Source organism: Rhizobium leguminosarum, from assembly GCF_010668065.1.
In the GTDB taxonomy this organism is placed as follows: Bacteria; Pseudomonadota; Alphaproteobacteria; order Rhizobiales; family Rhizobiaceae; genus Rhizobium; species Rhizobium leguminosarum_S.
The window spans coordinates 55932-113100 of the sequence record NZ_WUEN01000015.1 but is presented as its reverse complement, the minus strand read 5'-3'; the positions used below and the strand labels follow the sequence as shown (position 1 = coordinate 113100).

The 57169-nt window shown below is 61.6% G+C and carries 52 protein-coding genes and 1 other RNA gene (2 of these 53 only partly in view); 19 read left to right on the top strand and 34 right to left on the bottom strand.

All coding sequences use genetic code 11. The annotated features are described in order from the left end of the window. The 16 genes from murG to GR198_RS29975 form a co-directional block, all read right to left on the bottom strand. Window positions 1–518, bottom strand: the 5' portion of a protein-coding gene (murG, locus tag GR198_RS30050) for an undecaprenyldiphospho-muramoylpentapeptide beta-N-acetylglucosaminyltransferase (RefSeq protein ID WP_029873418.1). 607 nt of this gene lie to the left of the window's left edge; the window shows 518 of its 1125 coding nt (coding positions 1–518); the start codon lies at window positions 516–518; the stop codon falls past the left edge of the window. Between the two features lie 6 nt (window positions 519–524). After that, window positions 525–1679 (bottom strand): putative lipid II flippase FtsW, encoded by a 1155-nt coding sequence (ftsW, locus tag GR198_RS30045; RefSeq protein ID WP_017988955.1) that lies wholly within the window; start codon window positions 1677–1679, stop codon window positions 525–527. A gap of 1 nt (window position 1680) precedes the next feature. Further along, on the bottom strand, window positions 1681–3093 hold the full coding sequence (gene murD, locus GR198_RS30040) for a UDP-N-acetylmuramoyl-L-alanine--D-glutamate ligase (RefSeq protein ID WP_029873417.1): 1413 nt from the start codon (window positions 3091–3093) through the stop codon (window positions 1681–1683). 7 nt (window positions 3094–3100) lie between these two features. Continuing rightward, complete coding sequence (gene mraY / locus GR198_RS30035) at window positions 3101–4201, bottom strand: phospho-N-acetylmuramoyl-pentapeptide-transferase (RefSeq protein ID WP_003541415.1); 1101 nt, start codon at window positions 4199–4201, stop codon at window positions 3101–3103. 22 nt (window positions 4202–4223) lie between these two features. Further along, on the bottom strand, window positions 4224–5657 hold the full coding sequence (locus tag GR198_RS30030) for a UDP-N-acetylmuramoylalanyl-D-glutamyl-2,6-diaminopimelate--D-alanyl-D-alanine ligase (RefSeq protein ID WP_029873416.1): 1434 nt from the start codon (window positions 5655–5657) through the stop codon (window positions 4224–4226). Further along, window positions 5654–7174, bottom strand: coding sequence for a UDP-N-acetylmuramoyl-L-alanyl-D-glutamate--2,6-diaminopimelate ligase (locus tag GR198_RS30025; RefSeq protein ID WP_029873415.1), 1521 nt, complete (start codon window positions 7172–7174; stop codon window positions 5654–5656). The genes GR198_RS30030 and GR198_RS30025 overlap by 4 nt, the downstream gene beginning before the upstream one ends. A gap of 6 nt (window positions 7175–7180) precedes the next feature. Beyond that, window positions 7181–8941 (bottom strand): peptidoglycan D,D-transpeptidase FtsI family protein, encoded by a 1761-nt coding sequence (locus GR198_RS30020; RefSeq protein ID WP_029873414.1) that lies wholly within the window; start codon window positions 8939–8941, stop codon window positions 7181–7183. Continuing rightward, window positions 8941–9441, bottom strand: a complete 501-nt coding sequence (gene ftsL, locus GR198_RS30015) for a cell division protein FtsL (protein WP_029873413.1) — start codon at window positions 9439–9441, stop codon at window positions 8941–8943. Before ftsL ends, GR198_RS30020 begins: the two co-directional genes overlap by 1 nt. A gap of 1 nt (window position 9442) precedes the next feature. Further along, a complete protein-coding gene (gene rsmH, locus GR198_RS30010) occupies window positions 9443–10468 on the bottom strand; it encodes a 16S rRNA (cytosine(1402)-N(4))-methyltransferase RsmH (protein ID WP_164070113.1) in 1026 nt (341 codons plus the stop codon). A gap of 17 nt (window positions 10469–10485) precedes the next feature. Next, the gene (mraZ, locus tag GR198_RS30005) at window positions 10486–10923 is read right to left on the bottom strand and encodes a division/cell wall cluster transcriptional repressor MraZ (RefSeq protein ID WP_025395324.1); all 438 of its coding nucleotides are present in this window, start codon (window positions 10921–10923) and stop codon (window positions 10486–10488) included. Between the two features lie 415 nt (window positions 10924–11338). Further along, window positions 11339–11736: RNase P RNA component class A (gene rnpB, locus GR198_RS30000), an RNA gene on the bottom strand. Window positions 11737–11892: 156 nt separating this feature from the next. Further along, on the bottom strand, window positions 11893–13068 hold the full coding sequence (locus GR198_RS29995) for an NAD(P)/FAD-dependent oxidoreductase (RefSeq protein WP_029873411.1): 1176 nt from the start codon (window positions 13066–13068) through the stop codon (window positions 11893–11895). An 87-nt stretch (window positions 13069–13155) separates the two neighbouring features. After that, window positions 13156–14349: an NAD(P)/FAD-dependent oxidoreductase gene (locus GR198_RS29990; RefSeq protein ID WP_029873410.1), complete on the bottom strand. Its 1194-nt coding sequence runs from the start codon at window positions 14347–14349 to the stop codon at window positions 13156–13158. Between the two features lie 82 nt (window positions 14350–14431). Next, window positions 14432–15052, bottom strand: a complete 621-nt coding sequence (locus GR198_RS29985; RefSeq protein WP_029873409.1) for a lytic transglycosylase domain-containing protein — start codon at window positions 15050–15052, stop codon at window positions 14432–14434. A 262-nt stretch (window positions 15053–15314) separates the two neighbouring features. After that, window positions 15315–16076 (bottom strand): N-acetylmuramoyl-L-alanine amidase, encoded by a 762-nt coding sequence (locus GR198_RS29980; protein ID WP_029873408.1) that lies wholly within the window; start codon window positions 16074–16076, stop codon window positions 15315–15317. After that, window positions 16073–16780, bottom strand: coding sequence for a J domain-containing protein (locus GR198_RS29975; protein WP_003541438.1), 708 nt, complete (start codon window positions 16778–16780; stop codon window positions 16073–16075). The genes GR198_RS29980 and GR198_RS29975 overlap by 4 nt, the downstream gene beginning before the upstream one ends. Window positions 16781–17191: 411 nt before the next feature. Between GR198_RS29975 and GR198_RS29970 the strand changes: the two genes are divergently transcribed. The 3 genes from GR198_RS29970 (at window position 17192) to GR198_RS29960 (ending at window position 20151) form a co-directional block, all read left to right on the top strand. Next, on the top strand, window positions 17192–18403 hold the full coding sequence (locus GR198_RS29970; protein ID WP_029873407.1) for a pyrophosphate--fructose-6-phosphate 1-phosphotransferase: 1212 nt from the start codon (window positions 17192–17194) through the stop codon (window positions 18401–18403). 57 nt (window positions 18404–18460) lie between these two features. After that, window positions 18461–19096, top strand: coding sequence for a LysE family translocator (locus tag GR198_RS29965; RefSeq protein WP_029873406.1), 636 nt, complete (start codon window positions 18461–18463; stop codon window positions 19094–19096). Window positions 19097–19221: 125 nt separating this feature from the next. Next, the gene (locus tag GR198_RS29960) at window positions 19222–20151 is read left to right on the top strand and encodes a lytic transglycosylase domain-containing protein (protein WP_029873405.1); all 930 of its coding nucleotides are present in this window, start codon (window positions 19222–19224) and stop codon (window positions 20149–20151) included. 44 nt (window positions 20152–20195) lie between these two features. On the opposite strand, the gene GR198_RS29955 is transcribed toward GR198_RS29960, so the two are convergent. Further along, a complete protein-coding gene (locus GR198_RS29955) occupies window positions 20196–21620 on the bottom strand; it encodes a serine hydrolase domain-containing protein (RefSeq protein ID WP_029873404.1) in 1425 nt (474 codons plus the stop codon). Between the two features lie 217 nt (window positions 21621–21837). Between GR198_RS29955 and GR198_RS29950 the strand changes: the two genes are divergently transcribed. From GR198_RS29950 to GR198_RS29930, 5 genes are all read left to right on the top strand, one after another. Then, entirely contained in the window at window positions 21838–23082 is a 1245-nt protein-coding gene (locus tag GR198_RS29950) for a DUF3419 family protein (RefSeq protein WP_020050852.1), read from the top strand. Next, a complete protein-coding gene (locus GR198_RS29945; RefSeq protein ID WP_029873403.1) occupies window positions 23079–23753 on the top strand; it encodes a class I SAM-dependent methyltransferase in 675 nt (224 codons plus the stop codon). The genes GR198_RS29950 and GR198_RS29945 overlap by 4 nt, the downstream gene beginning before the upstream one ends. A gap of 125 nt (window positions 23754–23878) precedes the next feature. Further along, entirely contained in the window at window positions 23879–24676 is a 798-nt protein-coding gene (locus GR198_RS29940; RefSeq protein ID WP_029873402.1) for a glycoside hydrolase family 25 protein, read from the top strand. An 81-nt stretch (window positions 24677–24757) separates the two neighbouring features. Continuing rightward, complete coding sequence (locus GR198_RS29935) at window positions 24758–25978, top strand: lytic murein transglycosylase (RefSeq protein ID WP_029873401.1); 1221 nt, start codon at window positions 24758–24760, stop codon at window positions 25976–25978. A 208-nt stretch (window positions 25979–26186) separates the two neighbouring features. Then, window positions 26187–27092 carry a DMT family transporter gene (locus GR198_RS29930; protein ID WP_029873400.1) on the top strand — a complete coding sequence of 302 codons (906 nt, stop codon included), beginning with the start codon at window positions 26187–26189 and terminating at the stop codon, window positions 27090–27092. Window positions 27093–27564: 472 nt separating this feature from the next. On the opposite strand, the gene metF is transcribed toward GR198_RS29930, so the two are convergent. The 4 genes from metF to GR198_RS29910 all read right to left on the bottom strand — a co-directional run bounded on the left by metF (window position 27565) and on the right by GR198_RS29910 (window position 32144). Continuing rightward, on the bottom strand, window positions 27565–28467 hold the full coding sequence (gene metF / locus GR198_RS29925) for a methylenetetrahydrofolate reductase [NAD(P)H] (protein WP_029873399.1): 903 nt from the start codon (window positions 28465–28467) through the stop codon (window positions 27565–27567). A gap of 1 nt (window position 28468) precedes the next feature. Continuing rightward, window positions 28469–29494, bottom strand: coding sequence for an ArsR/SmtB family transcription factor (locus GR198_RS29920; RefSeq protein WP_029873398.1), 1026 nt, complete (start codon window positions 29492–29494; stop codon window positions 28469–28471). A 162-nt stretch (window positions 29495–29656) separates the two neighbouring features. Then, window positions 29657–31306: an energy-dependent translational throttle protein EttA gene (gene ettA, locus GR198_RS29915; protein ID WP_029873397.1), complete on the bottom strand. Its 1650-nt coding sequence runs from the start codon at window positions 31304–31306 to the stop codon at window positions 29657–29659. Window positions 31307–31403: 97 nt separating this feature from the next. Next, a complete protein-coding gene (locus GR198_RS29910) occupies window positions 31404–32144 on the bottom strand; it encodes a ribonuclease T2 family protein (RefSeq protein WP_029873396.1) in 741 nt (246 codons plus the stop codon). Between the two features lie 158 nt (window positions 32145–32302). On the opposite strand from GR198_RS29910, the gene GR198_RS29905 reads away from it, so the two are divergent. Genes GR198_RS29905 through GR198_RS29890 form a run of 4 tightly spaced genes read left to right on the top strand, consistent with a single transcriptional unit; the run spans window position 32303 to window position 37131 of the window. Next, complete coding sequence (locus tag GR198_RS29905; RefSeq protein ID WP_029873395.1) at window positions 32303–33247, top strand: alpha/beta fold hydrolase; 945 nt, start codon at window positions 32303–32305, stop codon at window positions 33245–33247. A 32-nt stretch (window positions 33248–33279) separates the two neighbouring features. Next, window positions 33280–34236, top strand: coding sequence for a DMT family transporter (locus GR198_RS29900; protein WP_029873394.1), 957 nt, complete (start codon window positions 33280–33282; stop codon window positions 34234–34236). A 26-nt stretch (window positions 34237–34262) separates the two neighbouring features. Then, window positions 34263–35465 (top strand): CaiB/BaiF CoA transferase family protein, encoded by a 1203-nt coding sequence (locus GR198_RS29895; protein WP_029873393.1) that lies wholly within the window; start codon window positions 34263–34265, stop codon window positions 35463–35465. Between the two features lie 13 nt (window positions 35466–35478). Beyond that, the gene (locus GR198_RS29890) at window positions 35479–37131 is read left to right on the top strand and encodes a thiamine pyrophosphate-binding protein (RefSeq protein ID WP_029873392.1); all 1653 of its coding nucleotides are present in this window, start codon (window positions 35479–35481) and stop codon (window positions 37129–37131) included. Between the two features lie 31 nt (window positions 37132–37162). Here GR198_RS29890 and GR198_RS29885 read toward each other — a convergent pair whose 3' ends face one another. The 4 genes from GR198_RS29885 to GR198_RS29870 form a co-directional block, all read right to left on the bottom strand. Continuing rightward, complete coding sequence (locus GR198_RS29885) at window positions 37163–37513, bottom strand: hypothetical protein (RefSeq protein WP_029873391.1); 351 nt, start codon at window positions 37511–37513, stop codon at window positions 37163–37165. A gap of 13 nt (window positions 37514–37526) precedes the next feature. Continuing rightward, a complete protein-coding gene (locus tag GR198_RS29880; protein WP_017994739.1) occupies window positions 37527–37868 on the bottom strand; it encodes a RidA family protein in 342 nt (113 codons plus the stop codon). Window positions 37869–37940: 72 nt separating this feature from the next. Continuing rightward, a complete protein-coding gene (locus GR198_RS29875) occupies window positions 37941–38279 on the bottom strand; it encodes a TIGR01244 family sulfur transferase (protein WP_003541467.1) in 339 nt (112 codons plus the stop codon). 71 nt (window positions 38280–38350) lie between these two features. Continuing rightward, a complete protein-coding gene (locus tag GR198_RS29870; protein ID WP_164070111.1) occupies window positions 38351–39190 on the bottom strand; it encodes an aldose 1-epimerase family protein in 840 nt (279 codons plus the stop codon). A gap of 472 nt (window positions 39191–39662) precedes the next feature. On the opposite strand from GR198_RS29870, the gene GR198_RS29865 reads away from it, so the two are divergent. After that, a complete protein-coding gene (locus GR198_RS29865) occupies window positions 39663–41063 on the top strand; it encodes a L,D-transpeptidase (protein ID WP_029873389.1) in 1401 nt (466 codons plus the stop codon). A gap of 74 nt (window positions 41064–41137) precedes the next feature. On the opposite strand, the gene GR198_RS29860 is transcribed toward GR198_RS29865, so the two are convergent. From GR198_RS29860 to GR198_RS29835, 6 genes are all read right to left on the bottom strand, one after another. Next, a complete protein-coding gene (locus GR198_RS29860) occupies window positions 41138–41851 on the bottom strand; it encodes a ParA family protein (protein ID WP_062945287.1) in 714 nt (237 codons plus the stop codon). 229 nt (window positions 41852–42080) lie between these two features. After that, window positions 42081–43232, bottom strand: a complete 1152-nt coding sequence (locus GR198_RS29855; RefSeq protein ID WP_017961338.1) for an iron-containing alcohol dehydrogenase — start codon at window positions 43230–43232, stop codon at window positions 42081–42083. Continuing rightward, window positions 43229–44614 carry an aldehyde dehydrogenase family protein gene (locus GR198_RS29850; RefSeq protein ID WP_012758321.1) on the bottom strand — a complete coding sequence of 462 codons (1386 nt, stop codon included), beginning with the start codon at window positions 44612–44614 and terminating at the stop codon, window positions 43229–43231. Before GR198_RS29850 ends, GR198_RS29855 begins: the two co-directional genes overlap by 4 nt. A gap of 243 nt (window positions 44615–44857) precedes the next feature. Beyond that, window positions 44858–46222 carry a glutamine synthetase family protein gene (locus GR198_RS29845; protein WP_029873388.1) on the bottom strand — a complete coding sequence of 455 codons (1365 nt, stop codon included), beginning with the start codon at window positions 46220–46222 and terminating at the stop codon, window positions 44858–44860. A gap of 145 nt (window positions 46223–46367) precedes the next feature. After that, window positions 46368–47924, bottom strand: coding sequence for an amino acid permease (locus tag GR198_RS29840; protein WP_029873387.1), 1557 nt, complete (start codon window positions 47922–47924; stop codon window positions 46368–46370). 119 nt (window positions 47925–48043) lie between these two features. Further along, a complete protein-coding gene (locus tag GR198_RS29835) occupies window positions 48044–48814 on the bottom strand; it encodes an N-formylglutamate amidohydrolase (protein ID WP_029873386.1) in 771 nt (256 codons plus the stop codon). 178 nt (window positions 48815–48992) lie between these two features. Here GR198_RS29835 and GR198_RS29830 point away from each other — a divergent pair, with 178 nt between their 5' ends. The 6 genes from GR198_RS29830 to GR198_RS29805 all read left to right on the top strand — a co-directional run bounded on the left by GR198_RS29830 (window position 48993) and on the right by GR198_RS29805 (window position 54508). Further along, window positions 48993–49865, top strand: coding sequence for a MurR/RpiR family transcriptional regulator (locus GR198_RS29830; RefSeq protein ID WP_017961343.1), 873 nt, complete (start codon window positions 48993–48995; stop codon window positions 49863–49865). 191 nt (window positions 49866–50056) lie between these two features. Continuing rightward, a complete protein-coding gene (locus GR198_RS29825) occupies window positions 50057–51160 on the top strand; it encodes an ABC transporter substrate-binding protein (RefSeq protein WP_011652839.1) in 1104 nt (367 codons plus the stop codon). Between the two features lie 70 nt (window positions 51161–51230). After that, the gene (locus GR198_RS29820) at window positions 51231–52124 is read left to right on the top strand and encodes an ABC transporter permease (protein WP_017961344.1); all 894 of its coding nucleotides are present in this window, start codon (window positions 51231–51233) and stop codon (window positions 52122–52124) included. Then, on the top strand, window positions 52121–52909 hold the full coding sequence (locus GR198_RS29815; protein ID WP_026158775.1) for an ABC transporter permease: 789 nt from the start codon (window positions 52121–52123) through the stop codon (window positions 52907–52909). Before GR198_RS29820 ends, GR198_RS29815 begins: the two co-directional genes overlap by 4 nt. Window positions 52910–52921: 12 nt before the next feature. Next, complete coding sequence (locus tag GR198_RS29810) at window positions 52922–53983, top strand: ABC transporter ATP-binding protein (RefSeq protein ID WP_164026608.1); 1062 nt, start codon at window positions 52922–52924, stop codon at window positions 53981–53983. 195 nt (window positions 53984–54178) lie between these two features. After that, the gene (locus GR198_RS29805; RefSeq protein WP_029873384.1) at window positions 54179–54508 is read left to right on the top strand and encodes an NIPSNAP family protein; all 330 of its coding nucleotides are present in this window, start codon (window positions 54179–54181) and stop codon (window positions 54506–54508) included. A 48-nt stretch (window positions 54509–54556) separates the two neighbouring features. Here GR198_RS29805 and GR198_RS29800 read toward each other — a convergent pair whose 3' ends face one another. The 3 genes in view from GR198_RS29800 to GR198_RS29790 are tightly spaced (at most 10 nt apart) and all read right to left on the bottom strand, a layout consistent with a single transcriptional unit that may run on beyond the window. Beyond that, window positions 54557–55558 (bottom strand): ABC transporter ATP-binding protein, encoded by a 1002-nt coding sequence (locus GR198_RS29800; protein ID WP_017988986.1) that lies wholly within the window; start codon window positions 55556–55558, stop codon window positions 54557–54559. 10 nt (window positions 55559–55568) lie between these two features. Then, window positions 55569–56627 carry a Gfo/Idh/MocA family protein gene (locus GR198_RS29795; protein WP_164070110.1) on the bottom strand — a complete coding sequence of 353 codons (1059 nt, stop codon included), beginning with the start codon at window positions 56625–56627 and terminating at the stop codon, window positions 55569–55571. Continuing rightward, a protein-coding gene (locus tag GR198_RS29790) for a carbohydrate ABC transporter permease (protein ID WP_029873382.1) crosses the window boundary here: on the bottom strand, window positions 56624–57169 show its 3' portion. Its footprint extends 294 nt past the window's final position; the window shows 546 of its 840 coding nt (coding positions 295–840); its start codon lies beyond the right edge, outside the window; its stop codon occupies window positions 56624–56626. Before GR198_RS29790 ends, GR198_RS29795 begins: the two co-directional genes overlap by 4 nt.

Sequence of the window (57169 nt, the reverse complement as noted above, 5' to 3'; positions counted from 1 at the left end):
TCGGCTGCGGCGATGATTGCCGGACGGACGGGATTTCCCGTCGTCACCGTCTTGTCCGGAAAGGCAGCGCCTCCCTCCGGCAGGAAACCGCCGGCGATGGCCTGCACGCGAGTCGCCAAGGCCTTGTTGGCGCGCCCCATCACCGCATTCTGCTCGTGGATCATCGCGGGCACGCCGAGCCGGGTGGCGGCAAGCAGCGGCGGCACGGTGGGATAACCGCCGAAACCGACGACGACGACCGGCTGCAGCCGCTGGATCAGCTTCTTCGCCGCCCGCATCCCGCTCCAGAGCGTCCATAGCGAGCGGGCGACGGCAACCGGGTTCTTCGAACCGATCGTCGCCGACGGCACGACATGGATTTCCTCGGCCGGAAACTTGCCGGCATAGCGCTCGGCCCGGCTGTCCGTGACGAGATGCACCGAATAGCCGCGCTCCTTCAGCTTGAAGGCCAGTGCCTCCGCCGGGAACACATGGCCGCCGGTTCCCCCGGCGGCAAGCAGCACGATGCCTTTGCTCATGGTCTTCTACTCCGCCGGCATGCCGTGCGGGACGCGGAAGAGGCTCCGGTCCTGCGCGCGTTTTTCCGGTCGATGGCGCGTCAGCGCCAGAATGAAGCCGGCGGTGACGCAGATCGCCACCATAGACGAGCCGCCATAAGAAATCAGCGGCAGCGTCATGCCCTTTGCCGGCAGCAGTTCGAGATTGACGCCGATATTGATGATCGACTGGATGCCCATCTGCAGCACAAGGCCGGCGACGGCGAAGCGGTTGAAATCGTTTCGCTCGCGATAGGCATGCGAGAGGCCGCGCAGCACCAGCACGGTAAACAGCGCGACGAGCGCCATGCAGAAGACGATGCCGAACTCCTCGGCCGCGACCGAGAAGATGAAGTCGGTATGCGCATCCGGGATGATGCGCTTGACGATGCCTTCGCCCGGTCCCTGGCCGAACCAACTGCCGCGGATGATCGCCTCGCGCGCGGTATCGATCTGGAACGTATCACCCTCGCCGGTCATGAACTTGTCTATTCGGCCGGCGACGTGCGGGAAGACGTAGTAGGCGCTGAGCAGGCCGCCGGCGCCGCCGATGCCGAGCAGCATGATCCAGATCCATGGCATGCCGGCCATGAAGAACATCCCGCCCCAGACGGCCGTGGTCAGGATGGTCTGGCCGAGGTCCGGCTGCGCGACGAGAAGGGCCGCGACGATGCCGAACAGGATGATGGCAAAGAGATTGCCGGGGATCTCCGGCTGGCGCGCATGTTCGGCAAACAGCCAGGCACAGACCACCACGAAGGCAGGCTTCATGAATTCCGACGGCTGGATGGAAAGGCCGGCGATCCAGATCCAGCGCCGGCCACCCTTGACCTCCTGCCCGACGAACAACACCAGCACCATCATGGCGACCGAGATGATCAGGATCAGGATCGCGGTTCGCCGCACCTGGCGTGGCGTCAGGAACGACAGCCCGAGCATGACGCCGATCGAAGGAATCATGAAGGCCGCATGGCGTTTGACGAAGTGGAAGGGCTCGAGCCCAATGCGCTCGGCGACCGCAGGAGATGCCGCAAACGACAGCATGAAGCCGATGCCCATCAGGAAGATGAACATTGCCAGGAAGAAGCGGTCGATGGTCCAGAACCAATCGGCCAGAGGCCCACGTTCCGCGCGGCTTACCATGTCATTTCTCTCCTGTTGCCGGACCGATCAGCATTGCAATCCCGTCAAGCGCCGCCACGTGGCCGACGAAGGCTTCGCCCCTGACTTCGAAATTCTTATACTGGTCGAAGCTTGCGCAAGCCGGGGATAACATCACGGCCGAAGCAGCGCTCTCGTCGCGTTCGGCATCGGCGGCCGCATGCGCGACGGCGCGCTCCAGCGTGCCCGAGATCTCGTAAGGCACGGCCTCGCCGAGCGTCGCGGCGAATTCCGCCGCCGCCTCGCCGATCAGATAGGCCTTGGCGATGCGCGGAAAATAGAGAGCAAGCGTCGTGATCCCGCCAGCCTTCGGCAAGCCTCCGGCGATCCAATAGATGCGATCATAGCTCGAAAGAGCCGGCGCTGCGGCGTCGGCATTGGTCGCCTTGGAATCGTTGACGAAAACGACGCGGCCACGCTGCCCGACCGGCTGCATGCGGTGCTTGAGGCCGGGGAACGATGCAAGGCCGGCGCGGATGGCGTCGGCGGAAACCCCGACCGCGAGGCAGGCGGCGACGGCTGCGGCGGCATTCTGCGCATTATGACTGCCGCGCAGCGTCTGGATGCCGTCGAGATCGGCGAAGGGCAGCATGGCGCCGCCGGCAGCCTGGATGAGTTTGGTGCCCTCGGCATAGATGCCGTCGGCCAGCACGTTGCGGCGCGAAATACGGACCACCTTGACGCCTGCCCGCTCGACACGGTCGGCAATCAGCGCCGAATGGCTGTCGTCGACGCCGACGATCGCGACATCGCTACCTGCGACCAGCCTTTCCTTGATATCGGCATAATGCTGCATGGTGCCGTGACGGTCGAGATGATCGGGCGTCAGGTTGAGCAGGATGCCGGCCGAAGGGTTCAGTGTCGGCGCCAGATCGATCTGGTAGGAGGAGCATTCGACGACGTAATAACGCTCGGCCTTCGGCGGATCGAGCGTCAGCACCGCCGTGCCGATATTGCCGCCGAGCTGCGTGTCGTAGCCGGCCGATTTCAGGATATGGGCGATCAGCGCCGTCGTGGTCGACTTGCCGTTGGTGCCGGTTATGGCGATGAAAGGGCAATCCGGCGCATGGGCGCGGCGCTCGCGCACGAAGAGTTCGACGTCACCGACGATATCGACGCCGGCCGCCCGCGCAAGATCGACGGTCCAATGCGGCTTCGGATGGGTGAGCGGCACGCCGGGCGACAGCACGAACAGCGCCTGCTGGCTCCAGTCGATGTTGTGCAGGTCTTCCGTCCTGATGCCTTCGGCAGCGGCCTTGGCGACACTGTCGGGATTGTCGTCCCAGGCGGTCACATCGGCACCGCCTGATACCAGCGCCCGGGCGGTGGCAAAGCCGGAGCCGCCAAGCCCGAAGAGCGCGACCTTCCTGTCCTTGAGCGTCGTGACCGGGATCATCGCTGCTTCACCGGAGCTTCAGTGTCGAAAGGCCGAGCATCGCAAGGCCGACGGCGACGATCCAGAAGCGGATCACCACCTGGCTCTCGGTCCAGCCCTTCTTCTCGAAGTGATGATGGATCGGCGCCATCAGGAAGACGCGCCGGCCGGTCATCTTGAAGAAACCGACCTGGATGATGACCGACAGCGTCTCGATGACGAAGAGGCCGCCGATGATTGCCATGACGATCTCGTGCTTGGTGGCGACGGCGACGGTGCCGATCGTGCCGCCAAGTGCCAGCGACCCCGTGTCGCCCATGAAGATGGCGGCCGGCGGCGCGTTGAACCAGAGAAAGCCGAGGCCGGCGCCAATGACGGCGCCAAGCACGACGGCAAGTTCGCCGGTGCCGGGCACGAAATTGATCTGCAGGTAATTCGCAAACACCACATTGCCGGCGAGATAGGCGATGACGCCGAAGGAGGCGGCGGCGATCATCACAGGCACGATGGCAAGCCCATCGAGACCGTCAGTCAGGTTGACGGCATTGCCGGCGCCGACGATGACGAAGCCGCCGAAGACGACGAACATGATGCCGATATTGATCATGAAGTCCTTGAAGAAGGGAAAGGCGATCGAGGAGCCGAAGGTCGAGCCGGCAATCCCCGAGGCAAGGGCGGTGCGCATCATGAAATAGACGGCGATGCCGGCGATGACGAATTCGATGCCGAGACGCGCCTTGCCGGAAAAGCCCATGTGGCTCTGCTTCGTTACCTTGAGATAATCGTCGTAGAAGCCGATCGCACCGAAGCCCAGCGTCACCAGCAGCGTGGCGACCACATAGACGTTGGAAAGATCGGCCCAGAGCAGCGACGCGCCGACGATGCCGGCGAGGATCATCAGCCCGCCCATGGTCGGCGTGCCGGCCTTCTTGAAATGCGTCTGCGGCCCGTCGGCGCGGATCGGCTGGCCCTTGCCCTGCCGGATGCGCAGCGAATTGATGATCGTCGGCCCGAACAGGAAGACGATCAGTGCTGAGGTGAAGAGAGCAGCCCCCGTGCGGAAGGTAATATATCTGAACAGGTTCAGAAATTTGAAATATTCCGACAGTTCGACAAGCCAGATCAGCATTCAGGGCCCCTTGTTTACCCGATCAAAATTCGCGTTGCGTGTCGGCAAATGGCGGGAACTTGTCAAGGAGCGCGGCGACGATCTTGCCGAAACCGATGCCCAGAGACGATTTCACCATCAACACGTCGCCTGGCGCGACCGAGTTCAATACATAATCCGTCAATTCGTCCGTGTTCTCGCGATATTCGACATGGACGCTTTCCGGCAACGATTCCTTGAGCACAGCCATCTCCGCTCCTGCGAGCCAGACATGCTCGATGCCGGCAGCAAGCAACGGCACGGTAAGGTCGGTATGGACCTTTTGCGCATACTCGCCCATCTCAAGCATGTCGCCGAGCACGGCGATACGGCGTCCGCGGCCGGTCGGCTCGGAGGCCGCCAGCAGCGCGATCGCCGCGCGCATCGAAGCCGGATTGGCATTGTAGCTCTCGTCGATCAGCGTGAAGCTGCCGCCGCCGATGACAAGCCGGTGGCGCTTGCCCCTGCCCTTTTCCGGCTTCAGCGTCGCAAGCGCTTCGATCGCCTTCTGCATATCGGCGCCGACGATCCTGACGACGCCGAGCGCTGCGAGCGCATTCTCGGCGATATGGCGGCCCGGCGCGCCGAGCGCGACCTCCAGCGTCTCGCCGCCGATCGTCAGCCACAGCGTCGAATTCTCGTCGGAACCATTGAATTCTGCGAGCCGGAATTCGGCCTTGGCATGCTGGCCGAAAGAATGGATATGCTCGATGCCGTGCGACTGCGCCGTGCGGTCGAGGAAATTGAACTGGTCGTTGTCGCGGTTGAGCACGACATGGCCGCCGGGTTCGAGCCCCTCGAAGATCTCGGCCTTGGCGGCGGCGATTTCCTTGATATTCTTGAAATTGCCGAGGTGCGCCGGTGCGATCGTCGTGATGATGGCGACATCGGGACGGATCATCGCCACCAGCGGCCGAATCTCGCCGGGATGGTTCATCCCGACTTCGAAGACGCCGTAATCCGTATCCTCAGGCATGCGCGCCAGCGTCAGCGGCACGCCCCAATGATTGTTGAAGGAGGCGACGGAGGCGTGCACCTTGCCGGAGGGCAATAGCACGTGCCGCAGCATTTCCTTTGTGGTCGTCTTTCCCACAGATCCCGTCACCGCGATGATCCGAGCCCGCGAGCGCTCGCGCGAGGCAAGGCCGAGCCGGCCAAGCGCCGCGAGCACGTCTTCCACGACGATCATCGGCACCGTCAGGCGGCCCATGGCGGGAAGCCTCGCCTCGCTGACGACGAGAAGGGAAGCGCCGTTCGCCATCGCCATCGAGGCGTAGTCGTGACCGTCGACGCGGTCGCCCTTGATCGCGAAGAAGGCTGCGCCTGGAGTAATCGAGCGGCTGTCGATGGAAATGCCGGTGATGCCCTCGGGCAGCGTGCCGAAAGGGCGCCCCGCCATCGCTGCGATCATGTCTTCCGTCGTCCAGAGCCAGCTCAAGATTTCAACTCCTCCAAGGCCTTGCGCACCTCCGCATGATCGGAGAACGGCAGGGTGACGCCGCCGATCGTCTGCCCTTCCTCATGCCCCTTGCCGGCGACGATCAGCGTATCGCCGGATCTCAGCATGCCGACCGCCTCGCGGATCGCCGTGGCGCGATCGGCGATTTCCGCGGCGCAAGGCGCGGCCGTCATGATCTCCGCGCGGATGGAGGCCGGCTCCTCAGAACGCGGATTATCGTCGGTGACGATGACAACGTCGGCAAGACGGCAGGCGATTTCGCCCATGATCGGCCGTTTGCCGCGGTCACGGTCGCCGCCGCAGCCGAAAACGACAATGACACGGCCGGTGGTGAAGGGTCTGACAGAGCCCAGCACGTTTTCCAGTGCATCGGGCTTGTGGGCGTAATCGACATAGGCGAGCGCGCCGTCTTTCGTATGGCCGACGAGTTCGAGACGGCCGGACGCGCCGACGAGCTTCTCGAGCGCGGCCATCGCAACCTTCGCCTCAACGCCGGTCGACATGGCAAGCCCTGCTGCCACCAGCGCGTTGGCCACCTGAAAATCGCCGGCCAGCGGAATGTCCACCTCGAAGATCTCGCCGCCGATATGGATCTCGGCCATCTGCTTGTGGCGGAAGTGCTCGACGCGCTTCAACGAGAGATAATCGCCCTTTCGCCCGACGGTACGAATGTCGTGACCGGCATCGGTCGCGGCCTTGATCGCCTGCGCCGACCACGGATCGTCGGCAAAGATCACCGCCGGCGATCCCTTCGGCAACAGCGTATCGAAAAGCCGCATTTTGGCGGCCATGTAGGCCTCGACAGTCGGATGATAATCCATGTGGTCGCGGCCGAGATTGGTGAAGGCGGCGGCGGCAAGCCTGACGCCATCAAGCCGGCACTGGTCGAGACCGTGGCTGGAGGCCTCCATCGCGGCATGCGTCACGCCCTCTCCGGCGAGTTCGGCCAGCAGCTCATGAAGAGACACCGGATCGGGCGTCGTCAGCGAGCCATATTCGTTGCGCGTCGGCGAGACGACGCCCGTCGTGCCGATCATCGCGGCCGCGTGGCCCGCATGCGCCCAGATCTGCCGGGTGAAAGAAGCGACGGAAGTTTTGCCGGCCGTGCCGGTGACGGCGACCATGGTGTCGGGCTGCCTGCCGTGGAAACGTGCGGCGGCGATGGAGAGGAAACGGCGCGGCTCCTTGACCGCAAACACGGGGATCGAAGCATCGACGGCTTGGGCGGCGATGGCGACGGCAGCGCCGCGGCCGGCGGCATCCACGATGAAGCCTGCGCCGTCCGCCTTGGTGCCGGCGACCGCGACGAAGGCATTGCCCGGCGCCACCTTGCGGCTGTCCGAAGACAGGCCTGAAATATCAAGCAGTCCTGCCGGGCCTTCGAGCTGTGCTTCAAGTTCCGGAAACTGATCTCCGGCCAAGTCTCGCAATTTCATCGAATGCACTTTTCTCTCTTGAAGCCGGTTCACCCCTCGCGAATCGGCGTCGATATTCATTCACACTCAATAAGACACCAGCAAGGCCGATCCGCCCTCCCCGAATTTCGGCTCGATGCCGAGAATGGGGGCCGCACGCCTGATGATCTCGCGGGCGATCGGGCCGGCGGTACCGGCGGAGAGCGTGCCGCCATAGGCCTTCTCGCCGGTCTTCGGCTCGTCGCAGAAGGTGATCACGGCATATCTGGGATCGTTGATCGGGAATGCGGCGATGAAGGAATTGAAATTCAGCGTCGCCGAATAACGCCCGTTCACCACCTTGTCCGCCGTACCGGTCTTGCTGCCGACGGCAAAACCCGGCACGCGGGCGACCCGCCCCGACCCCTTGTAGCCGTTGAAATCGAGGAGATAGCGCACTTCGTCGCTAGTCGACTTCTTAAGGACTTGCTTGGCGATCTGATCGGCCTGTTCGCGCGTGCGCGGCAAGAATGTCGGCTCGATCAGCTTGCCGCCGTTGACGAGAGCGGCAGCCGCCACCCCTGTCTGCAGCGCCGTCGTCGAGACGCCATGGCCGAAGGAAATCGTGATCGAATTGATCTTCTTCCAGACGCGCGGCTGGCTCGGCATCTTCACTTCGGGCAGCTCGGTCTGCATCTTCGTCAAGAGGCCTAACTTGGTGAGATAGTCCTTCTGAGCGTCGATGCCGACGATGTCGATGACACGCGCCGTACCGATATTCGAAGAATACTGGAAAATCTCAGGAACGGTCAGCCAGCGGCGCTGCCCGTGAAAATCGTGGATGGTAAAGCCGCCGATATAGATCGATTTGCTGGCATCGAAACTGTCGGTCATCTTCACCTTGCCGCTATCGAGCGCCATGGCCAGCGAAAAGGTCTTGAAGGTAGAACCCATTTCGAAGGTGCCGTTGGTCATCCGGTTGAGCCAACCCTCCTTGGCGCCTTCCTGCGGATCGTTCGGATCGAAATCCGGCGCCGATGCCATCGCCAGCACTTCCCCGGTATGCACGTCGATGACCGCGGCACCGGCACCCTTGGCCTGGAAATTGCTGACGGCGTTGACGACCGCGTCCCGAACGATGTTCTGCACGCGCAGGTCGATCGAAAGGCGCACCGGCTCGAGCGGCTGGTCGCTGGTCATGCCGACGGAGGCGAGATCGGCAAGCCCCTGGTCGTCGATAAATTTCTCCATGCCGGCGACACCGCGGTTGTCGATGTTGACGTAACCGAGGATGTGCGCGGCAGTCGCCCCGCCCGGATAGAAGCGGCGCTTCTCCGGCCGGAAGCCGATACCGGGAATGCCGAGCGCGAGGATCTGGCTCTGCTGCTTCGGCGTCAGTTGCCGGCGCAGCCAGGCGAAATGCGAGGTCTTGACCGAGAGCTTCTTATAAGTGTCTCTGACGTCGAGCTCGGGCAGCACCGTTGCAAGCTTCTCGACCGCCTCGTCGGCATCGACGATCTTGTTCGGCTCGGCAAACAGCGAGACGGTGCGGATGTCGGTCGCCAGCACCTCGCCGTTGCGGTCGAGAATGTCGGGGCGCGAGGCCATCAGCCGGTCGGGCGGCAGGATGCTGGAGACGACCTCCTGATCCTTCATCGCATATTCGACGAGACGGCCGCCGATGACGGCGTAGACGCCCAGGAAGCCAAGGATCAGCAGGCCGACGCGGCTTTTTGCCTGCCCGGATTTCTTCTTGCGCGATCCCTCGATCGCCAGGCCGGCGGGGGAAGGACCGCCGAACCGGTTATAGACGCCGGCGGAGAAATGCGCCTGGCTCTTCAAAACCATGATGCGGGAAAGAAACGACATTATTCCTCCACCGATCCGGTTTCGATCTGGTCTGCATCCTCTGCCTCGCCGCGTGGCGCAGGCACCGGAATGGGCTGCGCCTTGGCGCTGGCTTGCGCGCCCTTGGTGTCTGGTGCGCCTTTGGCGCTGGCCACGGTCGCGCTCTTGGCGCTGGCCTCGGTCGCGCTCTTGGCGCTGGCCTTTGCCTCCGTCACGTCAGGCACGGGAACCTCGGATTTCAGCATCGGCAATTCCTTGGCATGCACGAGCGCCGTCGATTCCGTCGGCTGCAGCTTCAATTCTTCATTATAGGCCTTGACCAGCCGCTCCAGCCGGTTCGGCTGCGATTGCAGCGCCCAGTCGGCCTTGAGAAGGTCGATCGTGTCCTTCTCGAGCTTGATCTCTGCCTCGAGGCGATGAACCTCCTCGACCTTCAATTCGGCGCGGTGCTTGATCGTGTAGGTCACGGCGGCGGTGGCCGTCATGACGCCGATGAGCACGAGATCGAACGTTTTCAGCATATCAACCTCCAAGCTTTCCGAGACTGGCAAGATTGGGAAACCCGAAGAGCGACATATCCGCGGCTTCGGCGCCGGCGTCCGTCCTCAGACCGGCGCGCAGCTTGGCGGAGCGGGCGCGCGGATTGATCTCCGCCTCCGCCTCGCTTGCCGAAACCATCGGCTTGCCGATCGCCGCAAAGGTTGCCGCCCGCTCATGCGCGACCGGCAGATGCCGCGAACCCGACGCCTTGCCGGCGCGATCGGAGAAGAATTTCTTGACGATACGGTCTTCGAGCGAATGAAAGGTGACGACGACGAGCCGCCCGCCGGGTTTCAGCGACGCCTCCGCCGCAAACAGCGCCTGCGCCAGTTCGCCGAGCTCGTCGTTGACGAAGATGCGCAATGCCTGGAAGACGCGCGTTGCCGGATGGATCTTGTCCTTCATCTTGCGCGGCGTGACGAGCTCGATGAGACCGGCGAGATCGCGTGTCGTTTCAAATGGCTTTTCGGCGCGGCGCTTCTCGATCGCATGGGCGATGCGCGGCGCCTGGCTTTCCTCGCCGAGAAAATGGAAGATGCGGATGAGATCGGCGACCTTGGCGCGGTTGACGACATCGGCGGCCGAAACGCCTTCGGCCGACATGCGCATGTCGAGCGGCCCGTTTTTCTGGAAGGAGAAGCCGCGCTCGGCCTCGTCGATCTGCATGGAGGAGACGCCGATATCGAGCACGACGCCGTCGAGCCCGCCTTGCGGCGCATGATCGGCGAGATGCGAGAATTGCGAATGAACGAGCCTGAGACGACCGCCATGGGCGGCGACCATCGCTTGACCAGCCGCAATCGCCGTCGGATCGCGGTCGAGCGCAATCACCTCGGCGCCGGCAGCAAGGATGGCTGAACTGTAACCGCCCGCACCGAACGTACCGTCGAGGATGAGTTTACCGGGTGCGGGCGCCAATGCCGCAAGGACTTCAGCGAGAAGAACAGGAATGTGACGAACCGGTCCGCCACCGGCATCAGTTGAACCTCCGCCAGGATTCGCCACCATTCCGTTCCCTCGTTCTTTCAGGAACGCTTGCCCGCCAGCTTGCGCTCCCCTCGTGCCTGCGCCTGTGCGGCCACAAAAGCCTGCGGCTGCCAGAGCTGAAAATGATCCGCCCGACCGACGAAGGTCACTTCGTCCGAGATGCCGGTGAAGCCACGAATGAAATCCGTGACCATCAGCCGCCCCTCGGCGTCGAGCTTCATGAAGACCCCGCCTCCATGAATAAGAAGCGACATCTCGTTCGCATCCGGCGAAAACGGATCCTCCGCAGCAATCTGCCGCTCGAATCTTTCGAGAAGATCCGGACCGCCGATGCTGATCGCCGGAAACACAAAGTCCTGGAAGCAGTAGAGCTCCTGGACATTGCGCTGCGCCAGCACGGAACGGAAAGCCGAAGGCACGGAAACCCTGCCCTTGGCGTCGATCCTGTTGGTCGCGTTCGAAAGGAAGCGGCTCATGACACGAAACATCCGTTCCCGCAGGGATCCGGACGACCAAAAGACGCCCGAAACTCCCAATATCAGGCACAGCTTCGCAAGCCGGATGAGCGAAAACCCCTCCGACGCTTCCGGAGAGGAAGACGCCTTTGCTTTGCGATGAATGGGCAGGTGATTGCCCTGGTGCAGTGCGCATTTGGGATAGCATGGGACCATATGGGCGTCAATGGGATACGCCCACTTTGCAATGGACGCATGATCAAAAATTTATAAGCCGTTAAGTTTAACAAAGGGTTAGCGGCGTCATCTTACAAATGACACGCATTGGTATCACTACAGGAAAAATACATCCGATGAATGCATAAACATCTGCTTGGAAACAGCCGGTTTCAGCGACTTACGCTGAAAGTCCGGCTGCCGCGCCGTTAAGATGATAATCGCCAGTTGGCCTGTAAGCCGGGTTCTGTATGGCTCCGGCGTAAACCGGAACGTGGCAGCCATTCCTCTGGGACAGCGTTCGCACGCTGCCTCACGCAACCCACCCGGATGACTGGCCTGGAAACCAGCCGGAAGGCCTTTCGGCCTACCGCGTCATCCCTATTCGGTCTTGCTCCCGGTGGGGTTTACCGTGCCATTTCCGTTGCCGGAGATGCGGTGGGCTCTTACCCCACCCTTTCACCCTTACCTGTCATGACAGGCGGTTTGCTTTCTGTGGCACTTTCCCTGAGGTCGCCCTCGCCGGACGTTATCCGGCACCGTGTTTCCGTGGAGCCCGGACTTTCCTCACCCTACCGCCTTTCGGCATTGGTAAAGCGCGGCTGCCCAGCCAACTGGCAGGGCTCCCATAAACGAGAGAGATCGCAATTGCTATCGAAATAAATGATATCGCTCAGAGCAATTCCAGCAAAACTGCGCAACGGTTTTGCGTCCGGAATTGCGTAAGAACAAAAACAGGGCGCACTTCCGTGATTCGGAGAAAAACGGAAATGCTTAGCGAAATTGCGGTGTGAAATCCGTCGAGTAGCCCTGTTCGCTGATTCCGCCTGACAAAAGCAGCTCGGCCCCAAGCCGGCCGATTTCGTCCGAACTCTTGGCCGAGGTGCCGGCGCAGCCCGTCAGCACCGCGATCTCGGGCGATGAGCTATAGCCGATCATCGGATAGCCGCTTTCCGTATGCGACACGACGCAGGCGGCCGTCGAAATCGAAAGCGGCACCATATCGGGCACAAGACCTGCAACGATGCGTTTGAGATGCGCGCGCACCGTATCGCGCCCCTCGGTCTTGAACCAGGCGCGCATTTCGGTGTCGTTGCTGAGCGCCAGATCGTCAGGATCGCCGCCGATCTTCAGGTAGAATTTGCCGTCGGGATACCGGATCGGCGGCAGCAGGTAGATATCGATGCCGGGCGCCCGGAGAATGAGCGACGGCATCGCGGCCAGGCGCGCCGCATCGGCCTCGCTTACCTCGAAAAGCGTCACGGTCCGGGCATAAACCGTCATGGCAACGGGCCGCGGCAACAGATTCTCCGCAATGGAAAATCCGCCTGCTGCCAGCAGCACCTTTTCAGCACGATGGGTCAGGCCACCTGATGTCTCGACCACAGCCGACCCACCTTCGCTGCGGATCGAAACGACGTGACCGCGGATGACCGTGGCGCCTGCCTTTTCCGCCAGCAGCGATTGGGCTTTCACAAGCTTGCGCGGGCTGATGTGGCCGGCGCCCCTCGCCTCGAAGACGCCCATGCCCCCATCGGGAAAGGCGAAGAAGGGAAAGGCAGCCTTCAGCCCCTGCTCGTCGAGCAGGCTGGTCTCGACGGCGAGCGAAACGGCGGCCTGTCGGGTTTTCTCGAGATAATCGCCCCCGGTCGGCGCGACGACAACGCAGCCGACCTCGCGATAGAAATCGACGCCGCTGTCGCGAGCGATCTCGCCATAGCGGTCGATCGAGCGGTTGGCGAGCAGCGCCCAATTGCGGTCGGGATCGATGGTGCGAGTGATGCGCCCCTCGTCATAATGGCTGGCGAAGACGCCCTGATGCGTCTTGCGGTCATCAGGCTCGTCGGGGCCAATCACCGCGACATCGTCCGCTTGGCGCGCCAGATGCCGCGCCGCCGCTGCCCCCATCAGCCCGCGGCCGACGACGATATATTTGAAATCGACTGCCATGCTGTCTCCTCTCAACAGCGCCACGCGTCTTTTCAGACGCGCAAAGGACGCAGTAACACTTTGAATTGCTAAATTCGACTTAGGGAATCATGCAGCAGCGAAAACCGGCGTCAGTACACCGCCGAAATCCGCTTCGCCAAGCTGCCCTTCCGCCAGAAGCACCGCCCCTAAGCGGCCGAGTTCGTCGGAAGATTTGGCCGCAACGAAATTGCCGCCGGTCAGCACCGCGATGCGCGGCGACTGCGTAAATCCGGCATAGGGATAACCGGTCGGCGTGAAATTCGCCATGCAGGGCGCCGAGGTCACCGGACAGCCGGCAAGCCCCGGCATCAGCTGCAGGGCGACACTCGAGAGATGATCGCGCTCGGCGGCACTGCCGTCGGAACGGAACCACGCCCCGGCATCCTCCAGCCTGTCGAAGGACAGCGCCTCGGTGTCGCCACCGAGTTTCAGATAGGTCTTGCCGTCGGGATAACGCACCGGCGGCAGGATATAGATATGATCCTCCTCTCGGTCACCGAGCACGATCGTCGAGGGCATATCGCCGAAGATCGCCATCTCGCGTTCGCCGATCTCATAGAAGGCGACCGTTCGCGCCATGACCCTGATATCGACGGGACACGGCAGCAGGGCATGGAAATTACTGAAACCGCCAGCGGCGACCAGCACGCGCTCGGCGCTGTAGCTTCTGCCGCCAGCCATCACCTCGACATGGGAGCCCGCATCGCGCACCGATGTCGCGGTCGCCTCGACCAGCGAGACGCCGCCCTGTTCGGCAAGCTTGGCCTGCGCGCGCACCAGCGCCCGCGGGTTGATGTGGCCGGCGCGCTTGCGCTCGAAATACCCTGTAAAATCAGCGGCGACGGCAAGATAGGGAAAGCGTCCGCCGAGTTCCGACGGTGCGATGGTCTCTATATCGCCGCCGAGCGTCCGGCTGACGGTCAGCGCCCTTTCGATATAATCCTGCTCGCTCTTCGGCGTTGGGCCGGCAAAGAGGCAGCCGACCTCCGAATAGAAGGAGATGCCGCTCTTTGCCTCGATCTCACGGTAGCGGTCGAGCGCGCGGGCGGCGAAGGTTCCCCAGGCAAGATTGCCGTCGAAGGTGCGGGTGATGCGCGCTTCGTCGTAATGGCTGGCGAAGACGCCGTGATGGGCCTTGCGCTCCTCCGGCTCACGCGAGCCGATCAGTGCGATGCCGTCGGCCATCGAGGAGAGATGCCGTGCGGCAGCGGCACCCATCATGCCGCGTCCGATGATGATGAACCTGAAATCGACTGCCATATCCCACCTCGCTAAATTCCAGCGATACCATGGCAATCGTCTTGAATCATCCAGCTCTTGTCAGGGATAAGCGCTTCAGCGCTCAGAGCATTGCCAGAACCTTGCCGCAATAGGACTTGGACACCGGGTTCATGCGCGTGGCGCCATGGCCGGCATTGTATTTAAGGATGGTGTTGCAGGTCTGGCCACCACCGAGATCATGGGCGGCAGCCAGATATTTCATGCCGTACTTGATGTTGGTTTCCGGATCGAACAGGCCCTTGGCGCTGCCGGAATAGCCCATCATGCGGGCAGTTGCAGGCTTTATCTGCATCAGGCCGATTTCACCGTGGCTGCCGCGCGCATTCGGATTGAAATTGCTTTCGATGCGGATGACCGCGGTCGCAAGCGCAACCGGTACATCATATTGGTTCGCATATTTGCTGATCAGTGCGGAATAGGAATTACCGGAAACATCGGCGACGGGATAACCGCTCTGGCGCTCGACCGTCTTCAGCGGGCTTTCCGCCGTCTTGAGCGGACGCTTCACCGGCTTGACCGAACGCTCCGCTTTCTTCAACGGACGCTCCGTCTTCTTCGAAGGACGCTCGACTTTCTTCACCGGCGCATCGGCTCGCACGCCCCAATCATTCGCAAAGGCAAAGCTATTTCCCGCCAGCACCATGCCAACGCATGTTGCAGCAACAACAATCAGTTTTCTCATGTAGTCTTGAACACTCCGACCCAAAGAATTTCCGGACGGCGCGCCTCGCTGTCATAATGAATACCAGATCGATGGCCGATCCTGATTCACGGTAATTCTTATCATTTCACATAACGCCCGTGGTTTAACTCGAAAACAACTCCGAGTACCGCTTGGCGGACGTTCTTAGACCATCGCAATGAGGAGATAATAGGGAAATGATGTGGCAGGCCGAATTTCGCGCTGCAGTGCGAAATTCGGCGTTTCTGTAATTGTCGAGGAATCAGGAATAACGCGGCAATGCCGACAGCAGCCGGTGCAACGTGTCGATCGTCGAGAAATCGGCGATGCCATCTATCCGTTCGGGCCGAAAATGGCGCTGGAAAGCTTCGACGTCACCCGCCGTTTTTTCCGAGAATTCACCTGTGATTTCAGTGCCGTAACCATAAAGCGACAGCATCGACTGCAGCGCTTCCACAGGTTGGCCGGTATCGCCGCGCTGGAAGAAGCGCCCGCCGGTGATCGTTGCCGGCTCGACCCAGTGCCCGATGCCCGCTTGGTGGAGCGCGGCCCAGGGGAATTTTTCGCCCGGATCGACCTTGCGGATTGGAGCGACATCGGAATGCCCGAGGACCCGTTCAGGCGTGATCGACCAACGTTTGACACAGTCGCGACACAATTCGATCACCGCAGCGATCTGCTCTTTCGGATAATCAGGAAGCCCGCCGGGATGGCCGGCATTGGCGATCTCGACGCCGATCGACAGCGAATTGATATCGGTCTCGCCGTGCCAGCTGCTTTTTCCCGCATGCCAGGCACGCCGCATTTCCGGCACGAGCTGCACGACCTCGCCGTTCTCATGCACGAAATAGTGGCTGGAGACCTGGCTCTCGGCGCGACAGAGCCAGTCGAGCGCACCATCTGCCGTCGGCATGCCGGTATAGTGCAGCAGGATCATATCCGGACGGCGCCCGTCCGCCCGTTCGCCATGGTTCGGCGAAGGCTGTACGCGGGCGCTTCTGCAGTCGGCCTCGAAAGAGGTCATGCGGCGCGGCGTTCCTTCTCGATCGCCTCATAGGCCGCGTTCAGCGCCGCCATGCGCTCATTGGCGATCACATGGAATTCCTTCGGCACGCCGCGCGAGATCAGCCGGTCGGGATGATGTTCGCTGACAAGTCCGTGGTAGCGGCGGCGGATAGTCGGGAAATCATCCGAAGGCGAGACGCCGAGCACCTTGTAGGGATCGCCGCCGGACGAGACGTGGCGGGCCGCGATCTGCTCGAAGCGGGTCTCGCTCATCTGGAAGATCTCGCCGATATGGCCCAGGAAATTCAGTTCCTTCTCGTGGATCAGCCCGTCGGCCTTGGCGATGTGGAAGAGGCCGTCGAGCACGTCTTCCAGCACCGGGCAATTGGCCGCACACGTAACACAGAGCGTCGAGAGCCGTTCGGCATAGGCTTCGTAGCCGGCGACGTCCTGACGCGCGAGGTTGTAAAGCCTGGCGACATTCTTCGCCTGATCCTGCGGAAACTCGAAGATTTCGCGAAAGGCTTCGACCTCCTTCTCGCTGACGATGCCGTCGGCCTTGGCCATCTTGGCCGACAGCGCGATGATCGCCACCGAGAAAGCTACCTTACGCCGGGTCTCGGGATCGCCTTCAAAAACCGTGCGGATAGCCTCGACCACCGCAGACAGCGCATTGCCTGCGGTATTGCCAATGGCATTCAACAGTTTTTCCCAGAAGGACATCGAAAATCTCACACACTTGTCAACTTATAGAGAAACAGCTTGACCAAAGAATCGTAGCCTTTGCAAGGCGACTATTCGTCGTAGGGCCGAACACAGTTTTCACGATTTGGTAATTGTCGCACAGCAGCAAACGATTCATCACGCTCGCTTTCATCTCGCGTGAGGGCATGGACGGCGGTCGCCGGCATTGCCCGGGCACGTGGATTCCGGATCGCGCGGCGGAAATTTCCACGGACAGCTCCCGACAAGCAGACCGGGTTGAAACGATTATATCAGCACTTCGCGTCGCCTTTGCGGTCCAACACGGCAGAAACGCGCATTTTTCGTAAATTCTTTACTTTACAGGGCCCTTTCCCTGCCGCATCCATGCGCTAGCTAACGCTGCCGCACCGAAACACCGTAGGAGGGATCATGGCCAAACAGAAAGTCGCAATGCTGACCGCCGGAGGCCTGGCGCCCTGTCTTTCGTCCGCCGTCGGCGGCCTTATCGAACGCTACAGCGACGTCGCGCCCGAGCTCGAAATCGTCGCTTACAAGTCGGGCTACCAGGGTGTGCTCCTCGGCGACAGCATCGAGATCACCCGCGCGATGCGCGAAAAGGCGCCGCTGCTGCACCGCTACGGCGGCTCGCCGATCGGCAACAGCCGCGTCAAGCTCACCAATGCCGCCGACTGCGTCAAGCGCGGCCTGGTCAAGGAAGGCGAGAATCCGCTGCGGGTCGCCGCCGAACGCCTCGCCAATGACGGCATCACCATTCTCCACACGATCGGCGGCGACGACACCAACACCACAGCCGCCGACCTTGCCGCCTACCTCGCCGCCAACGGCTACGATCTCACCGTCGTCGGCCTGCCGAAGACTGTCGACAATGACGTCGTGCCGATCCGCCAATCGCTCGGCGCCTGGACGGCCGCCGAAGTCGGCGCGCATTTCTTCGACAATGTCGGCAACGAGCAGACGGCCGCCCCCCGCACCCTCGTCATCCATGAAGTCATGGGCCGCCATTGCGGCTGGCTGACGGCCGCCACCGCCCGCGCCTATCTGCAGCGCACCAGCCGCAACCAGTATGTCGACGGCCTGATGATGGACGCGCACCTGAAGAGTATCGACGCCGTCTACCTGCCTGAGATGGCCTTCGACCTCGACGCCGAGGCCGCCCGGCTGAAGGAAAGCATGGACCGCAACGGCCACGCCACGGTCTTCGTCTCGGAAGGCGCCTGCCTCGATGCCATCGTCGCCGAGCGCGAAGCCGCCGGCGAGACCGTCAAGCGCGATGCTTTCGGCCATGTGAAAATCGACACGATCAATGTCGGCGCCTGGTTCCAGAAACAGTTCGCCAATCTGCTCGACGCCGAGCGTTCCCTGGTGCAGAAATCAGGTTATTTCGCCCGCTCGGCGCCGGCCAACGGCGATGACCTCAGGCTGATCCAGAGCATGGTCGACCTCGCCGTCGAAAGCGCGCTCAATAAAGTCTCCGGCGTCACCGGCCATGATGAAGGCCAGAACGGTAAATTGCGCACTATAGAATTCCCGCGCATCAAGGGCGGCAAGGCTTTTGACCTTTCGACGGCATGGTTTGCCGAAGTCATGGACAATATAGGCCAGAAATACAAAGAAGCGTGATTGACGGATGGTTAATATGATGTCTTTGCTTGTTCCTGAGGAATAGGAGGAGACACCATGTCACTTGAAGCTTGGCTCGCTTTTGCGGCCGCATCCGCCATCATGCTGGCCATACCGGGGCCGACGATACTGCTCGTCGTTTCCTATGCGCTCGGTCATGGGCGCCGGACGGCGTTCGCGACGGTGGGCGGCGTGGCGCTTGGTGACTTCACGGCGATGACGGCTTCTCTCTTCGGTCTCGGCGCCGTCCTGGCCGCCTCCGCGACCCTCTTCACCGTCTTGAAGTGGATCGGCGGCGCCTACCTGATCTGGCTGGGAATCAAGCTCTGGCGGGCTCCCATCATCGGCGAACCGGTTGCCGACAACGACAACCTGCCGGAGGAGAAGTCGCTCAAGATCTTCCTCCACGCCTATGTCGTCACCGCTCTCAATCCGAAGAGCATCATCTTCTTCGTCGCCTTCGTGCCGCAGTTCCTCAATCCGGCCCTGCCCTTCGTCGGGCAGATGGCGATCATGGAAGCGACCTTCCTCGTGCTGGCGATCCTCAACGCTTCCACTTACGCCTTTCTCGCCCATAGCGCGCGCGGACTGATTCGCAAGGCGAGCATCCAGCGCACCGTAAACCGAACCGGAGGCACTCTGCTGATCGCTGCAGGGGCCGTAACGGCGGGGTATCGCCGTATTGCAGCTTAGAAATATTCCGAAATATTCCGTGGTTGCCGGAATGCCACGAATAGGTTAATGGGGTCACCAGGGCTTAAGGCTTTTGGTAACTTTTATACGCTGCCGGGGCGGCGCGATTTCACGAAAGTGGCGGAATGGTAGCGATCGGATTATCCGGCCTGAAACGCAGTCTTGTCGTCTCGACGATACTCTGCGGCGTGATGACGGGATGTACGAGCGTCGAATACACGTCCCAGGCCGAACTGACGGCCGCCCAGACCGTCGTGCCGATGCCGAAACCCGGCGAAGATGCAACACTCGCCGCGATCCCGACAGCCGAAGGCACAGCCGGTCAGTCGGTTGCAGGCGCCACCATTCCACAGACATCCCCCTCCCTGACCGCAACGGCGATGCCGGCCGTGACAGCCTCCCAGCCTGGCGATCTTACCATGCAGCCGGCAGCTTATGCGCAGATCCCGCTGACGCCCGAGATGACGGCGATCCAGTCCGTCGTGCCGACGCCGCGTCCGGGAACGCCGGCACAGCCGACGACGCAGCTTGCCTTTGCCGCGACACCGCAAAACAGCGCGCTTGCAGCACTTGCCGCAGTCGACACCACGCCACGTGCCAGCATGGACTACGGTTTTGACGAATCCGGGCCGATCGATCCGCCGACCGCACCCCCGATGTTCAGCGACGACGACAAAGACGATGCGCCGACCGTCGAGAAGAGCTTTGTCACCAAGCTCATCCAGAAATATTCGAAAATCTACGAAATTCCCGAGACCCTGCTCCATCGCGTCGTCCATCGCGAGAGCCGCTATAATGCCAAGGCCTACAACAAGCGCGGCTATTTCGGCCTCATGCAGATCAAGTACAACACCGCCAAGTCCATGGGCTATGACGGTGCCCCGGGCGGCCTCTTCGATGCCGAGACCAACATTAAATTTGCCGCGAAATATCTGCGCGGCGCCTGGCTCGTCTCCGACAGTAAGGAAGACGACGCCGTTCGCCTTTACGCGCGCGGTTATTATTACGACGCCAAGCGCAAGGGCATGACCGACATCGCCCAAGGTAACTACTGAAACCGGGCAATTGCTGAAGCAGGGATGCCGACTGAAACGGCGGCCTATGGCTGCGGCTGGGCTTGTCGGAGCGATCCGGCCTGCTGCTGCGCGCCCGATTGCGGCAGGGCCGTCAGGATCGCCTTCAGCAGCGTCTGCGGCTGGTAGTCGAGCCGGCTCGGTGTCAGGCCAAGCCTGACGACCACCAGATTGGCGGAAGGCACGATTGCCACGCTCTGCCCGTCGTGCCCCGTCAGCCAGAATGTATCCTCAGGCAGCCCGGCCCCAGCGCTCGAGCCGCGGCCGGGCGCCAGCCAGGCCTGGCCCTGCGTATACCGCCCGTTCGAAGCCGCCGTCGGGGTGCGCATGGCGCCGACAAAACCCTCCGGCAACAGTCGCTGGCCGTTCCACACGCCGTCCTGCAGCAGGAACTGCCCGAAGCGCGCCCAGTCATGCGCCGTCGCATAAAGATAGGAGCTTCCGGCGAACGTGCCGCGCGCATCGAGTTCGAACACGGCGCTCGTCATGCCGAGCGGGGCAAACAACGCGTCGTGCGGATAGGAAAAAGCCGCCTGAGCATTGCCGACCCTGTCCATCCAGATGCGCGAGAGCAGCACGGCCGTGCCGCTCGAATAGCGGAAGCGTTGGCCGGGTGCTGCCTCCATCGGTGCATTGGCCGGCAGCGATACCATGTCGGGATCGAGATAGAGCATGCGCGTCACATCGGCGACGTCGCCATAATTCTCGTTGAAGGCAAGGCCGCTCTCCATGCCGAGCAGATCGGAAACCTTGATCTTGGCACGCGCATCGTTCTTCCACTGCGCCAGCAGGTTATCGTCGTCGAAAGAGATCTTGCCGCCGAGCATCAGCCGGCCGAGGATCGCCGCATTCACTGTCTTCGTCATCGACCAGCCGATCAGCGGCGTCTTCGCCGAGAAGCCGGGGCCATAGGCCTCAGTGACGATGCGGCCATTGCGCACCACCACGATCGCCCGCATTGCCGGGCCGGCAACTCCGGCATCGGAAAGCAGCGCGGCGATCTTCCCGTCCGCCGGATTGCCGGTCCCCTCGCCCTCCGGCCACAAGGCGTCGTTCGCCTGCATCTTGGCCGGCGGATCGAACGGCGCAGCCTTCGCGGCCGCCTCGAAATTGCCGTCCGGCACGCTCGTACAGCCGAAAGCACCGCGATAAAGCGCATAACTCGGCGCAAACAGCCCCATGAAGCGCGCCGTCACACGGTCGTTGTCGCGGTCGACGCTGACGCGCAACAGCCGCAGCAGCGGATTTCCAGGCGCCTGGACATCGTCATGGAGAACATCCTCCGCCTCCCGGCCAGCGATGAAGACATTGGAGCAGACGATCTTGGCGGCATAACCGTCGCCGACGCGCAGCAGCTCCGGCGGCCGGATGAACAGCCAGCCGGCGGCAGTGATGACGAGGAGAACGAGAAGGAGAGCAAGCGCCTTCAGGATACGCAGGACAAATCGCATGAAATTCCTCCATGCCGGGAGAGAAGCAGGAATCGCACGCGCCGGAAAGGGGTCGAAGCGAAGAAGAGCGATCCTGCCGATCACTTTCCCAGGAGAGCCATCCCGGTCGCTTTCCCGAGGAGGTCGAAGTCCCAGGAACGGCGCGCCCACAGCCCGCGTCATCAAACTGTAGCAGAGGCGCGCTACACGCCCTGAACGCTAAAAAGGTGACAGACTCATGTCAGAATTTGCACCGGATGCCGGCTTCCGCAAGAACCGGAAACTCAAGGACGCCCTTCTTCGCCATAAGGCTTTTTCGAAGGATGGCTTTTCCGAGCGTCTCTTCGGCCTTCTCTTCTCCGGCCTCGTCTATCCGCAGATCTGGGAGGATCCGGATCTCGACATGCAGGCGATGGAGCTGAAGCCAAACCATCGCATCGTCACCATCGGCTCCGGCGGCTGCAACATGCTCGCCTATCTCTCCAAAGCGCCGGCCTCGATCGACGTCGTCGATCTCAACCCGCATCACATCGCGCTGAATCGCCTGAAGCTTGCCGCCTTCAAGCACCTTCCCGGCCATGCCGATCTCGTCCGCTTCCTGGCAATGCCGAACGAGAAGTCGAACAGCCGCGCCTACGACCAGCATCTCGCCGCCCGTCTCGACGAGGCGACCCGCAGCTACTGGAACGGCCGCAAGTTCGGCCGTCGCCGCGTCACGGTCTTCGACCGCAACATTTACGAAACGGGCCTGCTCGGCCGCTTCATCGGCGCCGCCCACCTTCTTGCCCGCCTGCATGGCGTCAAGCTGCGCGAGATGACCAAGACCCGCTCGATCCGCGAGCAGCGCCAGTTCTTCGACGAACAGATCGCGCCGCTCTTCGAAAAGCCGGTCGTGCGCTGGATCACCGGCCGCAAGAGCTCGCTCTTCGGCCTCGGCATTCCGCCGCAGCAATATGATGAACTCGCAAGCCTTGCCGCCGATCATTCGATCGCGCCGGTGCTGAAGCACCGCTTGGAAAAGCTCGCCTGTCATTTCCCGATGAGCGACAACTATTTCGCCTGGCAGGCCTTCGGCCGCCGTTACGGCACCGAAGCGGAAGGCCCGCTGCCGACCTATCTGAAGTCTGAGCACTATCAGGTGATCCGCGCCAATGTCGACCGCGTCAACGTTCACCACGCAAGCTTCACCGAGCTTCTGGCCCGCGAGCCGGCCGCCTCACGCGACCGCTACATCCTGCTCGACGCACAGGACTGGATGACGGACGAGCAGCTGAACGACGTCTGGACGGAAATCACCCGCACGGCGCGCGAAGGCGCCCGCGTGATCTTCCGCACCGCCGCCGAAAAAAGCATCATCGAAGGCCGCCTGGCTCCGGCGATCCGCGACCAGTGGGATTACTTCGAAGAGAAGTCGCGTGAGCTGACCGCGCTCGATCGCTCGGCAATCTATGGCGGCTTCCACATTTACGGGAAGAAGGCGTGAGCAAGGTCGGCACTGAGACGGCAGGACAGAGCGATGAACATGCCAGCCTGATGGATGGCATGTACCGCTACCAGCGCCATATCTACGACCTGACCCGCAAATATTATCTTCTCGGCCGCGACAGCACGATCCGCAACCTCGACGTGCCCGAAGGCGGCACGCTGCTTGAAGTCGGCTGCGGCACGGGGCGCAACATGGCTTTCGCCCATAGGCATTTCCCGACCGCCAAGCTGTTCGGCCTCGACATTTCCCAGGAAATGCTGATTTCGGCGCGCAAGACCTTCGCCACCAAGGCGACGATCCCGGAATTCCGCGTCGCCGACGCCACGGCGTTCACACCGCGTGAATTCGGCGTCAGCGGCTTCGACCGCATCCTGATTTCCTATGCCCTGTCGATGATCCCGGACTGGGAGCGCGCCGTCGATGCATCGATCGCTGCCCTCAATCCCGGCGGCCGGCTGCACATCGTCGATTTCGGCCAGCAGGAAGGCTTGCCGGGCTGGTTCCGGCGCATGCTGCAGTCCTGGCTTGCGAAATTCCACGTCACCCCGCGCCCCGATCTGCGCGAGGTCCTGGAAGCGCAAGCCCATGAAAACAACGCGACATTGTTGTTCGATACCGTCGGCGGCGGTTATGCCTGGCGGGCAGCTATTATCAGCAAGCGCTCATAATTCGCTTGAAACTAACCGATTTTTTACGTTGATATGATGAAAAGAGGGTTATCCTCTGCTGACTCGTCTTTTTCTAAGGTCAGGTTGTGGGGCAAAGAGATCATTCGAGCTACGACGGGACGCCCATGCGCCGGCTTTTGTTTTGCGTTTTGCCCTTGGCCGTCCTTTTGGCCGGCTGCAGTTCCTCCGGTTATGACTACCTCGAAACGGCCTCGATCAAGCCGAAGACGCGCTTCAAGGACACCGATCCCCAGGATTTCGGTCCGAAGCATCCGCAGCAGAACCAGGTCCACGGCATCGATATCTCCAAATGGCAGGGCGATATCGATTGGCGCACGGTAAAGAATTCTGGTGTCGCCTTCGCCTTCATCAAGGCGACCGAAGGCAAGGACAGGGTCGATTCGCGCTTCGACGAATACTGGCGAGAAGCCCGCGCCGCCGGCATCCCGCACGCCCCCTATCATTTCTACTATTTCTGCTCCTCCGCCGATCAGCAGGCCGACTGGTTCATCCGCAACGTGCCGAAGGAGGCCATGCGCCTGCCGCCGGTGCTCGACGTCGAATGGAACGCCGAATCGAAGACCTGCCGCTACCGTCCCGACGCTGAAACGGTGCGCGCCGAAATGCAGCGTTTCATGGACCGGCTGGAGGCCTATTACGGCAAGCGCCCGATCATCTATACCTCGGTCGATTTCCACCGCGAAAATCTCGCCGGCTACTTCCAGGATTATCATTTCTGGGTCCGTTCGGTGGCAAAACACCCCGAGGTGACCTATTCCGACCGCCGCTGGGCCTTCTGGCAATATACCTCGACCGGCGTTATTCCCGGCATCAGTGGGCCGACCGATATCAATGTCTTTGCCGGCAGCGCAAAGAACTGGAACAATTGGGTCGCTGCCGTTTCCAAGGATAGAAATTCTTAGTAACGTCTTGCGATGTTTCTTGCTTCCGTCACATTCCTCTGTGAAAGCGACGGCAATCTGTTTGATATAAGGACCGCATCCATGCACCGCTCGCTCGCAAGCCGCTCTGCACTCGCCCTTCTGTTTGCCCTCGCCCTCGCAGGCGGCGCGGCCGCCCAGCAGGCGCCGGGCGCAGCCCCGGCAGCAGCGCCCTGCGGCGGCGATCTGTCCGCCTTCCTCGAAGGCGTGAAGAAAGATGCCGTCGCAGCCAGCGCCAGTGCGGCAGCCGCCGACGAGGCCTTCGCCGGCGCCGAGATCGACCCCAAGGTGCTGAGCCGGGATCGTGCCCAGGGCGTCTTCAAGCAGACCTTCCTCGAATTCTCCCAGCGCACCGTCAGCCAGGCCCGCCTCGACATCGGCCGCCAGAAGATGAAGCAATATGCCGACGTCTTTGCCCGCGCCGAGCAGGAATTCGGCGTCCCCCCCGGCGTCATCACCGCCTTCTGGGCGATGGAAACCGATTTCGGCGCCGTCCAGGGCGATTTCAACACCCGCAACGCTCTTGTGACGCTGTCTCATGATTGCCGCCGCCCGGAACTCTTCCGTCCGCAGCTGATCGCCCTTATCGAGATGGTCCAGCATGGCGACCTCGACCCCGCCACCAATACCGGCGCCTGGGCCGGCGAGATCGGCCAGGTGCAGATGCTGCCGCGCGACATCATTGCCTATGGCATGGATGGCGACGGTGACGGCCATGTCCGCCTGAAACAGAGCAGCCCGGACGCTATCCTGACGGCGGCGAAATTCATCCAGCACCTCGGCTTCGAGCGCGGCCAGCCCTGGCTGCAGGAAGTGACCGTGCCCGATGACCTGCCCTTTGAGAAATCCGGTCTTGGCGGCACGATGAAGGCCGCCGAATGGTTCGCACTCGGCGTCAAGCCGCGCGACGGCAATACCGCCTTCGGTAACCTCGAAGGCGACCTCGTGCTGCCGCAGGGCCGCATGGGACCGGCTTTCATCGCCTATCCCAATTTCAAGATCTATCTCGAATGGAACAAGTCGTTCATCTACACGACCTCGGCCGCCTATTTCGGAACGCGCCTTTCGGGCGCCGAACCCTATCTCAAGGGCGTGCCGGAACAGGGGCTTGCCAGCGACCAGATGAAGGCGCTGCAGACCAAGCTTCAGTCGCTCGGCCATGATGTCGGTGAGATCGATGGCATCCTCGGCTCCGGCACGCGTGTCGCGATCCAGAAGGAACAGCAGCGCCTCGGCATGCCGGCCGACGGCTGGGCGACGCCTGCCCTTCTCGACGCCCTCTGATCCTAAAGCATGCCGCGCAAAAGTGTGCAGCGGTTTTGCGACAACGGCATGCGTAAAAACAAAGAGCTAAATCGCGACGAGCGAATCCGAAAGATCGCGACGCGCTTTAGCTGACGCCCTGCCGCCGCCCGCTTCGCAAGAAACGGGTGGCGCCGTTCGCCGCCTGCGCTAAAGCATCAAGCGAGCGGTTTGCGAGGGAGGAATCGGCGTGGACAACAGAATGAATGCCTGGACCTGGGGTCTGCTGGTCCTGCTCGGCCTGATCTGGGGCGCCTCCTTCTTCTTTGCCCGCATTGCCGTCCAGCACGTGCCGCCGCTGACTCTCGTCTTCTTCAGGCTGCTGCTCGCGGCGCTGGCGCTGCATATCTATATCGCCGGCCGTTTCGACTTCTATGCGATCCTCAAGGCCCGCTGGCGCGAACTCCTGATCCTCGGGCTCATAAACAATGCCCTGCCGCATGCGCTGATCTTCTTCGGCCAGACCCGGATCGGGGCCGGTCTTGCAGCGATCCTGAATGCGACGACGCCGATCTGGACCGTGCTCATCGCCAACTACTTCACCTCAGACGAGAAGCTGTCGCCGGCAAAGATCGCCGGCTGCCTGGTCGGGCTGGCCGGAACGATCGTGCTGATCGGCCCCGGCATGTCGGCCGGCGGCCAAGCCCCGCTTTGGGCGCTGCTTCTTCCCGTGCTTGCCGCGATCTCCTATGGTTTCGCCGCCACTTATGGCAAACGGTTCAAGAATGTTCCCGCCCCCGTTACCGCAGCCGGCCAGTTGACTGCCTCTTCGCTGATTGCGCTGCCGCTGTCGCTGCTGGCCGATCGCCCATGGGCGCTTGCCGCACCGCCGCTCGATGCCCTCCTAGCCGTCCTGGCACTGGCGCTGCTGTCGACCGCCTTCGGCTACATCCTCTATTTCCGGATCATGGCGGCGGCCGGCGCCACCAATGCCTCGCTCGTCACCCTGCTAGTGCCGCCGAGCGCCATCCTTCTCGGCGTGCTCTTCCTCGGCGAAAGGCTCGCACTGAGCGAGTTTGCCGGCATGGCGCTGATCGGTTTCGGCCTCGTCATTCTCGACGGCCGCGCCTATCGCCTGCTGGCGAAAGCTGTTTGAACCGGTTGCGCATGTTTTCAACCGGTTGCCGATCCGCCATGTTTTAGACGCATAGGTAAATCCACAATCGCCTGATTTAACGGCATGTTAAATTGTGTGAACAAAAATTTGTTGAGAATTATTGATTTATTTCAAAGGCTTGCGAGAGCACTATTCGACTTATCCACCGAACCCTTCTGCAGCGCAGCATAAGATCTGCTTCCCAACCGACATATTTCAGACATATTATTGGCCGGTTAACGCGAGGAGACAGACATGGGACTCACGCAATCCTTGAATGTTCTGTTGGTCAGTGCAGCGTTTGCTTTCGTCTTGTCCATGCTCTTCATCTGAGCTGGCCGACGAAAGTGTAATGACTGATAGTGCCTAAACTCCTGAATAGCTGATCAATCCGCCAACGAAAAAGCGCATGTCCCGCCCGACATGCGCTTTTCACTTTTACAGCGCCGCGCGTCTTTCAGACGCGCAAAGATCAGGCGGCTGCGCCAGCACTTTTTGTTTGCCGGCGGGAGAGGCCGAGATTGTCGAGCACGGCGGAAACCAGCGGCGCACGGTTCATCGTATAGAGATGAAAGTCGTGGATGCCGCGCCGGACGAGATCTTCGATCTGTTCGGCAGCGACTTCGGCGGCGACCTTCGCCCGCTCCTCGGGCTTGTCGTCGAAGCCTGTGAAGCGCTCGTCGAGAAAGGCGGGGATAACAGTGCCGCAGGCCCCGGCGAAGCGCTTCAGCTGCGTCAGGTTCTGGATCGGCATGATGCCGGGCACGACAGGGATCGAGATGCCGGCGCCGCGCACCCGTTCCAGGTAGCGCTCGAAATTGTCGTTGTCGAAGAAGAACTGCGTCAGTGCCCGATCGGCGCCATTGTCGGCCTTGCGCTTCAGCATGTCGATATCGGCCGCCGTATCGCGGCTCTCCGGGTGTTTTTCCGGATAGGCGGAAACCGAAATCTCGAAATCGCCGATTTCCTTCAGGCCGGCCACCAGCTCCGCCGCATTGGCATATCCGCCGGGATGCGGCTGGTAGGGCACGCCGGCACCACCGGGCGCATCGCCGCGCAGCGCCACAAAATGCGTCACGCCGGCTTTGCGGAACGTGTCGACCACCTGATGCGTCTCTTCCTTCGTCGCGCCGACGCAGGTGAGATGCGAGGCGGTGGCAAGCGGCGTCTGCGACAGGAACCGCGTGACGGCGGTCAGCGTCGGCGCTCTGGTGGTGCCGCCGGCGCCATAGGTTACCGACACGAAATCCGGGTCCCAGTCCTGCAGTTCGCTGACGGTATGCCAGAGCTGCCCTTCCATCTCCTCCGATTTCGGCGGGAAAAATTCGAAAGAGACCCTGATGTTGCGGCCGCGCGCATCGTTTTTCAAAGCCATGTCATACCCTCCCGGCAAATGTAGGTTCGGCGCCTTCGCTCGTCTGCGAAGCCATGAGGCGCCTCGGATCGCGCGCGAGCCAGACGGTGACCGTCAACCCCTGCCCGCTTTGCTGACCCGGATGAAGATCGACGACCTGCTCGACGTCGAGCCCGGCCTTGCGCAACCAGTCGGACATCGCCTGGTGGGAAAAACCGAGACGGACATGCGCATGCTCGCCGCGGAGATATTCGAGCGTGTGCGGCGCAAGGTCGATGACCACGAGCCGGCCGCCCGGCCGGAGCATGCGCGCCGCTTCCGCGATCGCAATCTCCGGCTGATCGAAGAAATGCAGCACCTGATGGATCGTCACCAGATCGAAATCCTGTCCCTCGAAAGGCAGGTTCAGGATATCGGCGTGGCGCACGGTGGCCTTGGTGATGCGGGACTTGTCAAGATTGGCGCGTGCCACGCTCAGCATGTCGCGGCTGGCGTCGACGCCGGTCGCCCGGCGGTAGAGCCCGGACAGGAGTTCGAGGATGCGGCCGGTGCCGGTGCCGAGATCGAGCAGCGAATCGATCGGCTGGCTGCCGAGCAGCCGGATGACGGCAGCGTCGACCTCCTCATCGGCCGCATGCAGGCGGCGAAGCTCGTCCCATTCGGCCGCGTTGCGGCTGAAATAAGCCTGCGCCCGCTCGGCGCGCTGCCGCTTGACCTGCGAAAGCCGCTCGCCGTCACGAAGGATGGTCGGATCGTTCTCGGAAACATGCTTCAGCAACGCCCGCACCAGCATGGCTGCCTTACCGTCCTGCTTGAGGCGGAAATAGGCCCAGGCGCCCTCCTGGTAGCGTTCGATCAGTTCGGCCTCGCCAAGCAGCTTCAAGTGGCGCGAGATGCGGGGCTGGGATTGGCCGAGAATTTCGGTAAGATCGGTCACCGTCAGATCGCCGCCGTCAAGAAGTGCCAGAAGACGCAGGCGCGTGGGCTCGCCGGCCGCCTTCAAGACGTCCACCAGCGCATCCAGTCCAAGCTTCAAGGGTTCGCTCATCTTCGATCCAATCAAGATATAAAGATATCTTTATGTGATTTGAAAAGCGGTGGCAAGCGTGAATTCGCTCTCTCCACGAAATTGCCTGCTCAAATTGCGACAGAGCCAGACATGAAAAAGCCCCGGCCGAACCGGGGCTTTCGCAAGCAAAAATGAGTGAAATCAGCGTGTCAGGCGCTTGTGAGCCTGGCTGCCCGGGTTGAGGGCGTCGGGGCCGAGACGGCGAACCTTGTCCTGTTCATAATCCTCGAAGTTGCCTTCGAACCATTCGACATGGCCGTCGCCTTCGAAAGCGAGGATATGCGTCGCCAGACGGTCGAGGAACATGCGATCATGGCTGATGATGATGGCGCAGCCGGCGAAGTTCTCCAGCGCGTTTTCCAAGGCACCCAGAGTTTCCGTATCGAGGTCGTTGGTCGGTTCGTCGAGCAGCAGAACGTTGCCGCCGGCCTTCAGCATCTTGGCAAGGTGAACGCGGTTGCGCTGACCACCGGAGAGATTGCCGACCTTCTGCTGCTGGTCGCCGCCCTTGAAGTTGAAGGCGCCGCAATAGGCACGGGAGTTCATGTCGAATTTGCCGAGCTTGATGATTTCGGCGCCGCCGGAGATTTCCTCCCAGACCGTCTTGTCGGCCGCAAGGGTGTCACGGCTCTGGTCGACATAACCGAGATGCACGGTCTCGCCGATGCGGATCGAGCCCCCATCCGGCGTTTCCTGGCCGGTGATCATCCTGAATAGCGTCGTCTTGCCGGCGCCGTTCGGGCCGATGATGCCGACGATGCCGCCCGGCGGCAGCTTGATCGACAGGTCGTTGATCAGCGTGCGACCCTCGAAGCCCTTGGTGATGCCGTCCATCTCGATGACCACCTGGCCGAGGCGCTCGCTGACCGGGATGATGATCTGCGCGTCGCCGGGACGCTGCTTCTCGGCGGCATCCACCAACTGCTCGTAGGACTTGATACGCGCCTTGGACTTGGCCTGACGGGCCTTCGGGCTGGAAGCGATCCATTCCTGTTCGCGGCTGATCGCCTTCTGGCGCGATGCGTCTTCGCGGCTTTCCTGCAGCATGCGCTTGGCTTTCGCCTGCAGGTAGGCCGAATAGTTGCCTTCGTAGGGGATGCCACGGCCGCGGTCGAGTTCGAGGATCCAGCCGGTGACGTTGTCCAGGAAGTAGCGATCGTGGGTAATCATCATCACGGCGCCCGGATAGTCGCGCAGATGTTTTTCGAGCCAGGCGATGGTTTCGGCGTCCAGGTGGTTGGTCGGTTCGTCAAGCAGCAGCAGATCCGGCTGCGAAAGCAGCAGGCGGCAGAGCGCGACACGGCGGCGCTCACCACCAGAAAGGCTGGTGACTTCGGCGTCGCGCGGCGGGCAGCGCAGGGCTTCCATCGCCATCTCGACCTGGCTTTCCAGATCCCAGAGGTTCTGGCTGTCGATGACGTCCTGAAGCTTGGCGCCCTCTTCCGCCGTCTCGTCGGAATAGTTCATCATCAATTCGTTGTAGCGATCGAGGACGGCCGTCTTCGAGGCAACGCCTTCCATGACGTTCTCGAACACCGTCTTGTTGGCATCGAGATGCGGCTCCTGTTCGAGGTAGCCGACCGTCGCACCTTCGGCGAGCCAGGCTTCGCCGGTGTACTCCTTGTCCTGGCCTGCGATGATGCGCAGCACGGTGGATTTACCCGCGCCGTTCGGACCAAGGATACCGATCTTGGCATCCGGGTAGAACGAAAGGTGGATATTCTCCAGGATCTTCTTGTTGCCATAGGCCTTGTTGAGGCCGGACATATGATAGATGAACTGACGTGCCATGCTGCGCTGCTCCGGGCGGGAAACTTCGATTGTGCCGCTATGTAGGCGAAACAGCGCCTGCGGGCAACGCCAAACCCGGTTTACTCAGGATTTCCGGTCAAAAGCCCGCAGCGTCGACGACGCCCTCGTCACAGCCGAACGACGTTTTTCCAGCGCCCTGGATCAGATCGGCGAGGCCGGTAGTTTTCGCCGATGCCGCCCCGGCGGCTTCCGAAAGCCCGATCGTCAACTCGCTGATCATCCTGACATTGCCGGCCCGCCGGCAGCTCATCTTGACACGATCGCCGGCACCCGGCCCGAAGCTCTTGTCGAAAGCCGCCTTGATCGCGTCGGCCTTGACCGGCTTGCCGATATTGGCAGCGAAAAGATCGCGCACCGCCGACGCGTTGAGCGCGCTTACGAGATGCACGCCGACGCCGAAATAGTCGTCGGCACTCATCGTCGTGCAGGTGCCATGCTTCACCCATTCATGCCGTTCCAGACCGGATTGCGTGCCGGGCATCGCCTTTGCCAGCGCCGTCTTCGTCTCCGCCGCAAGCGTGACCTCCGGCAGCTTGTTCCAGTCGCCATCCTTGTCGGCGGCCTTCTGCTCGGCGCTCACGCCGCAATAATCCTGCCGCATCGGCCAAAGTCCGTGCAACGAAAAGTTCGTCGCATCGGGGCGCTCGCCGGTCTGGCTCGCACACTCGGCCTTCTTCTGGTTCGTCTGACAAAAGGCCGGCTGCCAGCTCGCCGCCAGAATGAAGCGGGTGCGCCCGCCAGCCTCCTGCGCCACGGCGGCGCCGGCAACAATCATCGACACGGCGAACGACAAGGTACGCAACTGCATGCTGCTCATTTCAACCCCCAAAAAAGAACAATACAGGAACAAATAAGCATCAAAATCAAAAGGCCGCAACCCTGAATCGCAACAAGGCCGCAAATTGTTATCAGATAGTCAAATGCCCATGTTGCAATTACCCGGCGATCTGGTCTGTTGCCGCCGGGAGGACCCACATGTTTTCTGAAACGCAAAGGCTCGCCGTGCCAGGGGCGTCGCTGGCCTATCACCATGCCGAGGCCATCACCCCGGCACGCGGCATCCTGTTGATATCGCATGGCTTGGCCGAACATTCGAGACGATACCGCTCCTTTGCCGAGGCTATGGCAGTGCGCGGATATCACGTCTATGCCCATGATCATCGCGGCCACGGCGAGACGACGGCACCCGATGCGCCGATCGGCCGCTTTGCCCGGCGCGGTGGCATCGAAAGGGTGATCGGCGACGTCATCGCCATGCGCGGCCATGCGGCCTCCCGCCATCCCGGCCTGCCGGTGATCCTTTTCGGCCATTCGATGGGCGGCCTCATCGCCCTCAATGCAGCCGTCACGGCTCCGGCCGACTTTGATGCAGTGGCGGTCTGGAATTCGAATTTCGCCGTTGGCCTTGCCGGCCGCGCCGCCCAGGCGATCCTGCTTGCCGAGCGCATGCTGAAGGGCTCCGACGTGCCGAGCAGCCTGCTACCGAAGCTCACCTTCGGCGCCTGGGGCAAATCCATTCCCGGCCGCCGCACCGAGTTCGACTGGCTGTCGCGTCTTCCTGATGAAGTCGACAAATATGTCGCCGATCCGCTCTGCGGCTTCGACGCCTCGGTCTCTCTCTGGCTCGATCTCTTCGAGCTGACCTTCCGCGCGTCGCAGAAAATCCATCTCGACCGGCTGCCGCCGGACATGCCGATCCATCTCGTCGGCGGCGGAGAAGACCCGGCGACGGAGCGTGGAAAAGCCGTGCTCTGGCTGTCAAACCATTTGAAAGGCCAAGGCTTCTCCCGTATCAGCACTGAGATATATCAGGACATGCGGCACGAAACACTGAATGAGATCGGCGCGGATGCGGCGATCGCAGCCTTCGCGGACTGGTGCGACGGGCGGTCGCGAGATCCTGAGCGATCAAAATCCTGAGCGACCAATATCCTGAGTACAGGGATTTCATCATGAACAGCACTTCCGCCCGCCCCGTTTCGTCCGCCTCCGACGTGACGATGGGGCTTGTGCTGATGTTTATCTCGGTGATGTTCTCGCCGCTCATCGATATTTTCGCAAAGCTTGCCATCGTCACAGTCCCGTCCGCGGAGATCACCGCCGGCCGCTTCGCCGTGCAGGCGCTCTGCATGCTGCCGATTGTGATATGGCGGCGCAGCTTCGCCGATTTTTCCTGGCGCCAGAACCTGTTCCATGCCATCCGCGGCGCGATCATCACTGTCTCGATGATCTCCTTCGTCACCACGCTGAAATACATGGCGGTCGCCGACGCGATTGCGATCTTCTTCGTCGAGCCGATCATGCTGACGATCCTCGGCGGTGTCTTCTTGAAGGAGACGATCGGCTGGCGGCGCTATAGCGCCTGCGGCGTCGGCTTCTTCGGGGCGATGCTGATCATCCAGCCGAGTTTCGAAGAAGTCGGCTACGTCGCGCTTCTGCCTGTCGTCAGCGCGCTCTGCATTGCCATCTTCGTGCTGATGACGCGAGTCCTCTCGCACAGGGAGGACCCTTGGGCGATGCAGTTCCAGATGAGCATCTGGGGCCTGCTCTTCTGCGCCATCCTGCTTTTCCTGGGCCAGGGAACCGGCTCCGATCTCTTCGATCCGGTCATGCCGGATGGCCGCGCCTGGTTCTATGTCGCCGGCGTCGGCGCCATGGCCGCGATATCGGGCATCCTCGGCGTCTATGCCTATCGCGCAGCACCAGCCTCGACGCTCGCACCGCTGCAATATTTCGAGATCGTCTCGGCGACGATCTTCGCCTGGCTGGTCTTTGGCGACTTCCCGGATGCGGTCAAATGGCTCGGCATCATGATTATCATGGCGTCGGGCTTCTACATTGTCTGGCGCGAGCGCCGCTTTGCATCGAAACCGGTATCCGGTACATCAGAGGCGACGCTGGCGCCCTAGATATAAGAATGAGAGCCCGGAGGAACATGACGGAGACCGTGACGAAAAAACCGCCGCTTGCCGGCATCCGGGTGATCGAGCTTGCCCGTGTGCTCGCCGGCCCCTGGGCGGGACAGATGCTCGCCGATCTCGGCGCCGACGTCATCAAGGTCGAAAATCCCGACGGCGGCGACGATACGCGCCAATGGGGTCCACCCTTCGTCGAGGGCGCCGACGGCGAGAATCTCTCGGCCGCCTATTACCACGCCGCCAATCGCGGCAAGCGCTCGGTCACCGCCGATCTGAAGAGCACCGACGGCCAGGATCTCGTCCGCCGCCTCGTCTCCACCGCCGATGTGGTCATCGAGAATTTCAAGCTCGGCGGCCTCGTCAAATACGGGCTCGATTATGACAGTCTGCGCAAGGTCAACCCGAAGCTCGTCTATTGCTCGATCACCGGCTTCGGCCAGAACGGCCCTTATGCCAGCCTCGCCGGCTACGATTACATCGTCCAGGGCATGTCCGGCTTCATGTCGATTACCGGGGAGCCGGACGGCCAGCCGATGAAGGCAGGCGTCGCCATCGCCGATATCTTCACCGGCATCTATGCCGTCTCTGCGATCGAAGCCGCTCTGATCCATGCCCTGAAGACCGGTGAAGGCCAGTTGGTCGACATGGCCCTGCTCGATGTGCAATCAGCCGTGCTCGCCAATCAGAACATGAATTACCTGGTCTCCGGCGAGGCGCCGACCCGCCTCGGCAATGCCCATCCCAATATCTCGCCCTATGAGGTCGTGCCGACGGCGGATGGTTACCTCATTCTCGCGGTCGGAAACGACGGCCAGTTCCGTCGCCTCTGCACCATCCTCGGCCTGGAGGCCATCGCCAGCGACGAGCGTTTCGCCACCAACAAGGCCCGCGTCGGCAATCGCGGCGAAGTGCGCCGCCTCGTCTCCACCGAAACGCTGAAATGGCAGAAGGCGGATCTGCTGAAGGCCTGTGAAGAGAATGCGGTTCCATCAGGCGCAATCAACACGATCGAGGAAATGTTCGCCCATCCGCAGGTACAGGCTCGCGGCCTGCGTATCGACCTTGCGGATTCAGCCGGCACCGTGATCCCCGGTGTCAGGACGCCTGTGGTGCTGTCGGAGACGCCGCTGCGTTATATCACGCCGAGCCCGCGTCTCGGCGAACACCAGGCAGAAATTCTGGCGGAACTCGCCGAGCGCGAGAGGAAGGCATCGTCATGAAGAAGGCATTGTCATGAAGAAGACGGGCGGGGAACTGATCGTCGAGGCGCTGAAGGCGAATGGCGTCAAGCGGCTCTCCTGTGTGCCCGGCGAGAGCTTCCTCGCCGTGCTCGACGCGTTGCGCGACAGCGATATCGACGTCCTCGTCTGCCGCCAGGAGGGCGGAGCGGCGATGATGGCGGATTGCTGGGGCCGGCTGACCGGCGAACCTGGTATCTGCATGGTGACCCGTGGCCCCGGGGCCACCAACGCCTCCGCCGGCCTGCATATCGCCAAGCAGGACTCGATCCCGATGATCCTGTTTATCGGCCAGGTACAGCGGGAAGCGCGTGAGCGCGAGGCCTTCCAGGAGGTCGAGTTCCGCCGCGCCTTCACCGAATTCGCCAAATGGGTGGGCGAGATCGACGATGCCGCCCGTATTCCCGAGTTCGTCACCCGCGCTTTTGCGGTCGCAACCTCCGGCCGGCCCGGCCCTGTCGTGCTGACGCTGCCGGAGGACATGCTGCGCGATGAGGTCGAGGCACCCCGCGCCAGGCACTATGCCAACGTCGAGGCCCATCCCGGCCGCCGCCAGATCGACGATTTCTATCTCCGCTTGCTGAAGGCCGAGCGGCCGATGGTGATCCTTGGCGGCACGCGCTGGGACGCCGATGCCGTCGCCGATTTTCAAAGTTTCGCCGAGCGTTTCCAACTGCCCGTCGGCTGCTCCTTCCGCCGGCAGATGCTGTTCGATCATCTCCATCCCTGCTACGCCGGCGATGTCGGCATCGGCATCAATCCGGCGCTGGCAAAGGAGATCAAGGAGAGCGACCTGCTGATCCTGCTCGGCAGCCGCATGTCGGAAATGCCGTCCTCGTCCTATACGCTGATCGATGTCCCCTACCCCCAGCAATCGCTGGTGCATATCTATCCCGACGCTTCCGAGCTTGGCCGCATCTATCGTCCGGATCTTGCCATCTGCGCGGCACCTGCCGATTTCGTCGCGGCACTCGCCGATCTGGAAGCGCCGGCCGAACCACACTGGACCGAGCGCACCGCGCGCCTGCACCAGGCCTATCTCGCCTGGTCGAAGCCGCCCTCGAGCGGACCGGGCGCCGTCCATATGGGGCCGATCATGGAATGGCTGGAGGCCAATACCGGGCAGGACGCGATCTTCACCAATGGCGCGGGCAACTACGCCACCTGGGTGCACCGCTTCCATCGTTTTCGCCGCTTCAACACCCAAGCCGCCCCCACCTCCGGCTCGATGGGTTACGGCCTGCCGGCCGCCGTCGCCGCCAAGCGGCTCTTTCCCGAGCGCGAGGTCATCTGCTTTGCCGGCGACGGCTGCTTCCTGATGCACGGCCAGGAATTCGCCACCGCCATCCGCTACGGCCTGCCGATCATCGCAGTCGTCGTCAACAATGGCATCTACGGCACGATCCGCATGCATCAGGAGCGCGAGTATCCCGGCCGCGTCAGCAGCACCGATCTGACCAATCCCGACTTCGCAGCCCTTGCCCGCGCCTATGGCGGCCACGGCGAGACAGTGGAAAAGACCGAGGATTTCGCCCTGGCGTTCGAGCGAGCGCGCGAAAGCGGCAAGCCGGCGATTATCGAAATCAAGCTCGATCCCGAAGCAATCACGCCCGCACGGACACTGACGCAAATCCGCGAGAAATCCTGATTGAAAAGCAGCATTTGAGGCAGCGTGAACCTCAGCGGGCGAGTTCGCGCCTCAGCATTCTGCCCAGTTGATCGCAGCTTGCTTTGGTATATTGTTTGGTTGACTGCCGCGTGACACCCCGGCGAGCAGTACTAAAGGCCCGTTCTGTGGCAGATTCCGGGTCTTTGAGTTCCTTTCGGGCAAACTTCAGAAAAAGAGCTTTCGCGTCACTGACGACCTGTGGACGCTTATAATGGATGTCGCAAGTCAATGCGATGACCATGCTCACTGAGGCCACGCCAAGCCCCTGACCTTTGGGGATTGGCGGAAGTTCTTCCGCGGAAGCCACGGAAGCCGCAAGGCTACCGGCAAAACAAAACATCAGCAGGCGCCTCGTCGACATCCGTGTCCCCAAATCAGATCGCAGCCGTGACGATGAACTCGACCTTGTATTTCGGAGCTGCGAGCTTGGCTTCGCTGGTGGCGCGGGCCGGCGGATTGGCCGGATCGATCCAGCCTTCCCAGACGGCGTTCATCTCGGCGAAATCGGCGATGTCGGCGAGGTAGATGATCGTCTGCAGGATCTTCGACTTGCTGCTGCCTGACGCAGCCAGCAGGCGGTCGACTTCGGCAAGCGAGGACTTGCACTGATCGGTGACGCTTTCGCCCTCGCCGACCTGGCCTGCGAGATAGACTGTATTGCCGTGAATGACGGCGCCGCTCATGCGCGAGCCGACGTCGATACGCTTGATGCTCATCATAGTCTCCTGAGTGAATGGAAGGTGGTGGCGCTGAGGTTCAACGCCGGAAATGGCGCCCGGAGCGGGCGCTCAATTGCGGATATGGTGGGTCTTTTGGTAGATCGCCGTCGAGCGTGCGCCGGAACGGCAATAGCCGAGCATCGGCCGCGGGAATTCGTCGAGCGCGTCGACCATGCCCTGCACGGCTTCCTCGGTCACGCCCATCGGCCCGACAGGCACATGGGCGATATTCAGGCCGAGCTCCTTGGCGCGCGCCTCGATAACGGAGAACGACGTCTGGTCGGGACTTTCATGGTCGGGGCGGTGGCAGACGATCGATTTGAACCCCAGCGCCTTGATCTCGTCGAGCTCCTCGAGCGTGATTTGGCCCGAAACCGAATATTCATCGTCGATCTGGCGAATATCCATCGTCTTGTCTCCTCAAAAATCGTGGGCTGAAGGTCTACGACGGAGGTCTGCCAGCGTCAACAACACTTCGCTCACAGGAAGGTAAAGGTCAGCGCATAGCTGCGGCTCTCGCCGGGCGCCAGCATGTTGAACTCACCAGTTGCCTCAAGCTCGTCGCGCGATATCCACCGATGCGAAACCGGCTCGATACCGATGATATGGGCCGGCGCCTTCTGGTTCCGCCAGACCTGCAGATGGGGCAGTGTGTCGGCGCGGAAACGCACCCGCAGCGTCCTGCCGCCGATTGCGGCGATCGGTCCGAGGCGGACCTCCGCGAACCCCTCCTCCGTCGCCGGCGCCGCGACGCAGAAGATGCCGCCCGGCTCCTCGCCGAACGTCCAGGGGAAGCCGCCATTTTCCAGCATCCGGCCTTCGAGCCGCGTGCCCTCGTCCAGCCATTTGCCGCCGGTGTTCATGTGGTACATCAGGAAGGTCGGCACCGTCCGATCGCTCGTATTGACGACCCGGTCCTCGAGCCGCACCTCGCCGGTCGCCCCATCGATCCGCCACAGCCGCTCGATGCGCTGCGGCAGTCCCTCGACGGTGGTGATGTCAATATCGGCACGGCATTCGGCATTGCCATTCTCGAACTTCGTCCACAGCACCTTTGCCGCGTGGCCGGAGGCCGATCCGTGCAGCGGATAGACCTTGCCGTCGTCCCGGCCGGGGATCGGCTGGCGGTGGCGGATATGGTCTGGCCCGCAGGTGAACAGGAAGCCCTCGAGCGAGTGATCGATTCGTGGATCGCCGTCATCGGGAATGGCGCGCTTCGGCGCGATGTCGACGCCGTCGACGATGCATCCGCCGATATCCAGCACAGATGTTTCGTCCAGCATCAGGCGCGGCCCGCTTGCGGCGGCAAATTCGATCATCACGGTCTCCTTGGGGAGTTGTCGGTCCTTAGAGCATGATGCCGAAAAGTGTGAGCGGTTTTCGGACGACATCATGCTCTAACTATATAATGTAGAACAGGATTCAGATTTTAAGCCGACCCAGCCTAAAATCATCCTGTTCTAGAGCGCCGAGCGTCCTTTCGGACGCACAAAGGACGCTCTAACACTTTGAATCAACGCATCATGCTTTGCGAAAAACGGAATCGATTTTCGCAAAACATGATGCGCTAGCGTTAGGTTTCGGGCCGCCATTCGTCAATCGGCGTCGCCCGCATCCTGCGTTTTTGCAGCAACCGTGGATTTTGCGGAACTGACACAAGGACGCAAACGTTTATGAGCAAAAGGAAATCTTAGTGATTTTCATATTTTGTTCAGCACGCTTTCATAAATTCCACACTAGCGTCAAAATTCGCAGGTGTGTGTCTGCCAGTCACTGTTCGAGGTATCAGACGTGAATCGCTTTTTGAAGTCGGCATTTTGCCTCGCGGCCGTCCTGGCTGCTCTTGCGGCTACAGCGCCGCAGGCAGGCGCGCAGCAGTTCCGCGATCGCCGCCAGAGCGATATCGTGCTCGTGACGCCGAGCGGCGAAATCCTCGACTATGTTCCAGCTGGCTATATCTACGCCCGCGACCGCAGCGGCAATCGCGTGTTGATCGACGACTATGGCAACGTCGTCGCCACCGAGATGCGCGCCCGAGGCTACTATCCGCCGCGGCCCGGCCCGCGCGAAGTCTATAACGACCAGTACGGCAACGACCCCTATTATTCCGACAACAATCCCGATGGCGATGCGCGTTATTCCGAGCGCGGCGCCGTCACCGGCGGCATTCCGCGCGATGCCGCGATCGAGCGCCGGCCGCTCGGCGACCAGCCCTATGCCGAGGATAACAGCATCGGCAATCCGCAGCCCGGCGACGACTATGCCTCGATCGACCCCGACCAACAGATCCCGCCTGCCGACCAGCCGAAGACCGCACCCGATGAACCTGTCATCACGCTGAAGAACAAGTCGAAGCCCGAGATCGTCGCACTGCAGGTCTTCCTCGATCGCGCCGGCATCTCTCCGGGCGTCATCGACGGCCATATGGGCTCGAACGTCACCAAGGGGATCTATGCCTATGACCAGATGACCGGGTCGAAGCTCGATCCCAACGACACCGATGCCATTCTGGAAGAACTGCGCATGAACGGCGGCCTGCCCGTCGTCAGTTACACGATCACGCCGGCCGATGCCGCTGGCCCCTTCGTTGCGGAGATCCCGGAAGATTATTCGCACAAGGCGCTGTTGCCGTCGCTCGCCTATACCTCGACCACCGAAATGCTGGCCGAACGCTTCCACATGGATGAGGCCTTTCTCAAGGAGATGAATCCCGGCGCCGATTTCAGCGTTCCCGGCACAGTCATCAAGGTCGTCAATCCGGGCGAGCCGAAGAGCGGCGCGGTCGCCCGCATCATCGCCGACAAGGGCCGCAAGCAGGTCTTCGCTTATGACGGTGCCGGCAATCTCCTCGCCGCCTATCCGGCGTCGATCGGCTCCTCCGACACCCCCTCCCCGTCGGGCTTGGTCAATGTCGAGCGTGTCGCGCTCAATCCCGGCTACACCTACAATCCGAAGATCAACTTCCAGCAGGGCGCCAATGACAAGATCCTCAACATCCCGCCCGGCCCGAACGGCCCCGTCGGCACCGTCTGGATGGCGCTTTCCAAGCCGACCTACGGAATCCACGGCACGCCCGAGCCCTCGAAGATCGGCCGCACTCAGAGCCACGGTTGTATCCGGCTGACCAACTGGGATGCCACCGAGCTTGCCAAGATGGTCAAGCCGGGAGTGACGGTCGAATTCGTCGACTGAAATCACTCTGACGATAACAACGACAAGGCCGCCGGATCGCTCCGGCGGCCTTGTCGTTTCAGGTGGGGATATATTCAGGCCGCCGAGCGGACCATCGGGCTCGTCACGCGGGCGGATGCCGTCAGCCTCACCGGCAGCTTGCGCATTATTTCTTCGGCAAAACAGGTAGCGTTTTCCCGGGCCTTGTCGAGGTTGCTGACGCGTGTGGGATCGATCGTGTGCAGCGTGCCGCCACAGTCGAAGATGTCGCGGAAGGCGGAGCGTTCGATGATAGCCGTATCGAGCACCGGCACATGCCGCTCGCTGAGCAGCGACTTGACGACTTGCAGCGCCCGCGTCGTCACCATCGAGTTGACGCGGGTGAGCACCACCGAATGGCCGATCTTGATGCCGGCCTTCTCATCCAGATACTGCAGCAGTTCGAGCACCTGCGCGCCACCGCGCGCATCCATCGCACAGCCCTGAATGGGGATCAGCACATGGTCGGAAAGGCCGACGGCGGTGGCAAGCAGCGGATTGCGCGCACCCGGTAGGTCGACGATGAAATAGTCGGTATTGTGCTTGTTCTCGCTGATATGCAGCGGCAGCGACGCAGTTGTCACGAAATCGATCACCGAAAGATTGGCCACATGACCTGATATTTCGTGCCAGCGCGAAATCCAGTGCTGCGGGTCGGCGTCGAGAATGGTGACGCGATAGCCTTTGCGGGCAAGCTCGGTCGCGAGCAGCAGAACAGCGGTCGTTTTGCCGGCGCCGCCCTTGGTATTTGCGAATGTGATGACAGGCATGTTCGGTCCTCGGAAGGAATGGTGCGAGCTGGAATCGCTCTCTTACGCACCGTCGGAGCATCGTGCGGTTAATCCATCCTTTCTAATCATGGTTAACAAATTCGAAACACGCGCGGCGAAATTGCAGCCGGTATTTTTCACATCCCTAAAAATAGGGATATCGCGGCAACGAAAAAAGCCCGGAAAACCGAGGTTTTCCAGGCCAGTCTGTAGGTCCGCTCTTATGTTGTCAGAAGCAATCCCTGAAAAGGGCCTTGGTATTTTCGAGTGTCATTGCAACCGGGTTGCCGCCGGCGCTCGGATCTTCGATCGCCATGGCCGACAATTCGTCGATGCGGTCGGCGGCGATTCCCATCGCCGACAGCGTCTCCGGCACGCCGAGTTCGGAGCGGAGCTTCAGCACATAATCGTAGAACCCGTCGAAACCGCCCGAAATGCCGAGATAGGCCGCGGCACGGCCGATCTTCTCCTCGATCGGCTTGCGGTTAAAGCGCAGCACCGCCGGCATCACCACCGCGTTGGTCATGCCGTGATGGGTGTTGTAGACGGCGCCGATCGGGTGCGACAGCGCGTGAATGGCGCCGAGCCCCTTCTGGAAGGCGACCGCGCCCATGGCGGCAGCGGCCATCATGTTGGCGCGAGCCTCCAGATCCGTGCCTTCCCTATAGGCGCGCGGCAGGAATTCCTTGACGAGCCGCATGCCTTCGAGCGCGATGCCGGCTGACATCGGGTGATAGAAGGGCGAGGAATAGGCCTCCAGGCAATGGGCGAAGGCATCCATACCGGTGCCGGCCGTGATGATCTTCGGCATGCCGACCGTCAGTTCCGGATCGGAAATAACGACACCAGGCAGGAACTTCGGATGGAAGATGATCTTCTTCACATGCGTTTCGGAATTGGTGATGACGCTGGCACGCCCGACTTCCGAACCGGTGCCTGCCGTTGTCGGCACCGCGACGATCGGGGCGATGCCGTCCAGGCTCGCACGCGTCCACCAGTCGCCGATATCTTCGAAGTCCCAGACCGGCCGCGTCTGGCCAGCCATGAAGGCGACGCACTTGCCGAGATCGAGGCCGGAGCCGCCGCCGAAGGCGACCACGCCGTCATGGCCGCCGTCCTTGAAAGCCCTGACGCCGGCTTCGAGGTTCTTCTCGTTCGGGTTCGGATCGACGTCGGCGAAGATCGCCCGGCCGAGACCGGCATCTTCGAGGATATCTAGCGCAGTCTTGGTGATCGCCATCGAGGCAAGGCCACGGTCGGTGACGAGCAGTGGCTTCTTGATGCCGAGGCTCTTGCAGGCGTCAGCCAGTTCCGCGATGCGGCCTCGGCCGAGCTTGACCGATGTCGGATAACTCCAGTTTGCGGTGATGTTGCTGCTCATGCTGTGACTTTCTTCAGATGGAAGGATTTCGGACGCGTCAGATTGTGGAAGCCGATGATCGACAGCGAGCCGCCGCGGCCGGTCTCCTTGACGCCGGTCCAGCAAAGCGCCGGATCGAGATAGTCTGCGCGGTTCATGAAAACGGTGCCGGTTTCGATCTCGCGGCCGAGCCGCCCTGCCCGCTCGGCATCCCTGGTCCAGAGCGAGGCCGTCAGCCCGTACTGGCTGTCGTTCATCAAAGCGAGTGCCTCCTCGTCGCTCTTCACTTTCATGATGCCGACTGCCGGACCGAAAGTCTCCTCGCGCATGAAGGCCATCGAGTGGTCGACATCGACGAGAATCTGCGGTGCGAGATAAGCGCCGCCGTCATCCTGGGGGAAAAGCTTGGGATCGACAAGCGCTTTGGCGCCCTTGGAAACCGCATCGGCGATCTGCTCGCGCACCACCTTGGCGAAGCGCTTATGTGCCATCGGCCCGAGCGAGGTTTCCGGATCGAGCGGATTGCCGAGCTTGTAGTTCGATACCCAGGCAACCGATTTCTCGACGAAGGCGTCGTAGAGCGATTCATGCACATAGATGCGCTCGATGCCGCAGCAGCACTGGCCGGAATTGTAGGTCGCGCCATCCATCAGCGTGTCGACGGCCGCCTCGAGATCGGCGTCCTCCATGACATATCCCGGATCCTTGCCGCCGAGTTCGAGGCCGAGGCCGGTGAAGGTGCCGGCAGCCGCCCGTTCCATCGACCGCCCGCCTTCGACCGATCCGGTGAAGTTGACGAAATTGAAGCTGCCGGCGGCAATCAGCGCTGACGTCGTTTCATGATCGAGAAAGACGTTCTGGAACACATCCTCGGGAACGCCGGCCTCGATGAAAGCCTGCACCAGCCTCTCGCCGACCAGCAGCGTCTGCGAGGCATGCTTCAGCACGACGGTGTTGCCGGCCATCAGCGCCGGCGCAATCGTGTTGATCGCCGTCATATAGGGATAGTTCCATGGTGCTACGACGAAGACGACGCCATGCGCCTCGCGCTCGATGCGCCGCTCGAAACGATCGCTCTCCTCGACGACAACAGGCGCCATCGCGTCCGCCGCGATCGAGGCGACATAGTTGGAACGCTCGTTGAAACCCTTGTATTCGCCGCCGTACTTGATCGGCCGGCCCATCTGCCAGGCAAGCTCCGGCACGACGACATCGGACATCTCGTTCAGCCGCGCAGCACCCTTCAACACCAGTTGCACACGCTCTTCGAGCGGCCGCTTCGCCCAGCCCTTCTGCGCCTTGCGCGCACGCGCCACGACGTCCTTAGCGGCGTCGAGCGAAAGGGCTGCGCGCTCGGCATAGACCGACCCGTCAACCGGTGAAATGCATTGGATCATTGCCATGATCTGTTCCTATCCTCGTATTCTTCAAAATTTGAGTGAGGCCGTGGCCCCTCATCCGCCTGCCGACACCTTCTCCCCGTAAACGGGGCGAAGGGGATATGCCGCACCGGCTTTCCCCAACATCGACGCTGCGTTTGGCACGTCCCCTCTCCCCGTTTTTACGGGGGTCCGTAGGACGGGTCGAGACCAGTGGCTCGACCCCGGCAAGGTTAGGGTCAGGGCCAAGCAAATCGCAAATGCCTATTAAGCTCTTTCGAAACCGCGCGCCACTTCCCAATCGGTGATGCGGCGGTCGTATTCTTCCTGCTCCCATTCGCCGGCGCGCGTATAGTGGTCGATCACGTCGTCGCCGAAGGCCTTGCGCAGCATCGCCGATTCCGTCATCGCCGCCGTGGCCGCGCGCAGCGTGCGCGGGATCTCGCGAACGCCCTTGCCGCCATAGGCGTCGCCGACGAAGGGCGCTTCGAGTTCGAGCTTGTTTTCGATGCCGTCAATGCCGGCGGCAAGCAGTGCGGCGAAGGCGAGATAGGGATTGAGATCGGAGCCGCCGACGCGGCACTCGATACGAATTCCCTTGGTCTCCTCGCCGCAGAGCCGGTAACCGGCAGTGCGGTTGTCCTTGCTCCAGATCGCCTTGGTTGGCGCAAATGTGCCGGCCATGAAGCGCTTGTAGGAGTTGATATAGGGCGCCAGGAAATAAGTGATCTCGCTCGCATGAGAGAGAAGCCCGGCAACGTAATTGTGCATCAGCGGCGACATGCCGTATTTGCCGGTATGATCGAAGAACAGCGGCTTTTCCTCCAGGCTCCAAAGCGACTGATGGATATGCGAGGAACTGCCGGCGGCATTGTAATTCCACTTGGCGAGGAAGGTGATGGCCTTGCCCTTCGACCAGGCGATCTCCTTGCAGCCGTTCTTGATGATCGCGTGCCGGTCGGCCATGGCGAGGGCGTCGGCGTAGCGCACGTTGATCTCCTCCTGGCCGGCCGAAGCCTCGCCCTTGGAGTTCTCGACCGGGATGCCGGCGCCCTGCAGCCCGGTGCGGATCGCCCGCATCACCTCTTCCTCCTTGGTGGTCTGGAAGATGTGATAATCCTCGTTATAGGCGCTGGCGAGTTTGAGATTGCGGTAGCCCGCGGCCTGCGCCGACTCGTAGGTCTGGTCGAACAGGAAGAATTCGAGCTCGGAGGCCATATAGGCCTTCATGCCCATATCCTCGAGGCGCTTCACCTGCTTCTTCAGGATCGCGCGTGGAGAATGGGCGACCTCTTCATGCGTATGGTGGTCGAGCATGTCGCACAGCACCAACGCCGTACCTTCGAGCCAGGGAATGCGACGCAGCGTCGAAAGATCCGGCTTCATCGTGTAATCGCCGTAGCCCTTCTCCCAACTCGTCGCCTTGTAGCCGGAGACGGTCTCCATCTCCATGTCCGTGGCGATCAGGTAGTTGCAGCTATGCGTTTCCTTCCAGGCGCTCTCGACGAAATATTCTGCCTGGAAACGCTTGCCCATCAGCCGGCCCTGCATATCCACCTGGCAGGCCAGAACCGTGTCGATACGCCCTTCGGCAACATCCTTCCTGAGATCGTCGATTGTGTAGCTGCTCATGGTTGATCCGCCTGAATTGGGATTGAAAAATTGGGGCAACGAAATCGCATGCGCTCGGCCGGGCTTTGCGGCCTGATGCCTTTTCGTTGAACCGGTGATGGGGCCGCAGGATGCGGCCCCGCCATTTGAGAGGGAAGCTCGATGCTTAGTTTTCGCCGCTTTCGCCGACGGCGGCTTCGGCGGCCGCGATCTCGGCCTGGCGCTTCGCCACTTCGGCACCGATCGGCGGCCCCTTGAAGCGGCGGCTTTCGAAGCCGAACCAGACGATTGCCGTCAGCACCAGGAAACCGACGGTGATGTAGAGCGCCCATTCATTCGGCGGCTGGATGCCGAGGATGAAGATCAGGATCATCGCGATGACAGTCAGCACAGCAAAGAGCTTGAAGGCGCCTTCGCCGAGGTTCCACGGACCCATCTTGTCCCACTTTGACGTGCCCCAGGCAAAGAGACCGAGGGTGATCGGGATCGCGAAGGAGAAGAACAGGAAGATGACCGTGCACGACACGACGATCGTATAGACCGGCGTGTCACCGATCGTAGCGAGCGAAGAGCCCCAGACGAACAGAACCGACAGGATCGAGCCGGTCCAGATCGCGGCCACCGGCGTGCGATACTGCGGGCTGACCTTCGACAGCGCCTTCGATGCCGGCAGACCGCCGTCACGCGAGAAGGCAAAGATCATGCGCGAGACCGAGGTGACGGTCGCAAGGCCGCACAGCCACTGGCTGACCAGGATGGCAAAATAGAGAATGTCCTTGACGATCGGGTTCACTTGGCTGTCCATCGCCCAGAAGAACACGTTCCAGCCCTGCTTTGCGGCATCGTCCATGTTCGGCAGCATGAGAACGAAGGCGCACAGCATGATGTAGCCGAAAAGCGCCGACCAGAGCACCGACGCGACCATGCCGCGCGGAACAGATTCGGCAGCCTTGACTGTCTCTTCCGACGTATGCGCCGAGGCGTCATAGCCGGTGATGGTATAGATCGGCAGCAGCAGGCCGAGAAGGAAGACCCAGGCGCTTGAGGTGGTCGGCCAGACATTGCCGCCGACTTCGCCGGAATAATTGGCAAAGGTGAAGAGGCGGCCGAACTCGTAGGAGGGCGCCGCGGCGAGGCAGACGAGCGCTAGCGCGATCGATGTCGCGAAGATCAGATACCCCGAGAAATCGGTCAGCTTCGCGGTCAGGCCGATGCCCATGTGGTTCACGAGCGCTTGCGCGCCGGTGATGATCACGAGGAAGATGATGCGCACCGTCGTCGAGTCGGTCAGCCCGAGATAGGTCGTGCCGAACGAACCCATGAAGAAATAATAGGTGCCGACATTGATGGCGCCAAGCACGGTGACGAGACCGAGCAGGTTGAACCAGGCGGTCAGCCAGCCGGTGAAGCGGTTGCCGAGGATCGAACCCCAGTGATAGAGACCGCCGGCCGTCGGATAGGCCGAGCTGATCTGCGCCATGGCGACGGCGAAGACGAGCGAGATAAAGCAGCCGACCGGCCAGCCGATGCCGATGGCCGCGCCGCCGGCGCCGGAGGTCGCCTGCGCCAGCGAATTGATGCCGCCGGAAAGGATGCAGATGATGGAGAATGAGACGGCGAAGTTCGAGAATGAACTCATTCGCCGTTCGAGTTCCTGGGCATAACCCATCGAATGCAGGATGTGCACATCCTGCTTCTTGTCCAGTTCGGTATAGTCCGACATGACTTCCCCCTGTTCACGATCGGCCGCGGGATTGCGGGCCGATTCAGTGCCAATTGCCCGCGACATTTGCGCCGTGCGGACGTTCGCAGTTAAACTGCTCCCTCGGGTCTTCTTTTTATTCAGCCGTCCAGACTTTGCTGGAGCAGCCCTTTCAAATAATCGGCCATGAACCCTTGGCCGATATCGTCTGCGATGAGGTCGTTGCGGACCTCGATCATCACATTGCGCAAGCCGTTCGAAAGCCCGTGCAGGATCAGCGTGTGGGTCACGCCGTCCTCAGGCCCGTAAGGCTCGTTGCGTTCCGTCCTGTAAAGCGGCGCCTCGGCCGCTGCCTCCAGCATACGGTCGGCGATCCGGCTGTCCTCATCGTGCAATATGCCGAGTTCGACCGCGCGTTCGCGGCCATGATAGACCGGCGTGAAGCTGTGCATCGTCACAATGATGCTGTCATGCCCCCTCGCCCGGCGATCGCGGATCAGCCCGCGAATGGCGTCATGGAAAGGTACATAGAGCGCGTCGGTGCGCGCAAGCCGTTCTTCAGGGCTCAAATCCTTGTTGCCGGGAACGGCGTAGATTTCGCTGGTCTCCGGCATGGCGCCGGGTGAACCGGGCGGCCGGTTGCAGTCGTAGACAAGCCGGGAGAACCGCTGGTAAACGAGCGTCGCGTCGAGCGCTTCCGATAGGATGCGGGCCACCGCCAGCGCGCCCGGGTCCCAGGCAATGTGACTGGAGAGCGCTTCGCTGGGCAGGCCGAGATCGCCGAAAAGGGCTGGAAGCGCATTCGAAGCGTGCTCACAGACCAGAAGCACCGGGCTCCGGCCGTGGATACGTTCGATCCCGACGCAGTCACCGTCCGCTTCACTGAGGATTTCCGGCCGGGCCAGCACCAAAGGCGCCACTCCTATCCCTTAACAAATTCTTGATGAAGAAAAGAATTCTTCAGGTTTCGGTCAGTGTCAAGCATGGACTGAAAATTTCTTTTCATGACAGTGGTTGACATGGATTATGACAGCGTTGTTAACTTTGAGTGGGAAAGTGGCGCCAGACCATCCCGGGGAGCATAGTTACGTGACAGTTGCGTCGAAGACGGTTTCGGACGTCATACACTCGCATTTGGGGGTGTTGACGCGCGCCGAGAAGCAGTTGGCCGAAAGCCTGCTCGACAATTATCCGGTCTCGGGGCTTGGCAGCATCACCACGATCGCCGAGAATGCCGGCGTCTCGACGCCGACCGTCGTGCGCATGGTGCAGAAGCTTGGCTTCAAGGGTTATCCTGACTTTCAGGCGCATCTGCATCAGGAAGTCGAGGCGACGATCTCGAACCCGATCGCCAAGCACGACCGCTGGGCGCAGAACGCACCAGGCACCCATATTCTCAACCGTTTCGCCGATGCCATCATGGGCAACCTGCGCCAGACGCTGACCGATCTCGACACCGCGACGTTCGACAGCGTCGCCGCGTTGCTCTCCGACCGCAAGCGCGGCCTTTATTTCGTTGGCGGCCGCATCACCGGCGCGCTTGCCGAATATTTCTTCACCCATATGCAGGTGATCCGACCGGCAACGACGCTGCTATCGTCGAATTCCAGCAGCTGGCCGCAATATGTCCTCAACATGAATGCCGGCGACATCCTGATCATCTTCGACATCCGCCGCTATGAGCAGGAGATGGTGAGCCTTGCGACCGCCGCCCGCAAACGCGGCGCCGAAATCATCGTCTTTACCGACCAATGGGGCTCGCCGGCCGCCAAGCTCGCCAGGCATGCCTTCCGCGTCCGGATCGAGGCCCCGTCGGCCTGGGATTCCTCCGTCGTCACCCTTTTCATCGTCGAAGCGCTGATCGAGGCCGTTCAGAATTCGACCTGGGACGAGACGAAAGAGCGCATGAAGACACTGGAAGGCCTGTTCGAGCAGACCAGGCTTTTCCGTAAACCGGGTTAGGAGGACAAGACTAAAACAGAAGAAAAACAATGGCGGATTTTTCGCGGAAAAAGACGGCGTTGTCGCAAATAAAACATTTGTCGCAACCCCCGCTATTCACAGCAGAATTAACGTCATCGAACCGTCACACAAGCTTCATGTAATCTCATTAACAGCATCGCCAGACACTGAAAACCCGAAGGAGAACAACAGTGATCTCTAACATTTCTCGACTTCTGTCGCTTTCTACTGCGATGATCGTGGCTTCGACCGCGATTGCCGCCGCCGAGCCGAGCGCTGAACTTATCGCCGCCGCCAAAAAGGAAGGCAGCCTGACGACGATCGCTCTGCCGCACAGCTGGTGCGGCTATGGCGACGTCATTGCCGGCTTCAAGGCCAAGTACGGCCTCGAGGTCAACGAACTGAACCCGGATGCAAGTTCGGGCGACGAAATCGAAGCCATCAAGGCCAACAAGGGCAACACCGGCCCGCAGGCTCCTGACGTCATCGACGTCGGCCTCTCTTTCGGCCCGTCCGCCAAGAAAGACGGCCTGATCCAGCCTTATAAGGTCTCCACCTGGGATTCCATTCCTGACAGCGCCAAGGATGCTGAAGGCTACTGGTACGGCGACTATTACGGCGTTCTCGCGCTCCTGGTGAACAAGGATCTCGTCAAGGAATCGCCGACTGACTGGGCCGACCTGAAGAAGAGCGACTATGCAAACAGCGTCGCCCTCGCAGGCGATCCGCGCAGCGCCAACCAGGCTGTCCAGGGCGTCTATGCCGCTGGTCTTTCCGCATCCGGCGGCGACGCGGCCAAGGCAGGCGAAGAAGGCCTGAAGTTCTTCGCCGAACTGAACAAGAGCGGCAATTTCGTGCCGGTCGTCGGCAAGGCTGCTCCCTTCGCGCAGGGCTCCACGCCGATCGTCATCGCCTGGGACTACAACGCCCTCTCGTGGGGCGAAGGCCTGAAGGGCAATCCTCCCTTCGAGGTCGTCGTTCCGAAGACCGGCGTCGTTGCCGGTGTCTACGTTCAGGCGATTTCCGCCTTCGCTCCGCACCCGAACGCTGCCAAGCTCTGGATGGAATACCTCTATTCCGACGAAGGTCAGCTCGGCTGGCTGAAGGGCTATTGCCACCCGATCCGCTTCAACGATCTTGCCAAGAACAACAAGATCCCGAAGGAACTGCTCGACAAGCTGCCGCCGGCAGCAGCCTATGAAAAGGCTGTGTTCCCGACGCTGGAAGAGCAGGCCGCCGGCAAGGAAACCATCACCAAGAACTGGGATTCCGTCGTCGGCGCCAACGTTCAGTAACTTTGATCCTGCCTCCCCGCCGCAAGGCGGGGAGGTTTTCTCACTCCGACGCCCCAGGATGAGCTTTTCCATGAGCACCGTTTCAACGCCGATGGCGAGCAGTGCCCCCTTGATCAACAAAGACCGCGTGATCGACTGGCTGGGCATCACACCCTTCATTATTTTCTCCCTGCTATTCCTGATCATGCCCACGCTTTATCTCGTGGTGGGCGCGTTCCTGACGCCCGAGGGCGATTTCACGCTGAAGAATATCGGCGATCTTTTTACGCCATCGATCATGAGCGCTTACTGGATCAGTATCCGTATCTCGGTCGCCTCCGCCCTCGGCGGCGCGTTGATCGGCTTTTTCCTTGCCTGGGCCGTCGTGCTTGGCGGCCTGCCCGCCTCCGTGCGCTCGACACTGCTGACCTTCTCCGGCGTCGCCTCGAATTTTGCCGGCGTTCCGCTCGCCTTCGCCTTCCTCGCAACGCTCGGCCGCACCGGCCTTGTGACGATTTTCCTGCGGGAATGGTTCGGCTTCAATCTCTACGGCACTGGCTTTAATCTGCTGTCCTTCTTCGGCCTCACCATCACCTACATGTATTTCCAGATCCCGCTGATGGTGCTGATTCTGACGCCGGCCCTCGACGGTATGAAGAAGGAATGGCGCGAAGCCTCGCAGATTCTTGGCGCCACCAACCGCCAGTACTGGACGATGGTCGCGCTGCCGATCCTTTGGCCGAGCCTGCTCGGCACGACGCTACTGCTATTCGCCAACGCTTTCGGCGCCATTGCCACCGCTTTCGCGCTGACCGGCAGCTCGCTGAACATCGTGCCGATCCTGCTCTATGCGCAGATCCGCGGCGACGTTCTGCACAATGCCAACCTCGGTTACGCCATCGCGCTCGGCATGATCGTCATCACCGGCGTCTCCAACGTCCTTTACCTCATGCTGCGCATGCGCGCAGAACGGTGGCAGAAATGAAAGCTCAACGTCTCGGAGCCTGGATCGCCATCATTCTCGGCGCGTCCTACTTCATCATCCCGCTGATCGGCACAATCGAGTTTTCGCTGCGCATGCGCCGTGGCGAATACAGCCTCGATGCTTATGAGTCGGTATTCTCCGACATTCAGTTCCGGGAGACCTTCGGCTATTCCATGCTGATGGCGTTGCTCACCATCGTCTTCGGCATGCTGCTCGTCGTGCCGACGGCCTATTGGGTGCGGCTGCGGCTGCCGCAGATGCGTCCGGTCGTCGAATTCATCACGTTGCTGCCGCTTGTCATTCCGGCGATCGTCATCGTCTTCGGATATCTCAGGATGTATAATTCTTCGTCCTACCTGCCGCTGACGGGTTCGACGACCGGCACCAACATCCTGCTGGTCTTCTCCTATATAACCCTGTCCCTGCCTTATATGTACCGCGCCGTCGATACCGCCATGCGCGCCATCGACGTCCGCACCCTGACGGAAGCGGCCGAAAGCCTCGGCGCCCGATGGACGACCATCATGTTCAAATGCATTTTCCCAAACGTCATGAGCGGCGTTCTCTCAGGCGCCTTCATCACGCTCGCGATCGTCATGGGCGAATTCACCTTTGCCGCACTTCTGAACCGTCCGGCCTTCGGCCCCTACCTGCAGCTCGTTGGCGCCAACAAGGCCTATGAGCCTTCGGCGCTTGCCGTCATCGCCTTCTCGATCACCTGGCTCAGCATGGGCCTGCTCAACATCGTTTCCCGCGTCGGCAAAGCCCGCCCGGCAAAGGCTTAAGGTATCTGGCTCATGTCTTTTCTCACGCTGAACAACATTCAAAAATCCTTCGGCCCGGTTCAGGTCGTCAAGAACTTCAACATGAACATCGAGAAGGGTGAGTTCGTCTCATTCCTCGGTCCGTCGGGCTGCGGCAAGACGACCGTTCTGCGCATGATCGCCGGCTTCGAAACGCCAACCGGCGGCACGCTGACCATCAATGGCAAGGACCAAAGCGCGCTGAAGCCGAACCAGCGCAATATCGGCATGGTGTTCCAGGCCTACGCGCTCTTCCCCAACATGACGGTACACGACAATGTCGCCTTCGGTCTCAAGGTCGCCGGCGCCCCGAAGCCTGAGATCGACGCCCGCGTCAAGGAAATGCTCGGCCTGATCAAGCTCGATCACCTGGCCGACCGCTTCCCCTATCAACTGTCGGGCGGCCAGCAGCAGCGTGTCGCCCTTGCCCGCGCGCTCGCCGTCAAGCCGCAGGTGCTGCTTCTCGACGAGCCGCTCTCCGCACTCGACGCCAAGATCCGCGTGTCGCTGCGCGAAGAAATCCGCCAGATCCAGCAGCAGCTCGGCATCACCACGGTCTTCGTCACCCATGATCAGGAAGAAGCCCTTTCGATCTCCGACCGCATCGTCGTCATGAATGCCGGCAAGGCCGACCAGATCGGTTCGCCTTTCGAGATCTACAATACGCCGGCAACGCGCTTCGTCGCCTCCTTCGTCGGCACGCTGAACCTCATCGAGGCCAAGGTCGTCGATCCCGACAGCAACCGCATCCAGATCGGTGATCAAGGCATAACGCTGAAACAGTCGGTCGCCGCCCACAAGGCCGGCGAAACCATTTCGCTGGCGCTGCGTCCGGAAGCCGGCTCGCTCTCCGACAGCGTCAAGAGCGACACGGCGCTGACCGGCCAGGTCGTCTCGGCCCACTTCCTGGGATCGGTCATCCGTACCCGCATGAATGTCGGCGGCAACGTCATCTCCTTCGACATGTTCAACAGCCCGGGCACCACCCCGCCGCAGGCCGGCGAAACGGTAACCCTGCGCTTCATGGCAGCCGACCTGCTGATCATCCGCGACTGATTTCGCCAATACTGCTGAGACAAAAGGCGCCGCGAAACGGCGCCTTTTTCATTTCAGCTCGTCCGAGCCGTCAGCAATCGTGATGCAGCCATCACCACAAAGCACTTGAACTCCCCCAGCTGGATGCCAGAAGTTGAGCAAACCAAATCAGCCGGGCAGCCTTCCGCCCAGCATCACACCTGATGGGATATTTCAATGATTACCTGCCACCTGCGTTATGTGATCGATCCCTACAAGCTAGCCGAATTCGAGGAATATGCCCGGCTCTGGATTCCGATCGTCAACAGGATGGGCGGCACGCATCACGGTTATTTCCTGCCGTCCGAAGGCGCCAATAATATTGCCGTTGCGCTGTTTTCCTTCCCGAGCCTTGCCGCTTACGAGGACTATCGCACCCGTATGGCAAGCGATCCGGAATGTCAGGCGGCTTTTGAGCTCGACAAACGCAACCGCAGTATCGTCAGCTATGAACGCAGCTTCATGCGGCCCGTGCTCGCTGATCGAACCGCGCACGACGGGAAATGAAAAACCCCGCCAGGCTGGCTGGCGGGACTTTTTCGTTCAGTCATGCGCTTAGCGGATCGCCTGATCGTCTACATCGAAACGATGCACGTGCGCTTGGTCCGGCGTTGCATAGACGATCTCATCCGGCTCATACTGGTGCTCGCCGAAAAGACGCGCCGTCAACAGGCCGCACTGGTCGGATTCCAGATAGATGATCGTGTCGGCGCCGAGATGCTCGACATGCACGACCTTCGCAGCCCAAGTCCCCTGTTCACGCGACAACGTCAAATGTTCGGGACGCACGCCGATCGTCTTGGCGCTATGATCGCCGACCTTCTCGGCCGCGATGAAATTCATCTGCGGCGAGCCGATGAAGCCGGCAACGAAAACATTGGCCGGTCGTTTGTAGAGTTCCATCGGCGAACCGATCTGCTCGATTGCGCCGGCATTCAGCACCACGATCTTGTCGGCGAGCGTCATCGCCTCGACCTGGTCGTGGGTGACATAGATCATCGTCGCCTTCAGGCTGCGGTGCAGCCGGGCGATTTCGAGGCGGGTCTGGACGCGTAGCGCCGCATCGAGGTTCGACAGCGGCTCATCGAACAGGAAGAGTTCCGGTTCGCGCACGATGGCGCGGCCGATGGCGACGCGCTGGCGCTGGCCACCGGAGAGCTCGGCCGGCCGCCGCGCCAGATAGGGTTCCAGCGAGAGCATGCCGGATGCCTTGCCGACACGCTTGTCGATCTCATCCTTGGCGGTGCCGGCCTGCTTGAGACCGAGCCCCATATTGTCCTTGACCGTCAGATGCGGATAAAGCGCGTAGGACTGAAACACCATGGCGATGCCGCGCTTGGCCGGTGGCGTCAGGGTCTCATCGCGGCCATTGATGACGACGGCGCCTGAGGTGACGTCTTCGAGGCCCGCGATGCTGCGCAGCAGCGTCGATTTCCCGCAGCCCGACGGCCCGACGAAGATGACGAATTCGCCGTCCTTGACCTCGAGGTCGATGCCTTTCAGCACCTCATGCGTGCCATAGGTCTTGCGGATGGATTTGAGTTGAAGCGATCCCACGGGTCTTTCCTTATAATCTGACCGGCTGGCCGGTGCGCACGCTCTCGTCGGCGGCAAGGCAGATGCGCAGCGACGCCACCGCATCCGCCATATGGCGGTCGAGGTCCAGATCCTCGCGGATCGCCCTCAGCATAAAGGCCTGTTCCAGGTCGCAGAGCGCCTGATGACCGGGCTCTCCTTCCATTGTCATGTCCTGGTCGGGCCGGATGAATTTGCCGTCCGGGCCGGTTTCGGCCGTGTGCAGACGGATCACCGAGGTCTTGGTGTGCGTGTCGATATCGTCGGACTTGGCGTTCGGATCCATGACGATCGACACGGCACCCTTCGGCGACATCACATCTTTCACGAAGAAGGCAGTTTCCGAGATCATCGGTCCCCAGCCGGCCTCGTACCAGCCGACGGAGCCATCCTCGAACAGCACCTGCAGGTGACCGTAATTATACATATCGGCGGCAATTTCCTCCGACAGGTGCAGGCCCATGCCGCGCACCTCGACGGCCCTGGCGTCGGTGATCTGGCACATGATATCGACATAATGCACGCCGCAATCGACGATCGGCGAGGTCGTGCGCATCAGCGACTTATGCGTCGCCCAGGTCGGGCCGCTGGACTGCTGGTTGAGGTTCATGCGGAAGACGTAAGGCGGGCCGAGCTTGCGCGCCTCTTCGATCAGCTTCGTCCAGGAAGGGTGATGGCGAAGGATATAGCCGATCACCAGCTTGCGCCCTGCCTTCCTGGCCGCAGTGACGACGCGCTCGGCGTCTGCGACCGTTGTCGCCAGCGGCTTTTCCACGAAGACATCGCAGCCGGCCTCGAAGGCGGCGACAGCATAATCGGCATGGCTGTCGGAATAGGTATTGATGGAGCAGAGGTCCGGCTTCAGCTCGGCCAGCGCCGTCGTGAAGTCGGGATGGATCGTGTAGCCCTGCAGCTCAGGCTCCAATTGCGGCGTCGAGCGGTTGACGAGACCGACGATCTCGAAGCCGGGATTGTTGTGATAGGCGAGCGCATGGCTGCGGCCCATATTGCCGAGGCCGGCAACGAGGACGCGGATCGGTTTCTCGGTCACTTGACGGCTCCTGACGTGATGCCGCGGATCAGCTGCCGCGAGAAGATGACGTAGAGGACGAGGATCGGCAGGATCGCCAGCGACAGCGCCGCCAGCACCGCATTCCAGTTGGTGACGAACTGGCCGATGAAGATCTGCGAGCCGAGCGTCACCGTCTTGGTGGCCTCGGAGGGTGCCAGGATCAGCGGGAACCAGAGATCGTTCCAGATCGGGATCATCGTGAAGACCGCAACCGTCGCCATGGCCGGGCGCACCAGCGGCAGCACCAGCCGGAAGAAGATCGCATATTCGGAAAGCCCGTCGATGCGCCCGGCATTCTTCAGATCGTCCGAAACCGTGCGCATGAATTCCGACAGGATGAAGATCGCCAGCGGTATGCCCTGCGCGGTGTAGACGAGGATCAGCGCCGTTAGCGTATTGACGAGGCCGGCCGCCACCATGCCCTGCAGGATCGCCACCGTGCCGAGACGGATCGGGATCATGATGCCGATCGCCATGTAGAGCCCGAGCAGCATATTGCCGCGGAAACGGTATTCGGAAAG

What these genes read in the sequence shown, in the direction of transcription:
- GR198_RS29845 (WP_029873388.1), bottom strand. Translation starts at nt 46,222, where the DNA reads ATGAGCAGCTACACAATCGACGATCTCAGGAAGGATGTTGCCGAAGGG.
- GR198_RS29950 (WP_020050852.1), top strand. Translation starts at nt 21,838, where the DNA reads ATGTCAGAATTTGCACCGGATGCCGGCTTCCGCAAGAACCGGAAACTC.
- metF (WP_029873399.1), bottom strand. Translation starts at nt 28,467, where the DNA reads ATGGCTTTGAAAAACGATGCGCGCGGCCGCAACATCAGGGTCTCTTTC.
- GR198_RS29860 (WP_062945287.1), bottom strand. Translation starts at nt 41,851, where the DNA reads ATGCCTGTCATCACATTCGCAAATACCAAGGGCGGCGCCGGCAAAACG.
- GR198_RS29985 (WP_029873409.1), bottom strand. Translation starts at nt 15,052, where the DNA reads ATGAGAAAACTGATTGTTGTTGCTGCAACATGCGTTGGCATGGTGCTG.
- GR198_RS29890 (WP_029873392.1), top strand. Translation starts at nt 35,479, where the DNA reads ATGAAGAAGACGGGCGGGGAACTGATCGTCGAGGCGCTGAAGGCGAAT.
- GR198_RS29855 (WP_017961338.1), bottom strand. Translation starts at nt 43,232, where the DNA reads ATGAGCAGCAACATCACCGCAAACTGGAGTTATCCGACATCGGTCAAG.
- GR198_RS29895 (WP_029873393.1), top strand. Translation starts at nt 34,263, where the DNA reads ATGACGGAGACCGTGACGAAAAAACCGCCGCTTGCCGGCATCCGGGTG.
- GR198_RS29840 (WP_029873387.1), bottom strand. Translation starts at nt 47,924, where the DNA reads ATGTCGGACTATACCGAACTGGACAAGAAGCAGGATGTGCACATCCTG.
- ftsL (WP_029873413.1), bottom strand. Translation starts at nt 9,441, where the DNA reads ATGCTGAAAACGTTCGATCTCGTGCTCATCGGCGTCATGACGGCCACC.
- GR198_RS29935 (WP_029873401.1), top strand. Translation starts at nt 24,758, where the DNA reads ATGCACCGCTCGCTCGCAAGCCGCTCTGCACTCGCCCTTCTGTTTGCC.
- mraZ (WP_025395324.1), bottom strand. Translation starts at nt 10,923, where the DNA reads ATGAGCCGCTTCCTTTCGAACGCGACCAACAGGATCGACGCCAAGGGC.
- GR198_RS29960 (WP_029873405.1), top strand. Translation starts at nt 19,222, where the DNA reads ATGGTAGCGATCGGATTATCCGGCCTGAAACGCAGTCTTGTCGTCTCG.
- mraY (WP_003541415.1), bottom strand. Translation starts at nt 4,201, where the DNA reads ATGCTGATCTGGCTTGTCGAACTGTCGGAATATTTCAAATTTCTGAAC.
- GR198_RS29805 (WP_029873384.1), top strand. Translation starts at nt 54,179, where the DNA reads ATGATTACCTGCCACCTGCGTTATGTGATCGATCCCTACAAGCTAGCC.
- GR198_RS29990 (WP_029873410.1), bottom strand. Translation starts at nt 14,349, where the DNA reads ATGGCAGTCGATTTCAGGTTCATCATCATCGGACGCGGCATGATGGGT.
- GR198_RS29940 (WP_029873402.1), top strand. Translation starts at nt 23,879, where the DNA reads ATGCGCCGGCTTTTGTTTTGCGTTTTGCCCTTGGCCGTCCTTTTGGCC.
- GR198_RS29980 (WP_029873408.1), bottom strand. Translation starts at nt 16,076, where the DNA reads ATGACCTCTTTCGAGGCCGACTGCAGAAGCGCCCGCGTACAGCCTTCG.
- GR198_RS29965 (WP_029873406.1), top strand. Translation starts at nt 18,461, where the DNA reads ATGTCACTTGAAGCTTGGCTCGCTTTTGCGGCCGCATCCGCCATCATG.
- GR198_RS29995 (WP_029873411.1), bottom strand. Translation starts at nt 13,068, where the DNA reads ATGGCAGTCGATTTCAAATATATCGTCGTCGGCCGCGGGCTGATGGGG.
- ftsW (WP_017988955.1), bottom strand. Translation starts at nt 1,679, where the DNA reads ATGGTAAGCCGCGCGGAACGTGGGCCTCTGGCCGATTGGTTCTGGACC.
- GR198_RS29875 (WP_003541467.1), bottom strand. Translation starts at nt 38,279, where the DNA reads ATGGATATTCGCCAGATCGACGATGAATATTCGGTTTCGGGCCAAATC.
- GR198_RS30025 (WP_029873415.1), bottom strand. Translation starts at nt 7,174, where the DNA reads ATGAATATCGACGCCGATTCGCGAGGGGTGAACCGGCTTCAAGAGAGA.
- GR198_RS29970 (WP_029873407.1), top strand. Translation starts at nt 17,192, where the DNA reads ATGGCCAAACAGAAAGTCGCAATGCTGACCGCCGGAGGCCTGGCGCCC.
- GR198_RS29815 (WP_026158775.1), top strand. Translation starts at nt 52,121, where the DNA reads ATGAAAGCTCAACGTCTCGGAGCCTGGATCGCCATCATTCTCGGCGCG.
- GR198_RS29975 (WP_003541438.1), bottom strand. Translation starts at nt 16,780, where the DNA reads ATGTCCTTCTGGGAAAAACTGTTGAATGCCATTGGCAATACCGCAGGC.
- rsmH (WP_164070113.1), bottom strand. Translation starts at nt 10,468, where the DNA reads ATGGTGGCGAATCCTGGCGGAGGTTCAACTGATGCCGGTGGCGGACCG.
- GR198_RS29885 (WP_029873391.1), bottom strand. Translation starts at nt 37,513, where the DNA reads ATGTCGACGAGGCGCCTGCTGATGTTTTGTTTTGCCGGTAGCCTTGCG.
- GR198_RS29905 (WP_029873395.1), top strand. Translation starts at nt 32,303, where the DNA reads ATGTTTTCTGAAACGCAAAGGCTCGCCGTGCCAGGGGCGTCGCTGGCC.
- GR198_RS29910 (WP_029873396.1), bottom strand. Translation starts at nt 32,144, where the DNA reads ATGAGCAGCATGCAGTTGCGTACCTTGTCGTTCGCCGTGTCGATGATT.
- GR198_RS29820 (WP_017961344.1), top strand. Translation starts at nt 51,231, where the DNA reads ATGAGCACCGTTTCAACGCCGATGGCGAGCAGTGCCCCCTTGATCAAC.
- ettA (WP_029873397.1), bottom strand. Translation starts at nt 31,306, where the DNA reads ATGGCACGTCAGTTCATCTATCATATGTCCGGCCTCAACAAGGCCTAT.
- GR198_RS29920 (WP_029873398.1), bottom strand. Translation starts at nt 29,494, where the DNA reads ATGAGCGAACCCTTGAAGCTTGGACTGGATGCGCTGGTGGACGTCTTG.
- GR198_RS29810 (WP_164026608.1), top strand. Translation starts at nt 52,922, where the DNA reads ATGTCTTTTCTCACGCTGAACAACATTCAAAAATCCTTCGGCCCGGTT.
- GR198_RS29900 (WP_029873394.1), top strand. Translation starts at nt 33,280, where the DNA reads ATGAACAGCACTTCCGCCCGCCCCGTTTCGTCCGCCTCCGACGTGACG.
- GR198_RS29870 (WP_164070111.1), bottom strand. Translation starts at nt 39,190, where the DNA reads ATGATCGAATTTGCCGCCGCAAGCGGGCCGCGCCTGATGCTGGACGAA.
- GR198_RS30020 (WP_029873414.1), bottom strand. Translation starts at nt 8,941, where the DNA reads ATGTCGTTTCTTTCCCGCATCATGGTTTTGAAGAGCCAGGCGCATTTC.
- GR198_RS29850 (WP_012758321.1), bottom strand. Translation starts at nt 44,614, where the DNA reads ATGGCAATGATCCAATGCATTTCACCGGTTGACGGGTCGGTCTATGCC.
- GR198_RS29880 (WP_017994739.1), bottom strand. Translation starts at nt 37,868, where the DNA reads ATGAGCATCAAGCGTATCGACGTCGGCTCGCGCATGAGCGGCGCCGTC.
- murD (WP_029873417.1), bottom strand. Translation starts at nt 3,093, where the DNA reads ATGATCCCGGTCACGACGCTCAAGGACAGGAAGGTCGCGCTCTTCGGG.
- GR198_RS29955 (WP_029873404.1), bottom strand. Translation starts at nt 21,620, where the DNA reads ATGCGATTTGTCCTGCGTATCCTGAAGGCGCTTGCTCTCCTTCTCGTT.